The sequence below is a fragment of the Aeribacillus composti genome (genome assembly GCF_007827555.1).
In the GTDB taxonomy this organism is placed as follows: domain Bacteria; phylum Bacillota; class Bacilli; order Bacillales; family Aeribacillaceae; genus Aeribacillus; species Aeribacillus composti.
In genome coordinates this window covers 1-57482 of sequence record NZ_VISS01000001.1, presented here as the reverse complement: position 1 = coordinate 57482, position 57482 = coordinate 1, and the positions used below count along the sequence as shown (strand labels likewise).

The following is a 57482-nucleotide window of genomic DNA, read 5'->3' as shown; positions in this document are numbered from 1 at the left end:
ATTTTGTATATTGTATGCAGCTTGCCCGTTCTTCATGTTTTGTGACAAATTTGTGAATTGTTGTTTTCCCCTCTTGCAAACTGAAAAAGGAATTTGTTATATTAAAAACGTGAAATTGATCACAAACAAACATTTACCCCTTTGTTTGACCGTGAAAAATTTCTCCCATCCCCTTTGTTGTCATAAGACAAAAAAGAAACCACAAACGTTTGTTTGTGGTTTCTTTTTTTAATTGTTTAATAAAGATAAAGCGCTTACATTTTTGATTAAAAACGTTCCCCATCAGCATAGAAGCCGATGGGGAACGTTTCGTTGAATTAAACCCCTCAATCTCACTGCCCGATATAGCGCCAAAATGTTCCATATTTCACGGGCACCCGCTCAACTTGTTGCTTTAAAAGCAGTCTTTTCATTTCACGTTCCGTTTCTTCATCAGTCATGTTATACACAACAGAAATCTCTTTTGTTGCGACAAATTTATAATGCTTTAAAAAAATCTCTATTGGCGGCACTTGAGACGGCTTCGGTTTATCTCCGACAAGCTCGCAAAGAATATCAACATATGTTTCATAAGGATATAATCCGGTAATTTTTAATCCTTCCTTCTCTTCACGGCAATGAAAAAAGACAAGGGAAGGAATTTCATGCACGTCCATTTCTTCTGTAATTTTATAATCGCATTGAAGTGCTTTTCTTGCACTTTCGGAATATAAGTCCCTTTCAAATTCATTGACATCAAGGCCGACATTTTTAGCAATTTGTATGAGAACGTTTTGATCAGAGACATTTTGCTTTTCTAAAAAAACAACTTCCTGTAAGTGCCGCAAGAAACGGATGCCCGCTTTTCTCCCTTGAAGCTCCGCTGCTTTTAAAGCAAGGGAAGCTCTGTAGGGTGATGATATAGGGTTTTCAAGCCAAAGGTTGCCGTCACATGACATGCCGGTTCTGCTCGCTATCTTCTCCCATGATTGGGCAATTGTTTTCGGTTTCCGCCGTTTTGTTAAGTTTAAATTAGCAAGCTTTCCGCAAACAATATGGCGCAATGAGAAAAGCCTGCCGTATTCGATTTGCAGTTTTTTGATAAACGGTTCAAGCGCCCAGCATTCAGGGCATAGCGGATCAATAAACATATAAATCTCGATCGGCTTTTTAGGATGACTGTGACAATGAGAAAAGAAGTGAGCAGCATTCACTTCGTCTTTTTTGTCAGGTTTCAACTGAATACTCCTCCTGATCTTCGTCTTTCGAATTAATCATGTGATGGGCGGTCACCACAAGCCGATCGTAGAAAAACTCTCGTATTTCCCCGTCAAGTCCGACCTCGTCCATTGCTTTTCGCATACATGAGAGCCATGCTTCTGCTCTCCTCGGCGTAATCGGGAATGGAAGATGGCGGGCTCTGAGCATCGGATGTCCGTGTTCTTTTGTGTAAAGTGGCGGACCACCTAAAAACTGTGTCATAAATTGTTTCTGCTTTCTGGCAGTTTCCGTTAAATCCTCCGGGAAAATAGGTTTTAAAAGAGGATGTTTTTTAACATTTTTATAAAAAGCATCGATTAGAGCGTGAAGTTTCTTTTCTCCAATCGCGTCATATGGAGTTAAGGGTGGTTTTGTCATGGTGATAGCTCCTTTGGAATCATTCGTTAATAATGATGTTACATTTATTTTATCAACATAACTTATTTATCTCAAACGAATCGCTTTGAAGGAGTTGGCTGAGGCAATGCAAACAAAAGGATAAATAGCGAAAGCGGGAGCTATTTCCGCAAATATGTTGTGCTTGCTGTGAAATGAACATAGAAGGACTTGCGGCTTGAAGCGCAGCTATCGAAGATTAGCCGAAATCGATTGGATAACAAATATTTCCAACTACTTTTAATGAAAAAGAAAAAGGTGCTGTTTGTTTGCACCTTTTTACGCAAAATATTTTTGAGTAATTTTATTTACATAGTTTTGCGTTTCTTTAAATGGCGGGATGCCTCCATATTTGTCGACATTTCCCGGACCGGCGTTGTATGCAGCCAGCGCCAATTTTACATTACCGTTATATCGGTTTAAAAGCTGTTTTAAATATTTTGTGCCGCCCTCGATATTTTGCACAGGATCAAACGGATTTTTTACACCGAGCGCTTTTGCTGTAGAAGGCATGAGCTGCATATAGCCGGCAGCTCCTTTAGGACTGACGGCATTTGCCTTGAAGCTTGACTCCTGTTGAATCACAGCTCTGATTAATTTGGCATCGACGCCGTATTTTTGAGCCATCTTCTGAATGATTTCATTTAGATCAGCGGAAACCTGTTTCTGTTCATTTGTTTTTTTGGCAGATTGGGAGGAAGACAGTGAAATATTCTCTTTGGCCGTTTCAGATTGTACATCTTGTTCGATGAAGGCATTTAAAACATCCTGAAAGTTCAGCGAAATTGCTGCATCTTTTGTTTGCGGCCCATCGGATTGGCCTGACAAAAGACGAAGGACTTCAAGCTCAAACAGAACATTGAAATTATAGTTTGTATTCATCACAAATTCTCCTTTGAAAATTTTGCGGAATAAAACCGCTTTATTTTATTTTCTGTTTGACGGATCGGGATGTTGTGTTTGTTTAAAATCTCCAAAAATTGCTGCTTTCCTTCCTTTTCATCCTCTGCCTCAAATTCGATTTCAAAATCCTCTCTATTTTCATATCGGCTATGATCGAGAACAATTTCACCATTTTTATATTTTTTTGTTGCCCGGCTTGTAATGAGCGAACCGAAACAAAGAAGGCTTTCGGGCTTGATTTCAAGCTGTTTGATTTTTTCGACCACTGATCCCTCCTTCGGAAAGACCGACTCATGAATGGCTGAAACTGCTTCTTGATCGGTTAAAAACTGGTGTGTTTCCAGCAATCCGACATGATAAGGCTCCTTTAATGTCAAAACATATTGATCCTTCTTTTTGCGAATTCTTAAAGCGGCGCCATGATTTTTCAACGCAAAACATTTTGTGTCAAAATAATAGTTTTCCTGTTCGGCAAAATCTTTTTCGGTCAATTGAAAAAAATCAGCTAAGCGGTGGAATTCTTCTTTTGTAAGCAGGTTTTTAAATTCTATCTCAAGCTCTTGAACCATCGGGCATTCCTCTCTATGATTAATATCAAAATAAGGTAATGTAGTTATTAATATGATACAATAAAATATATTCGAGATGAACTTGAAATGTTTGATTGGAAGGGTGAACAGCATGAAAAAAAGAATTAAAGTGCTGGCGGTTAGCAAAACGGAAGGCAAATTGCTGCTCGAAACGGAGCATGTCCATGATGCAGGGAATCTCGCAGCAAAAGGACAGATGCTGGTAGATTCAGACCAATTTTCTTTTATATACATATTGGATAATGGCGAAGACTTTCTTTACATAGATTTATCATCGGATATTTGGCCTCATTTAAAAGAAGCCAAAAATGAAGAGCTTCCTGTTTATGCTAAAGTGGGAGAAAAAGAAATTTTGCTTACCCAATTTCACGAGGAGCTCGAGTTTTTGCTTGAAAATATAAAGGGAAACGCAAATTACGGCGAGGAGATGGAAAAAATGGTCGAAAGCGTGTTTTATTAGGAGGGGGGCTTTATGAACTACAAGGAATGGGAGCAATTTTTAGCGCCTTATAAGCAGGCAGTGGAAGAATTAAAGGTCAAATTAAAAGGGATTCGTTCCCAATTTGAACTAAGAGGAGAGCATTCTCCAATTGAGTTCGTGACAGGCAGGGTAAAACCTGTGCCGAGCATTTTAGATAAAGCGAAGCGAAAACAAATTCCACTTGATAAAATAGAAGAAGAAATGCAGGACATTGCCGGTCTCCGAATGATGTGCCAATTTGTCGGCGACATTCAATTGGTTGTTCAAATGCTAAGAGATCGGCATGATTTGGAAATCGTGGAGGAAAGAGACTACATAACCCGAAATAAAGAAAGCGGCTACCGCTCTTACCATGTTGTGGCCCGCTACCCGGTTCAATCGTTCGAAGGATTGAAAAAGGTTTTGGTTGAAATTCAAATTCGTACGCTTGCCATGAATTTTTGGGCGACGATTGAGCATTCTTTAAATTACAAATATAGCGGGAACATACCTGAACAGATTAAAATCCGCTTGCAGCGCGCAGCTGAAGCAGCTTACCGGCTGGACGAGGAAATGTCGCAAATACGGGGAGAAATTCAAGAAGCGCACGCGATATTTTCACGCAAAACAGAAACAACATAAAAAAGGAGAATGATACTTAAATGAAGTTTTCGATCACATCAAAAGGTGATGAAACATCTAATGCTTTGGCGCAAAAAATCAGAACCTATTTGCTCGATTTCGAGTTTCAATATGATGAAGATCAGCCGGATATCGTGATTTCCGTCGGGGGAGACGGAACATTGCTTTATGCATTTCATCGATATAATAAACGATTGGATAAAACAGCGTTTATAGGAGTTCATACGGGGCATTTAGGATTTTATGCCGACTGGCTCCCGAATGAAATTGAAAAAATGGTGATTGCAATTGCTAAAACACCGTTTCAGATCGTTGAATATCCATTGCTTGAAGTGGTGGTCCGGCATAATGGCGGGAGTGAAGCCTCCTACCTTGCGCTAAATGAATGCACAGTGAAAAGCATTGAAGGGACTCTCGTCATGAATATAGAAATTAAAGGGCTTCTCTTTGAAACATTTCGAGGAGATGGGTTGTGTATTTCAACACCGACAGGAAGCACCGCCTACAATAAAGCGCTTGGCGGTGCTCTCATTCATCCTTCACTGCGGGCTATTCAATTAACAGAAATGGCTTCCATAAACAACAGGGTGTTCCGGACAATCGGCTCGCCGTTAATTTTGCCTGACCACCATACGTGTATGCTAAAGCCTGTCAATGATGTTGATTTTCAAATTACAATCGATCATTTAACACTTCTTCACAAAAACGTCAGGTCCATCCAATGCCGGGTCGCACAGGAAAAGGTAAGGTTTGCGAGATTTCGGCCTTTCCCATTTTGGAAGCGGGTCCGGGACTCGTTTATTGGCGACAGATAAAGGAAAGAGAAAAACATGGGGACATTTCAGCTTCATTGGGACATCAAAAAAGAACATCATGGCCGGCTGCTTAGAGAATTTTTGCGGGAGCATCATATTTCTAAATCCGCTTTAACGGATATTAAATTTAACGGTGGAAAAATTGTCGTTAACGGGAACGAAAAAAATGTCCGATACGTCTTACAAGAAGGCGATCAAGTAACCGTCCATTTTCCGGAAGAAAAGAGAAGCCAGTCGCTCATTCCAGAGAACATACCATTGGACATTGTTTATGAAGACGATTATTGCCTTATTGTAAATAAACCGGCGTTTTTGTCCACCATTCCGTCTAGAGAGCATCCGTCAGGAAGTCTTGCGAACGGGCTTTTACACTATTATGATCAACAGCGGCAAAATCTTACGGTGCATATCGTCAATCGGCTTGACCGGGATACATCCGGGCTGCTTCTTGTAGCCAAACATCGCTACAGCCATTTTCTTTTTTCAAAGGAACAGCAAAAAGGAGCGGTAAAACGGACATACATCGCAATTGTCCATGGAAGGATCAGCGAAGACGAAGGCATCATCGATGCACCAATTGCAAGAAAGGACGATAGCATCATCGAGAGAACTGTCAGGGAGGATGGAAAAAAAGCTATTACGCATTTTCGGGTCATAAGCCGCTTTTCTGACAAAACGGTTGTTGAGGTAAAGCCTGTAACTGGTAGAACTCATCAAATTCGTCTACATATGTCCTATATAGGTCATCCGCTTTTAGGAGATTCGCTTTATGGTGGACAAAAAGAAGAAATTGACCGTCATGCCCTCCACAGTCAGTCGCTGTCCTTCTATCATCCCGTTTTGCATAAAAATTTGACGTATACTTGCAAGCTTCCTCCTGATATGGAAAAAATAATTAAGCATGCGCGCCTGTAAGTGCATGCTTTTGTTATGAAAAAATATACGACAAAATCAGATAGATTTGTTAATATAGTAAAACACAAAACTTTTCGATATTTTTCCGGAAAGGAGGAGATTTTATGCAGCCTAAAACAGATGCACCGGAATACAGACAGTTGATGATTGACAAGCTGAGAGAGAACAATGTAGAGGAATTCCGTTCGCTGTTTTTTGAGCTACATCCATATGATCAGGCAAAATTTTTTCTAAAACTTGACCAGCCGGATAGAATGCTTTTATATCAAATTCTATCTCCGGAAGAAATGGCGAATGTTTTTGAAAATATAAGGGATGATAAAAACCGCTACAAATCGCTGCTTGAGGAAATGCATCCGGCATTTGCCGCCAAAATGATGGAATACATGTACGCTGATGATGCGGCAGATGTATTAAGTGAGCTGACAAAAGAGAAAATTTCCAGCTATTTAACCATCATGGACGCTCAAGCTGCAAAAAGCATAAGCGAGCTTCTTGATTATGAACAATTTACCGCAGGAAGTATTATGACAACCGAGTTCGTTGCCATTAATGCCAATTATACGGTGCGGTCAACGATGGACTTGCTGCGGAAAGAAGCTCCTGATGCGGAAACAATATATTATTTATATGTGATTGACGAAGAGAAACATCTTGTTGGCGTCCTGTCGTTAAGAGATTTAATTGTTCATGAAGACGATACTTTGATTGCTGACATTATGAAAAAGAAAGTCTACTCGGTATCTGTGGCGGATGATCAGGAAGAAGTAGCAAGAAAGATGAAGGACTACAATTTTTTGGCTCTTCCGGTTGTTGATTTTCAACATCGTCTTGTTGGAATTATAACTGTTGATGATATTATTGATGTGCTGGACGAAGAGGCTTCTGACGATTATTCGAAACTGGCCGCTGTCTCGGATGTAGATTCATATGATCCGAATGCTGTTTCTGCTGCCAAAAAAAGATTGCCATGGCTTATTATTCTCCTATTTTTAGGAATGTTCACCGCCGGCCTAATCGGCCAGTTTGAAGAAACGTTGAACAAAGTGGCAACTTTAGCGCTCTTTATACCATTAATTGCAGGGATGGCTGGAAATACAGGAACACAAGCTCTCGCTGTTGCCGTAAGAAGAATTGCAACAGGCGAAGGCACTTCCGAACGCGTGTGGAAAATTATTCTCAAAGAAGCTGGAACCGGCTTGATTACCGGAACAGTATGCGGAATTGTTGTTGCACTGACAATTTTTATTTGGAAGCAGAAATTTTTCTTAGGACTGCTAGTGGGTCTTTCCATATTGTCAACGCTGACTGTTGCGACAATTGCCGGGGCGTTTGTTCCTCTTGTCATGCACAGGCTTCGCATTGACCCGGCTGTGGCCTCCGGTCCATTTATTACAACGATTAATGATATGATCAGCATTTTGATTTATTTTGGCATGGCGACACTATTTATGAACTATTTGCTCTAACAAAATTAGCTAAAGGAGGCGCAATATGGAATCACATGCAGTAACCTCTCTTGTCATCGTGCTGGTCGGCGCTTTTTTAACCCCGATTTTGCTGCATCGGTTCAAACTGACATTCATTCCTGTCGTCGTTGCGGAAATTATTGTCGGATTAATCATCGGGAAAACGGGATTTAATTTAGTGCAGGAAGATGTATGGCTGGCAACTCTCTCAACGCTGGGATTTATATTTCTCATGTTTTTAAGCGGGCTTGAGATTGATTTCACCATTTTCTCCAAAGAGAAGAAAAAAGAAGAAAAGCTGCCCAACGGAAAAAAAGCTCCTCATACTTTTTTGGTTGCGTCAATTGTTTTTCTTGGCATTTTCGTTGTTTCATTACTTTTATCGTATTTGTTAATGTGGATGGGATTTATCCGCAATGCCTTTTTCATGACGTTAGTGATTTCAACGATTTCTTTAGGAGTAGTAGTGCCGACGCTGAAAGACGAGCAGATTATGAAAACAAACATCGGCCAAATTATTTTGCTGGTGGCTGTCATAGCCGACCTTGTCACCATGATTTTGCTGGCGGTTTTTGTCTCCTTAAACAGCGAAGGAGAAAGCAATACGTGGCTTCTGCTTCTTTTGTTTGCAGCAGGCGTACTGCTTTACTTCATTGGCAAAAGGTTTAAAAGTCGATCCTTTATTAAAACGATGTCAAAAGGAACGGTTCAAATTGGAACAAGGGCGGTTTTTACGTTAATTCTCGCACTTGTAGGTTTATCGGAAACGCTTGGGGCAGAAAATATTTTAGGCGCCTTCCTTGCGGGAGTTTTAGTCTCGCTTTTATCGCCTAATTCAGACTTGGTGCAAAAGCTAGATTCGTTTGGTTACGGTTTTTTAATCCCGATCTTTTTTGTCATGGTAGGGGTGGAATTGGATTTATGGGAATTGATCAAAGATCCGAACCTTCTTTTGTTAATTCCTTTGTTATTTCTCGCCCTCTTGATCTCAAAGTTTATTCCCGTTTTTGTGCTGAGAAAATGGTATGATACGAATACAACGATTGCGGCGGCGTTCTTGTTGACTGCTACTTTATCATTAGTTATTGCGGCAGCTGAAATTGGACAGCGAATCGAACTGATTGATAAGCAAATGGCTGACGCATTAATAGTAGTTGCCGTGTTAACAAGCATTATCACGCCGATAGGATTTAAAAAATTATTCCCCAAAAAAATGGCGGCGCAGCCTAAAAAGAAAATTGCTTTTATTGGTGCAAATCAAATGACCCTTCCAGTCACAAGAGAATTGGACAAAAATTTGTATGAAGCAACCGTATATCATACACAGCAAGACAAAATCGAAAACGGGACTGCTCAATCGGTGTTTAAAATTGAAGAATTGAAAGACTATTCGATAGAATCATTGAATGAACACCACATAATGGAAGCTGATATAGTGGTAGTGGCTACTGGGGATGAAGAAAGAAATGCGGAAATTGCGACATATGCAAAAGAATGCGGCGTAGAACAGGTCATCGCCTCTATTTCTTCCCCGGAGTTGGATCAAATATTAAAAGAAAAGGGGATCAGCGTATTTTCCGTCATGCTGTCAACAAAAACGCTGCTCAGGGCTTTGATCGAATCGCCTGGCGTTATGCGGATCTTAACAAACCAAGACAACTCTCTTTATCAAATTAATATGAATAACCGAAAATATGATGGAATGAAGCTTCGATACTTTCCGTTTACGGGAGATTGTATCTTTGTCCGGATTTTTCGCGGTGAAGATTCCATTGTACCTCACGGCGATACCGAATTGAAAAAAGGGGACCGCTTGATTGTAACGGGTTCCCGCAAATATGTAAATGAGTTAAAAGATGAGCTGGAATTTAGCAAATAATATTTGCAAACAAAACAAATTGTGATAGCATGAAATTAGTATGAAAATTTAATAAGCATCCACTAGGGGAGCCTTTGGAAAGGCTGAGATTAAAGTGTTGACTTTAAGACCCTTTGAACCTGATCTGGATGATGCCAGCGTAGGGAAGTGGGAATTTGAAACATGTGTCTGATATTCCATTACCACTTTCCAGCAAGGAAGGTGGTTTTTTATTGTTTCCAGTCTCACCCTTGGACAGCTGCTTTCCAGTTTTGAACCTTGAAAGACGAGTGTGGGCGTCTTTCTCATGAAAGGAATGTACATGTTGGAGCTTCATGCCGTAACAGACGGAACAAAACCAGTCAACGAGCTAATACGCATAATTTTGTCCATATCAGATCATGTTGATTACGTTCATATACGAGAAAAAAATAAAAGACCATGTGAGATCATTCATCTTGTAGAACAGCTTTTGGCAAACGGGATAAGGAGAGAACAGCTTGTTATCAACGATCGGCTCGATGTTGCGCTCCTAACAGGCGTTCAAAATGTTCATCTTCCGGGAACCGGCCTGCCGGTAAAAAAAGTGAAAAGCGCTTTTCCGCAAATAAAAGCCGGTGTCAGCGTCCATTCATTAGATGAAGCGGTAAAAGCAGAAAAAGACGGAGCAGACTATTGTTTTTTCGGAAACGTTTTTGAAACGAACAGTAAAAAAGGACTTCCGGCAAAGGGAACAGATTTGCTTGGGAAAATCGTTGGACACGTCAATATTCCTATTATCGCCATCGGTGGGATCACGCCTGATAATATGCAAAAGGTTTTAGAAAAAAAAGCAAGCGGTATTGCCGTTATGTCCTATATCTTTTCTTCGAAAGATCCAGAGAGCGCTGCCAAACTTTTCAGGAAAGGGGAAGCTTTTTCAAATGAACGTTTTTGATGTTGGAATCATCGGGGGAGGGGTCATCGGCCAAGGGATCGCCTATGAGCTATCAAAAGCTGGGCTGAAGACCGCCGTGTTTGAAAGCGGCGAAATCGGAGGTAAAGCGACATCCGCTGCAGCAGGAATGCTGGGTGCCCATTCTGAAAATGAAAAAAGAGACATATTTTTTGAGCTATGCTTAGAGAGCCGAAATTTATATCCGAGCCTTGCAAAAGAATTATTGGAGCAATCTGGTGTGGATATTGAGCTTGTGCAGGAAGGCATGTATCGGCTTGCATTTACTGAGGAAGAAGGCCGCTCCCTGCAATCGCTTGCAGATGAGGATGAACTAGAATGGCATTCAAGGGAAAACGTACTGGCAAATGAGCCACATGTTTCTGAAGACATTGCGGGAGCTCTTTGGCTTAAGCATGACGGCCAAGTGAAAGGTTCATCTGTTTGCCACGCATATGCGAAAGGCGCTAGAAAATATGGTGCATCTATTTTTGAACAATGTCCTGTTTTCGACGTGATTAAAGAGGGAAAAGCATACAAGCTTGTCACTTCCCAAGGAGTTTTTATATGTGGAAAAGTCGTCGTTTCAAGCGGAGTTTGGAGTGGCTTTTTCTTTGAAAAGCTGGGGCTGAGAAATCCAATGAAGCCCGTTAAAGGAGAATGCTTAGCCATAAAACCGAAAAAACTGGTGATCAACAAAACAGTGTTTTACGAGCACTGTTATATCGTACCGAAAAAAGACGGCACCGTTATTATTGGAGCAACTTCTTATGAAAACGACTGGGATACGCATCCGACAGTCAAAGGAGTATCCGAATTAATGATAAAGGTTCAGAAAATTATGCCAGAAATCGGGTCTGAACCGGTCGTTAGTGCTTGGTCGTCGCTCAGGCCGCAAACAGCTGACGGCTGGCCGTATTTTGCCGAGCACCCGGAGCATGAGGGAATCTTTTTTGCGACCGGCCATTATCGAAACGGCATTCTTCTAGCGCCGATTACAAGCTTGATCGTAAAAGACATGATTTTGAAAACGAATCAATATGAGCGTTATGTTCATAGCTTTTCTTTAAACCGATTGCTTTCTGATGCGAAAGGGAGGTGATTAAACAGTGAAACTTCGCATTAACGGCCAGCAGATGGAAGTGGAGAATAGTGTTCGGAACATAGAAGATTTGCTGAACTTTTTTCAATTGCAGGAAAGAATTGTTGTCGTTGAACGAAATGGTGAAATTGTTTCAAAAGAACAATACAGTATCCAGACATTAAATGATGGTGATCAAATTGAAATTGTCCATTTTGTTGGAGGGGGATGATGATTCATGTTAAAAATAGGTGATAAAACATTTCAGTCGAGATTAATGTTAGGAACTGGAAAATATCCATCTTTTGAGATACAAAAAGAAGCGGTGGAAGCCTCAGGTGCTGAAATTTTGACATTTGCCGTCAGAAGAATGAATATTTACGAGCCTTCACAGCCAAATTTTTTGGAGATGTTGGATTTATCGAAATATACGCTTCTGCCGAACACGGCCGGGGCAAAAACTGCTGAGGAAGCAGTCAGAATCGCCAAGCTTGCGAAGGCATCAGGATTATGTGATATGATTAAGGTGGAAGTAATTGGAGATGATAAAACGCTTCTCCCTGATCCGATTGAAACATTGAAGGCATCAGAGATGTTATTGGAAGAAGGGTTTATTGTTCTTCCATACACTTCAGACGATGTTGTTCTGGCGAAGAAGCTTGAAGAATTAGGGGTTCATGCCATCATGCCGGGAGCATCTCCGATCGGATCAGGCCAAGGAATTGTCAATCCTCTCAATTTATCATTTATTATTGAGCAAGCAAATATTCCAGTCATTGTTGATGCCGGAATCGGTTCGCCGGCAGATTGCGCACTCGCCATGGAGATGGGAGCAGATGGAATCTTATTAAATACAGCTGTTTCCGGTGCAAAGGATCCTGTGAAAATGGCGAAGGCAATGAAACTGGCGATTGAAGCAGGCAGACTTGGATATGAAGCAGGACGCATCCCGAAAAAACGGTATGCACAAGCAAGCAGTCCAACGGAAGGAATGTTAACAACATAATGGAACGATATTCTCGCCAAATCTTGTTTTCTCCTATTGGAGAAGAGGGACAAAAAAAATTGCTGAAAAGCCATGTGCTCATTGTTGGAGCTGGAGCACTCGGCTGCGCAAGCGCTGAAATGTTAGCCCGTGCTGGAATCGGTAAAATAACCATCATTGACCGTGATTATGTCGATTGGAGCAATCTCGGGCGTCAACAGCTGTATACGGAAGAGGATGCGAAACAAAAGCTGCCAAAAGCGGTTGCTGCCAAAAAACATTTGCAGGAAATCAATTCGAACATTTCGATTGAAGCGATTGTGGGCGATTTCTCAATTGATTTTATTGAACATGTAAAGGATGTCGACCTTATCATCGATGGGACTGACAATTTTGAAACGAGATTTTTCATCAATGATTTAGCGATGAAGCACGAAATACCTTGGATCTATGGGGCAGTAGTGAGAAGTTATGGAATGACCGTTTCCATCGTTCCGAAACAAACACCATGCCTCCATTGTATGCTCCAAGCGATTCCGTCTGACGGAATGACGTGCGATACAGTTGGCGTGATCAGCCCGGCGGTGCAAATCGTCTCCTCTTATCAAACAGCAGAGGCACTGAAATATTTAGTCAGCGGAGAGGTGTCCAAGAAGTTAGTTTCATTTGATGTTTGGACAAGGGAGCATTCTGCAGTGGACATGACAAAATTAAAAAAGGCCGACTGCCCATCGTGCGGACATCACCCGACATATCCATATTTGTCGGTTGAAAATGGATTAAAAACAGCGGTTTTGTGCGGAAGGAATACCGTACAAATACGTCCGCAGCAAAAACAGAAGATTTCGCTATCGGAAATTACCAATCGTTTGCGCCCGATCGTGAAAGACTTAAAAGGAAATGCTTATTTAATTTCCTTTCAGGCGGATGATTTCCGCGTTGTGCTTTTTCAAGACGGAAGAGCATTAATTCACGGCACTAAGGAAGAAGAGAAAGCAAAAGCTATTTATCAACGTTACTTCGGAGCTTAAATGGAGGTGTGTTTATGACCATTGGAAAAGCGTTGACGATTGCCGGGTCCGATTCAGGAGGAGGCGCGGGAATTCAGGCAGATTTGAAAACTTTTCAGGAGTTGGATGTATACGGAATGAGCGTGATCACGGCCGTTACGTCTCAAAACACATTAGGTGTTCATGGCGTCTACCCTGTTCCGATTGAAGGGGTGATCAGTCAGCTTGATGCAATTGCTGAAGATTTATCGCCAGATGCGGTCAAAACAGGAATGCTTTTTAATCAAGAAATCATCCAAATCGTCTCAAATAAAGTTCAAAAGCATGGATGGGAAAAAATTGTCGTTGATCCAGTAATGATTGCAAAAGGCGGACATCCATTACTTGAAGAGTCTGCCATCAACGCGCTCATCAACGACTTAATTCCGCTTTCGTTTATTGTGACGCCGAACATCCCGGAAGCGGAAGCGATCACGGGCATCGAGATAAAATCGTTTGATGATCGGAAAGAAGCTGCGAAAAAAATTTGCCAAATGGGAGCAAAGCATGTGATCATAAAGGGAGGACATCAGCCGTCGGGCAGCGAAATCATTGATTTGTTGTTTGACGGGCATGATTTTTATGAATTTAAAGGCAACTATGTAAACACAAAGCATACGCACGGAACAGGCTGCACTTTTTCTGCTGCGCTGACAGCTGAGCTCGCCAAAGGTAAAGACGTTATCGAAGCCGTAAAAACCGCAAAAGAGTTCATCCATCTTGCTGTAGAAAATGCGCTAGGCATTGGAGGCGGCCACGGTCCTACCAATCATTGGGCATATAAAAGAAATTTAGCTGCTTCGAAATAACATAAGCCGGACATATATGTTCTGGCTTTTTTCTCTTTTGTCCTTTATAATTATGATCAGGTATTAATAACTTGTAATAATGTTTAGGAGGATTTTCCATGAAATTGAATTTGGAAGGCCGAAACATTGTGGTCATGGGTGTTGCAAACAAGCGAAGCATTGCTTGGGGAATTGCCCGCTCTTTGCATGAAGCAGGAGCAAGATTGATCTTTACATATGTGGGCGAAAGAATGGAGAAATCGGTTCGAGAGCTTGTAGATTCGTTAGGACGGGAAGATTATCTCGTGCTGCCTTGTGATGTAACAAAGGATGAAGAAATCGAGCAGTGTTTTGAAAAAATTAAAAGCGAGGTTGGTGTGATTCACGGTATCGCTCATTGTATCGCCTTTGCGAATAAGGAAGAGCTGAGCGGTGAATATTTGAACACAACAAGAGACGGCTTCCTGTTGGCCCACAACATCAGTTCTTATTCTTTAACGGCGGTTGCGAAAACAGCCCGTCCTTTGATGACAGAAGGCGGAAGCATTGTTACATTAACTTACTTGGGCGGTGAGCGAGTCGTTCAAAACTACAACGTAATGGGAGTTGCGAAAGCGTCATTGGATGCTAGCGTGAAATATTTGGCGAACGATCTAGGTAAAGAAAATATTCGCGTCAATGCCATTTCCGCTGGTCCGATTCGTACGCTTTCGGCAAAAGGTATCAGTGATTTTAATTCAATTCTGAAGGAAATAGAAGAACGTGCTCCGCTGCGCCGAACCACAACACAAGAAGAAGTTGGAGACACGGCGTTGTTCCTGTTCAGCGATCTTTCCCGCGGCATTACAGGGGAAACGATTCATGTTGATTCAGGTTTTCATATTTTAGGTTATTAAGTTAGCTGAAAAAGATTAATCTGTGTGCGTTACTCGCACAAGATTAATCTTTTTTTATGGCAGGATAAAATGAAATTTTGCTGTCAGCTTCAAGGTGCCACTATTTCAAGCCGTGAAGCTTGGATCTATTGTTGATGTTCTGTTACGACTTTTTGTCTCAATGTGCAGCGATTTTCAAATGCTCTTTTGTCATAAGAAAAAGTTAGATTTCCGTCATGATTTCATTCTATCGTGTCATAAAATAATGAGAGAAATCATATTTGAGGGTGGCGATCAAACTTGATTAAAAAAGAAAAATTAGAACCTTTGATGTATATTGTCCAGCCGAATATAAAAAAGCCTGAAGTGACCATGCAGTCGACGCTATTAAAAAAAATTGCAAATAATTCTAAGCAAGCGGAAATGAGTACATGGACGAAAGAAGAGATTTATAAAAGAAGAAGAGAATTGGCAAATATGACGGTTCATGAAAAGATTGATTTCTTTTCAAGTCTTCCGGAGCATGTGTATAAAAACGTATGTGAAATTAAAACAGTAGAGAAAACATACAAAGGAATTATTTTGTCAAAGGAAAACGATGTCGTTCAAATCCGTACATTTGATCAAAATGAACCTTTGAAAATAAAATCGAAAAGTATTTTAGACATAAAAGTGTTAGGGAATTAAAATGGAGAACTCGGTTATGCCGGGTTTTTTATTTGAACGATACAAGTCTTCTCACTATGTTGGGGAACGAAAGGAGTATTGATTCCGATGGAATGGCATTGGTTTTCATTTGCTCTCATTGCATTGGCAACTTTTCGATTAACGAGAATTATAGTGTTTGATAAAATCGCTTCTTTTTTGCGCGCTCCATTTATAACAATTGTGGAGGAAAAAGCGGAGACAGGTGAAACCGTTTCTTTTTTCAGACCGAAAGGAAAAGGGCTTCGATTGTGGATCGGTGAGCTTTTAAGCTGCTATTGGTGCACAGGAATATGGTGTGCCGCCATTTTATTTTTTGGAAATGAATATATAAACGTCATTTTCTATCCGATTACAGTTATTTTAGCGATCTCAGGCTTGGCAGGAATTATTGAACATTTACTTGATTGATTGTCGCCATTTACAATGTCCCTCAAGCACGAATTGAATAAACTAAGGGAATGGTTTGTTAAAGACATGAAAAGCGTTCATTTCGTCAGGAACGAATATTGAACCATGAACAATTTACAGCTTAAAATGCCGCTCAAGCGGAATCGGCTCACTCTCGGAATTGGGTGTTAAGAAAGGGAAAGGGGATGAAAGTTGCCGTTTTGTCAGGAACGAAAAGGAGAAATTTGACCCCATTTATGAACGCAATGAATAAACATTTAAAGCCGGAAGCTTTAATAATTTCTTGCTGATTTCAAACACCACTGTGGAGCATGTCCCTTAAGTCGAAGCTTTAGCAATAGACGATTCAAAAAAACGGAAAAAGTGTAAGAAAACCTGAATTTTTTACGAATTCGATCCGTTCATCTCAATTTCATTGATTTATGAGACTGACATGGCGGCTGCATTTCTTTACGAGAAGTTTCGGCGTCAAAAAGTTTTTCTGGCGGCAAAGTTCTTATTCTGACTAGCACCCTGTAATGAATTTTGCCGCCTATCGCTGAAAGGTAAGCAGCCAATTTCGAATGATTGTGTGGAAAGGACAGATTGTTAAAGTCGTGAAAAAAGAAACGGTCAAAAAATGAAAGTTCTTTTATAACCGAAAGGAATATAAAGAACTTTCATAAACTTGACCGTCTGTTAATTGATAATAATTTTGTTTTCAAACGGAATGCCTTCTTTCTTCTCCTGGCAATATACAAACCCTTCAATCACCAGCGCTTCATCGAAGACATCGAATGGGAAAGTAATGTGAAAGCCTTCAAAAGAGATTTTTTCATTTGGTTCGATCGATAATTTTTCACTAGGTTTCAGCCAGTATTCCCCTTTTTCTTGAATTTGCTTTCGCCATTCCGGATGCAAATACTCCCATTCCAAGGAAGAATGAGTATTATAGTTGAAATCATTTTCGTTTTGATTTTTGGTTGTAATGATTTTTCCGCTGAATTGAACGTGCTGATGGGGATGAATGTGAATGCATAATACAGGATAATGCAAAGGTTGTTCTGTGATGTTTTCCATCAAGGCATTGCCAAGAATCGTTACCGGATCATCGCTTTCACGAGGAAGAACAATCGAATACGAAAATTGAGCGCGAATCGGATCGTTTATGGAGGCGTTTTTTTCATTTTGGACAGATTCATTCTCTTGTCGTTGGACATTTTTTTCGTAAAGTGATTGGAATAAAAATTGAGAGACATCTAAAAGTTCATTTCGTTCAGCAGTTAATAAATCGATCCGAAGCTGCTCTTTTTTCGATTCGGTGATCAATCGTTCTTTTTCCTTTATTTCAAACAAAAGGTCTTGAATCTTTTTGTCAGCTGCTTGCTTTTCCTTTAATAAACCAGTGACAGATGCTTTCAGCAGTTTTAATAGGTCGTTTCGCTCCTCTTCAACAATGGAAAGCTGATTGCTGATCTTTTCAACATGTTTCTCAGCTTCTTTTAATTGGGATTGAACGGAAAGGATTTCATGTTCAAATTGTTCTTTTGCGATGCGATATTGCTCGCTGGTTCGGATGACTGCTTTGTAATATTCCGTTTTTTCCTGTTCCTGCAGCAGCTTATTTTGCATGCTTGCCAATTCATTTTTGTATTTCGAAATTTCGGATTTATAGTGGATAAGCTGCTGCTGAAGCTGTAAATAATCCTGTTTGTTCCGTTTTATTTTGTTCATTGAATCTCCTCCTCGGACAAATAAAAAAATATAAGTGGAAAACAGTTTGTTGCCATTTCCTCCAAACAGAAGAATTTTTATTTAACGATTTAATAGGAAAATAGTATAAATGATAAAACCTCAGATCATTAATAAGCGTGATGTACGGAATTTGGCTGATAAGCGTTTCAAAACAGCCCAATTTGCTATAAAAGGATGGAAACTCACAAAGCGCCGCTACCGCCAGCTTTGAAAGAGCAGTTTTACTATACATATGTATGTTTCCTTCATTTAACACTTTCCCGGAAAAATGAGAGGAAAAATAAAAAGGGGAGAGTGTCCCCTTTTGCAATTAATTTATTCCTCCAAGGCGTAGTCGTCGTTTGGAAAAATTTCCGGACATTGCGGCGGAATTTGCGGGTTTGCGCATGTAAGAGATGAAGGAAGTTCCCGACGAGGTCTGCAAAATTTTCCTTCTACCTCAAGCTTCACTTGGGCTTCCATTTGCACATCTAGACAGATCGTGATTGAAATGTCTAATTGGCTGAATGATTTATTATCCCAAATCAAGTTAGCGTCAGTTTCAAAATAGGAAACGTGGCTGTTTAATGTTGTGCCGGGCGGCGCGCATAGGAAGAAAGTTTGAACCGTTGCAAATGGAATAGCATCTGACACACTAGTGACAGTACCTTGCAAATCGGAGATCGCAACGACAATATACCCTCTGATGAGAACTTTTACTTTTTGAAGGGTAATTTTTCCTCCTTTTGGTAAATGAACGACTACCGATTGACGACCTTGCGACTGAACGATTTCTGTCACCGTTATAGAATTTGGTGAATTTGGATCAACAGGATTTCCCAAGCTGTCTGATAAGTAGCAATTGACATTTAAAAGCCCATCTTCAAACAGTGAAAACGGATCTTCCGATGTCCCTGCTATTCCATCGAAATTAAAACCGATGGATGATAATTTTCTAAAGCTTAACTGAGGAAGATCAATTTGACGGTTCACCCAGTCATAAACTTTCGGAACGCGAATACATAATCTCTCTGTATCATGTCCCAAATGGCTCATGCTGTTACCTCCTAATCATTCTGATTTCCAAAACCTTCTTAGGTGTCGGACTACTGTATATTATGAGCAAACTGGTTAAATGTGCAGTGACAGGAGCGGAAAATTTAATTTTTTAAAAAATTCTCTTTCCATTAAAAGAATGGTTTTGCCCCGTTTTAAAAATTCATTTAAAAAGCTATTTGTATCTTTTTAGTAGGCTTCTGTCAACATTTTTTATTTGAGCTCATACATTTACAGTGAGAGGTGAGATAGATGGCGCAAATCAATAAAGAATTTTTGCAACGGATGAGAGCGGAGCTTGCGTTTTATAAAGAAAAGGCAAAAGAATCGATAGAATTGGAAATATTATTGCAGGAAAAAGAGCGGGAGCTTGAAAAAGCAATCAAAGAAAACGAAAAGCTAAAAGAAACGATCGAAAAGCACCGCCAGAGCAATGATCGAAATTTAAAGTGGGAGGAACGAAAAAAGCTTTTAGAAAAAATCGAAGTGTTAAAAAGAAAATTAGCTGAAAAAAATCATCATCTGGATGAAAATGAAAAAAAGGAGGACGAACAAAAACAGGAAGATTGGTTTTTCCGAATTTTAAAGGAAACGCAAGCCATTCAAGGAACAGTTGAACCTCAGGAACGGAAGGAATATTTTGTGAAGGAAAAAAACGAACAGAACAACCAAAAGGAATTTCATTTTTGGATGATGGACGATGTGGTCAAAAACGATTAGAAAGAACACAGATCAACCTTATTCTTCATACGATGAATAAGGTTCTTATTTTGAGGGAAAGGGGAGAAACCTATTGAAAGAAAACATAAAAGTTTTTTCCAGTTCATCGACGAAAGAAAATGTGATCAAAAAGAAGATGATGAAAAAGAAAATACATCCATTCGGAATAAAAATTTACAATTCAACGACTTCCGGTGGCTGCGGCTGTGGGAAAAAAGGGTTTTAAAAAGGGAAATATGAACAAGCTCGAAAAGGAATTCGTCAAATGGATCGAAGGTATGTACAAAGAACATGACAAAGTGCAGCAAAAATGTTCAAGCTGGATGATGAAAAAAGACAGGGAGCTTTTAGACCTTGAAAAAACGGCGGCAAAATTTGAAAAAGAGATCGAAAAGATTGAAAAACAAATTTGATAGGAAAATGAAAAGGGAATCAAAACAGGTTGAAACCCCACCTAAAAAATCCGCACTTGCCCATCTTGTGTGTCCACTCCAAATGAGGAATTGCTTCATACAGTATAGTGATGAATAAAGGAGGAGGTGCAGAAAAATGAGCTTTGGTTGCGGATATGGTGGATACAGCTATCCTTATAGCGGCGGTTTTCATAATAACAGCTTTGTGCTAATCGTCGTTTTATTCATCTTGTTGATTATTGTTGGTTGTTCGTGTTTTAAATACTAATCTGTAAGTCTTTTACAATACTAATGGTGAGTGCTGGTCACGGATGGATGTCCGCCTTTTACAAGGCGGACTGTACTTTTTCTTCATCACGTTTTCATTTCATTTTCATAAAATATTAAGGCCTGTTATACAGGTCATTTCGACAACTTAGGAGGGGACGAATTTCAGAATGGATCATATTTTTAAAAATATTGAGAAAAAAACCGGCGTCAATATGAAAGATGTACTCGAACTGGCCAATTCTTTGCAAAATTCCAATTTTAATGATGAAGCAACTGTCAGAAAAGTGATCAAGCGGGTTGCGCAATTGGCGAATCGGCCGGTTCCAAGAGAATTAGAAAATAAAATTGTCAATGCGATTGTAAACGGAAAAGAAAATATGGATTTTAACACCATCGCCAATATGTTGGACAATAAGAAAAAATAGCGCGTCAGCGGGTGTGCTCCCGCTGATGTTTTTTTACATGATGTTTCAATTTTTAGAAAAACGGGTAAAAATGAATGACAGATCGATTTAGAAAATAATTTTTTGCAAATCAAGAAAGGAGAGAGAAACATGGGATATATTTTTTCCGTTCAGACTCCTGCCTTTTATGAATATGCCAACAGAGCTGTTCAGCCAAAGGAAGATTATGCGAAAGTCAAACAGCGAAACAATGTTATGATGAATGAAGAATATTTGCATTTCCAGCGAAAGCAAGATTTATTCGCAAATAAGCGCAAATATAGCAAAAAAAGATTTCATGAATATGTTTAGAAACAAGCTAATATTTTTGGACAAATAATCCGTTGTTTTGATCCCATTCCGCGTAAAAAACATCTTTCGCGTCTTCCACACTGTAAGCGAGAAGCTGCTGCTGAAGCCATTTTTCATCAAAACCTGCTTCTTTTAAATTTTCACTAACCACTTCGCCGTCAACAATAATCGTGTAGGGGATGGTAGCTGGCGAAGATAGAATATTTAAATCGTTTCGGGTCGGCTTATCAAATTCCGATTTTTTCAATACGCTGATCGTGCCGTCCGTTTCAAGAACTGCGTATTCCACTTCGCGGATCGAAAAAGCTCCTTTTGCTCTTAGTAAATGTTGAAGCTGGTTCATATCAAGCTTGTTTTTTTTCAGCTGATCACGAATAATTTTTCCTTTGTGGATGACCATTGACGGAGCTCCTTCCAGTATTCCGCGGGTTCTTCTCCATTTTTGTGTGATAAATTCCAATAAATAGATTAGCATTCCCCATATCACGACCGTAAATAATATTTTTTCAACGCCCATTTTTACATCATATACAGCATTGCCAACTAGCTCACCTAAAACGAGCGCAGAGATAAAATCGAACGTCGTGATTTGCGTAATTTGTGTTTTACCTAGTATTTTTGTCAATAGAAAAAGGGCAAAGAAACCGAAGACCAGTTCAGTGGCAATTGCTACAAATTCCATTTCCATCACCTTTGCTAAGATCGGTAATGGTTAGGTTGTCCCAACTACCGAAATTCATGTACATTCTTTTAAAAAACTATGGGAAGTCGTGCGGTGGAGAAAATGGAGAAACATTCGAATTGATCTGAATGTAATACAGGGAGATTTTTAACCTCTTTAACACGCTTACTGACCATTCCAAATGAAAGACCGCAATCCGCGGCCTCGTTTGGTTGTCTTTATTTATGAATGTGGATGTAACGTTTTTTCCATCGTGACATGGGGAATGCCCGCATCCATAAAAATATCGGAAACGGTTTGATATCCATGCTTTTTATAAAAATTTTCTACTTGTACTTGGGCGTTCAATTTTATTTTCTTTAATCCTTTTTCGGCCGCGAGTTTTTCAAGTGTTTCCAAAATGATATTTCCCGCTCCTTTTCCGCGGTATTGTGGCAGAACACAGATCCTCTCGAGCTTTCCGGTGTTGCCAATGACACGAAATCTGCCAGCTCCAACAGGCTGATGATCGTCATAAAGCACGACATGCTCGGCAAAGGCTTCATATTCGTCGGTCTCTATTTCTATCGGAACGTTCTGCTCTTCTACGAATACTTTTTTTCTTACATATAAAGCATCATTTCGTTGTTTTTCATTAATAGCTTTGACTGCCTTCATCAGTCTCGTCCTTCCCCAAGCAGGAATGTTTCATAAACAGTCCATGAGCCGTTTTCTAATTGATATAAAATGTGGAATCGGTCAATCGTTTCCACGTGTTGAATTTTTAACATTTTTAAGCGGCCGAGAACGTCAGAATGTTCATCATCCGATAAATTTTGTCCGATTGTAATGTGAGGGACGAAAGCGTACTCCGGCTCCTCTTTAAATTTTCCTTGATGAAGAAGCTCATGCAATTTTGTTAATTCTGGATTTGGTTCAACTTTTAAATAAATAACGTTATTGACAGGAGCAAATGAACTGAATTTGTAGACGGAGAGTTTAAAAGGCTTAACCTGTTTCGCAATTTTCCTAAGTTCTTTCACAGTGTCGCCAATTTCTTTTTCGTCAGCTTCAAACGGTGCCTTCAATGTTAAATGAGGAGGGACAAGCGCATAATTCGGATCGTAACGTTTCCTATATGAGTTGGCGATGTCTTGCAGCTTTTTTGAAGGAAATAACACAATTCCGTACTTCATTTTTTTTGCCTCCTTGATATTTACTCGTATTCTTTATTATAACAACTTAAAGAATCAATTTTCATGATATAGCAAACATTTTTTTTAATATGTCTTTTAGCAGCGGCTGCCAATATGTCCAGCGGTGATCGCCGTCAAATTCTTCATAAATGCATTCGAATCCTTTATGTACCATTTGTTCATGAAGTTTTTGATTGATTGTATAAAAATCTTTTATTTTCCCATCAGTCGTTTTTACAGCCGTTTCCTGTTTCCCGATTTGATGATAAATAGATAGTAAAGAGGGCTGTGAAAAAGCATCGATCGCTTCTAACACCTTTCCATCCACATATGGTGATTGCATGATCACTTTTCCAAATGTATGCGGATAATGAAGCGCTGCCATAAGCGAAACGGTTGCAGCCAGAGAATCGCCGATAAGCGCGCGGCCTCTTCCTATTGGCAAAAGCGGAAAACGTTCTTCTAAAAATGGAATTAATTCATGAGCTAAAAAACGGATATAACTGTTGAACTGGCTTCCATCGGGATGATATTTTCTTCTTCGATCTTGAATGTCTTTATAAGGAATGCCAACGACAATCAAATCTTCAATCGTTTGCTCCTCCGTTAACTCCTCAACAAAACGCGCGATCCTTCCCAGTTTAAAATAGTCTCCGCCATCTTGAGCAATGAGAAGATGATGATGAGATAATGGAGAAAAGGAAGTCGGCAAATACATGAGCAAAGAAACTTCTTCCCCTAGCTCTTCGCTAAAAAACGTTTCTTCTTTTATAGGTGCGACTTTTTGGGCCATACCAATTCCTCCAAAATTGACTAATTACCAGTTAGGCTGGACTTCTCATTATTTTATCACTCTTTTGAAAAGTCTCCAACAAATAAAAAGGTTGACAAAATAAAAAATGCTTATATTATAATGATAACGACTAATCCGATAAGATAGGTAAGAATGATCATATACTGGGGGAATCACTTTGTCTGTCCAAATTGCGCATATTTCAAAAACATTTCAACATCATGGCGTCTCCCAAACGGTTCTTGACCAAATTGATTTGACTGTGCAGAAAGGAGAATTTGTTTCCATTCTTGGCCCTTCCGGCTGTGGAAAGTCGACGTTATTAACGATCGTTGCCGGGTTAACAGCCCCCACATCGGGAAAAGTGCTGGTAAACGGGAAGGAAATAAAGGGACCTGGAAGCGACCGGGGAGTAGTGTTTCAACAGGCAGCCCTTTTTCCATGGCTGACAGTTGAGGAAAATGTCATGTTTCCGCTGAAGAAAAAAATGCCGAAGGAAGAAGCGAAAAAAAAGGCGCACGAATATTTGGCCATGGTTCAATTAAGCCAATATGCCAAGCATTCTCCGCACGAGCTTTCCGGCGGCATGCAGCAGCGCGTATCGATCGCAAGAGCTTTGGCGATGGATCCTGAGGTGCTCTTAATGGATGAGCCGTTCGGAGCGTTGGATGAGCAGACGAGATCACGGCTGCACGAAGTGTTGGAAAAAATTTGGATCGATACGAAAAAAACAATTCTTTTTGTTACGCACAGCATCCAAGAGGCATTAAAATTATCGGACCGTATTATCGTCATGGGTACAAGGCCTGGGAGAATTATTGATGAAATAGAAGTGTCTTTTCCGAGACCACGTGATGAATTTAGAAAGCAGCTTGCTGAATATGAAGAGCGCATTCAAAAGCTGTTGAAGTCAGAAATTGATAAAGTAGTGAAAGAGGAAGAAAGTTATGCAGCAGGTCGTTAAACGAATCATTTTTTATGCAGCCGCACTGGGTATATGGGAAGCAATCGTCAAGCTGTTAAATATTAAGGCTGTCGTCTTTCCGGCTCCGAGCGATATTTTTCAGGCATTGTGGAACGGTTTTGCTGATCTAACTCTTGTCTATGATTTGCTGGCAAGTTTTCAGCGGCTGGCAATCGGGCTTGTGATTGCTCTTATTCTTGGAACAGTGTTAGGCGTCGTTTTTGCAAAATCGAAAGTAATTGATGATACCATTGGCTCTTTAATTTTGCCGTTGCAAAGCGTGCCGAGCATCGTTTGGCTGCCTCTAGCCATCATCTGGTTCGGTTTAAATGAAAAAGCGATCATTTTTATTGTCGTGCTCGGTGGAACGCTTGTGATGACATTGAATATGCGGACAGGGATTAAAAGCGTTCCTCCAATATATACAAATGCGGCAAGGACAATGGATTACAGCGGATTTTCTCTGTTTACACACGTGATTTTTCCAGCAGCCATCCCGCATGCAGTAACTGGTGCAAGGCTTGCTTGGGCGTTTGGGTGGAGAGGCCTGATGGGTAGCGAGCTGTTAAGCACCGGCCCGGGTTTAGGCTATACGTTAAAATTCGCATCAGATTTTGGCGATATGGCGTTAGTGATGGGCATTATATTTATCATTGCCTTAATTGGAATTTTAGTAGATTTAGTTTTTTTCAGCAGAATTGAAAAGAAAGTGATGAAAAAATGGGGATTGCTTGAACAATAAAGGAGGAAGTTGAGATTATGAAGAGAAAAGGTTTGCTGCTATCATTTATCACCTTGTTGTTAATTGGGATTTTATCTGCCTGCGGAGCCGGCGGAGGGAATGAGGCATCAGGAAAAGAGAAAAGCGGAAAAAATAAAGTAGTCATCGGCTATTTCCCAAATATTGACCATGTTCCGGCGATGATTGCGAAGGAAAAGGGCTACTATGAAGAAGCGCTAGGGGATCAGGTAGAGATTGAATATAAAACTTTTCCGGATGGCGGTGCTTTTATGACAGCGTTGAAAACCGGCGAAATTGACGCCGGGCTTGTCGGTCCAGCTCCTGTCATGAATAACTATTCTAATGGTGCAGACGTGAAAATTATTGCCGGTGCGTCATCTGGGGGTACTGTCGTCGTAGCAAGCAAAAAAAGCGGAATCGAAAGCTTAGATGATATTCATAATAAAACATTCATTACTCCTGGTGTCGGCTGCACTCACGATGTCCAATTTGAAACGTACTTGCAAGATTACGACATTGCTTCATCAAGAATCGGCGGCACATTAAAGCATACAACTGGAAACCCGGCACAATATCAAGCTTTCTTTGAATCGGGAAAAGTGGATTTAGCCGCTGTGCCTGAGCCTTGGGCTTCATTATTAATAAAAGACGGGGCGAAAGTGATTGTCGATACGAAAGATATCGCCTATGGCACAACGCTTCCGAACACTGTTTTAGTGACGAGCAACAAATTTATTAAAGAAAATAAAGATTTAGTTCAAAATATTGTCAAAGCCCACAAAAAAGCAGTCGACTTCATCAATAAAAACAAAGAGGAAGCACGCGATATTGCCATTCAATCGATTAAAGAAATAACAAATCAAGAGCTTGACCCAGAAATTATCGACAGCGCTTGGGAACGTGTCCGCTATACAACCGAAGTGGATGAAAAAGTTCTTCAAGACTTTTCTAACTCTTCTTATGACTTGAAATTTTTAAAAGAAAAACCGGATCTTAAAGGTCTTGTAGATACAAGCTTTTTGAATTAAGCAATAAACCCCCTATACAGAAGCTTTTTGATATTATGCGGCTTCTGGATAGGGGGGGTTATTTTGTTGATGTAAATTCAAGATGGAGCAGTTGTTAAAAAAGGCTTATCCCAAAAGTTGTTTATGACTATGCCTGTATATTGGGATTCTGTTGTTGTGAGAGCTTTTTATTCAAATCGCTCGAATAAGCTCCCGTTTTTTCACATTGTTTGGAGCTGTCCAGAAAGTCAAAATCCATTGAAAACGAAAGATTATAAACATTGATATATCAACATTTCTAAAACATTAAAGGGGCGTCTATAAGCCGGAAAATCGACTTATTAGACAGCGCCTATATGAATTTCAATTTCTCCATTTGGGCCGTATTTTTCAAAATCATATGTGTAAGCACGCTCTATTAAACCAGTTTCTTCTTGCTTCCAAATCTTACTCCAAGTTTTAAAAATGCCTTGTTCGTCCGTTTTATCTACTTGAAAAACTTTATTTTCATGTTCCTCGAGATTTCAATTAAAAGCTTCCCCATTATTTTCTTCAATTGCAATGCTTAATAAATAATCTCCTCTGTAGTCGCTTTCATAATCATAATAAACTCCGTACAATTGTTTTGATGATGTTCCAGTTTGCAGAAAGCGTTTTCCTTCATAGTTTTGATTTGCCCCATCATTTGCTCGCCATGAAAATTATTGGTTCGTATGCTGTCGATTATATACAGCTTCATAAACAGTTTTTCCTTTCCATAATAAAGAGAAGGCGCATCAGTAAAGAATGTTCAGCAAATTTTCCAACGGCACGTTTATGTTCATCTTTTTTGCTTCCCAGCTTCACCTGCAAAACAAATATCGCATCTTCGTTTTCTGTTCAGCTGCTTTATGGAGTACGGGTTCGTTTGACAGAAGTTGGCGAAAAATTTATCAAACGATTAGTTTGCCAATTCAATCGTTTCATTTACTGTTTATTAAATTCTCTTAAAATTTTCCAATTCCTCTAAAGAAGATCACCTCGTTCACAATTTTTCTCCAAATACGACAGCTTCCGAATTGGATATTTATATTTTAAAATCTATTAAAATTTGGGAAGCCTCAGGGGAAAATAAAACCACTTTCATTGAAATGATGGAGGATCAAAGGTGATCCATACAAAAAAATTTCCCTTTTGGCTTTCGCAAAAAAACATTTCAAGAATCGACGGATTATTTAAAGAATGTTCTTATTTTTCTTTAGTTTTACTGAAAATAAATCAAAGTTATCGGAATTGTTGGCAGGAAACGTCTTGAATTTTTTTTAAAACTGAGGTAAAGTTATACCTATCAAAAGTTCATATCGGAATTCTTATCGAGAGAGGCGGAGGGAACTGGCCCGAAGAAGTCTCAGCAACCGGTACAAGGACGGCGGCATGATAACCTTTGTACCAAGGTGCTAAATCCAGCAAGCATTTTGCCGTAAGATATGCTTGGAAGATAAGAAGGAGCCAAACAATAAACGCCTTCTTCTTATGAAGAGGGCGTTTTATTTTTAAAGCCTCCTCTACAGGCAATGAAAGCAGCACATTTTTACTAACTAAAAAAGGAGGAAAGTCAAAGATGAATATTGAAACAGTTTTGGCCCAATTAGGAAATCGAAGTGAAGCTCTTACAGGAACAGTAAGCGCCCCCATTTATTTGTCCACAGCCTACCGGCATAAAGGAATAGGTGAATCAACAGGCTATGATTACACTCGGACAAAAAATCCAACGAGAGAGCTTGTCGAGGACGCCATAGCCAAATTGGAGGGAGCCGATCAAGGATTTGCATTTTCTTCCGGAATGGCAGCGATTCAGACGATTATGGCTTTATTTAAAAGTGGAGATGAACTGATCGTTTCAAAAGATTTATATGGCGGGACATACCGCTTGTTTGAAGAAGAGTGGCGCAAATACGGTCTTTCCTTCCACTATGACGATTTTACGTCTCGCGAATATACGGAATCATTAATAAACGAAAATACTAAAGCGATTTTTCTAGAAACGCCCACTAATCCGCTTATGCAGGAAACATCGATTTCCTCGTTGGCGGAATTGGCCCGGAAGCACAATTTGCTGCTGATCGTTGACAATACGTTCTACACACCTGTTTTGCAGCGTCCGATTGAAGAAGGAGCGCATATCGTGATTCACAGCGCAACGAAATATTTAGGCGGTCACAACGATGTCCTTGCCGGCCTGGTCTGTGCAAAAGGGAAAGAAATTTGCGAAAAATTAGCCATGCATCAAAATGCAATTGGTGCGGTATTATCTCCTTTTGATTCGTGGCTGCTGCTTAGAGGAATGAAAACTTTATCATTGAGAATGGCCAAACATCAGGAAAATGCAAGGGAGCTGGCGGCATATTTAAAAGAGCTTCCTGAAATTGATGATGTATTATATCCTGGCAGAGGCGGAATGCTTTCCTTCCGTGTGAAAAAAGAAGAATGGGTCAATCCGTTTTTGCAGAATCTGAAATTAATCTGTTTTGCGGAAAGCCTTGGAGGGGTAGAAAGCTTTATAACGTATCCAGCTACCCAAACACATGCGGACATTCCGGAAGAAATCCGAATTCAAAACGGTGTATGTAACCGGCTTCTCCGTTTTTCTGTAGGGATTGAAAGCGTGGAGGATTTGAAGGAAGATCTCAAGCAGGCATTGCAAGCAGCTGCGAAAGGGGATTTACTAAATGCATGACCAATGGAGCTTTCAAACAAAATTGATTCATAATAAACATAAGGTTGACCCGACAACCGGTGCTGTCAGCGTGGCGATTCAGCAAGCGTCAACGTTTCATCAGCAAACATTGGATGAATCTCCTGAATTTGACTACAGCCGTTCAGGAAATCCAACACGAAAAGCGTTGGAAGAGGCGATTGCCGAACTGGAAGGCGGAGTGAGAGGCTTTGCGTTTGCTTCTGGGATGGCCGCTATATCAACAGCTTTTCTTTTACTTTCTTCCGGTGATCATGTTTTGGTCACTGAAGATGTGTACGGCGGAACATACCGGATCGTTGCCGATGTTTTATCGCGCTTTGGCATTGAATATACGTTTGTCGATATGACGGACCTTGATGCCGTAAAAGCAAATATACGTCCGAACACAAAAGTGATTTACATTGAAACGCCCTCGAATCCGCTGTTAAAAGTGACGGACATTCGAGCAATTGTGCAGCTTGCAAAAGAAAACGGCTGTTTAACATTTGTTGATAATACATTTATGACTCCGGCTTTGCAAAGGCCTCTCGATTTAGGGGCCGATATTGTTTTACATAGTGCAACAAAATTTTTGGCAGGTCATAGCGACTGTTTGGCAGGACTGGCAGTTGTGAAAGATGAAAAGCTTGGCGAAGAGCTTTACAAACTTCAAAATGCCTTCGGCGCTGTTCTCGGCCCGCATGATTGCTGGCTTGTATTAAGAGGGTTAAAAACACTTCATGTGCGGCTGGATCAATCCGTCAAAACAGCTTCTCAATTAGCAGAATTTTTGAAAAAGCACCCTGCCATTAAAAAAGTGTACTATCCAGGTCTTCACGATCACCCAGGGTCAGATATTCATTTGCGGCAAAGTGTCAACGGTGGAGCGGTTTTATCGTTTGAACTAGAAGATGAAAAAGCGGTCAAGATTCTTGCTGATCATGTTCAGCTGCCTGTTTTCGCAGTCAGCCTTGGTGCAGTTGAATCGATCTTGTCGTATCCAGCTAAAATGTCCCATGCCGCGATGCCGAAAGAAGAACGGATCAAAAGAGGGATAACCGATGGTCTTCTTCGATTAAGCGTAGGGCTAGAAAATTTTGAAGACTTAAAAAATGATTTGGAGTCTGGTCTTTCTACTGTTTTGGCCTATCAATAAATTTTTTCTTACCTTAATAGAAGACAGGGAGATGTCGAATACCGACAATTCCTGTCTTTTTTTTATGTTGATAATCTAGCTGACATATTATCCCACATTTTTTCATTTGTTCTTTAATATGATAGTAATGCACCCAAAGTCAAACGAATTTAAAAAGGGGGAGTATCAATGATCAAATGGCGAAGCGGACTTATATTCTTAACAGCTCTTCTTTTCATAATGATCATTTCTGCGTGTGGAAATAACAGCGAAGGAGGAAGCAGCAAAAGTGATGGCTCCAATCAAAGCGGGGAAAAGGCAGGAAGCAAGACGTTAAGCATTTTAACCGGAGGCACAGGAGGAACTTATTACCCGCTCGGCGGATCGATGGCGCAAATTATTTCGGAAGAAACGGACTTTAATGCAAATGCACAATCTTCAGGAGCATCAGCAGAAAATATGCAAGCGCTAAAAAATGGTGAAGCTGATATTGCGTTCTCGCAAACTGATATTGCTGCTTATGCATTAAACGGTGAATTGATGTTCAAAGACAATAAAGTCGACAATGTTAAAGCAATTGGGACTTTATATCCGGAGACGGTGCAAATTATTACAACAAAAGATAGCGGCATCCTTTCTGTTGAAGATTTGAAAGGCAAGTCGGTTTCCGTTGGTGCCCCTGGGTCTGGAGTGAATGCAAACGCACAGCAAATTTTAGAAATTCATGGATTAAGCTTTGATGATATTAAAGCGCAAAGCTTATCTTTTGACGAATCAACGGACGGCATTCAATCCGGAAGCATAGACGCTGCATTCATTACTGCGGGGACACCGACGGCTGCAGTTGAATCGCTCTCAGCACAAAAAGAAATTAGAGTAATTCCGATTGCGGATGACAAAATCAAACAATTGATCGAAAAATATCCTTACTATGCTGAAGATACAGTACCAAAGGGGACATATAAAATTCCTGAGGACGTAAAAACAGTCGCTGTAAAAGCGATGCTGGTCGTCCGCGGCGAATTGGATGAAGATGCCGTATACAATATTACAAAAGCGATTTTTGAAAATACAAATAAAATTACTCACGCAAAAGGCAAATTAATCAAAGCGGAGGCAGCCCTTGATGGAATAGGCAATTTGCCGCTTCATCCAGGGGCTGAAACGTATTTTTCAGAAAAAGGAATCCAGCCATAACGTATCAAAGATAGGCCGTTTTAAACGGTCTATCGATTTCATTTATGTAACTCCATTTTAGGCGGGGATTTTCATGAGAGCTAGGATGAAAGCTTTGTTCATCTGTCTTCCCCTTTTTATGACAATCAACGTTTTTTTATTTTTCCTTCCTATTGTAAATGCCATCGCTTTTTATCATGAAGATCAGAATGACTTATTAGGTTATCTGCCTGTCCGTGATGATGACTTGTTTCAAATTCAGTACACTCATTCCATCCATCTTACGGGTGTGAAGGAGACATATACATTACGCAATAACAAAATCATTCAGACAGAACTTGAGTATGAAAATTTTGCTGTTGGAATGCCTTCTAATGTGGAAGGAGAGGGGAAATTTTTAGAAAAGGATGGAAAATTTTTTATAAAAAACATGGAGCGAGAATTTTCCTATATTGATTTGAGAATTGGACAAGTACAGGCCGATCACCGAATTGTTTATCAAGGTAACAGCTACAAATTGGCGGATTTTTTTGGACCCGGCTCATGGGTAAGAATAAAACCGGCAAAAATCAGTATTTGGCAGCAGGTGAAAGGAGTGAATATTCGTGAGTAAAGAGAAATTTGACGTACTGTCAGAAGAAGAGCAGCAAATGCTGCTTGAAAAATATGATCCTGAAGCAGGAACGAGGAAGCTAAAAGGCGTGTTGGGAGGCATCGCATTTGCCGGATTATTGACATTTTCGCTGTTTCAGTTGTATACATCAATTTTCGGTGTTTTTACAGCGCAAATCCAGCGCTCTGTCCATCTCGGTTTTGCGCTTGCTTTGATTTTTCTTTTGTTTCCGGCTAATCGAAAAAAGAGGAAAGAATATAAATTTCAAGTGGCCTGGTATGATATCATCCTTGCGCTTTTAAGTATTGGCGTTGGAGCATATTGGCCGCTGTTCATTGATGACATTGTAATGCGCGTCGGAGTATTAACAGATATGGATTTTTATATCGGAATTTTAGCTATTTTACTAGTTTTAGAGGCGACAAGGAGGGCTGTTGGGCTGCCGATTACGATCATCGCGCTGCTTTTCTTGGCGTATGCCTATTTTGGTCCTAGCATGCCTAATTTTCTCCAGCATAGCGGACTTAGCGCTGAACGAATTGTTCAAACTATGTTCTTTACAACCGAAGGGATTTTAGGAACTCCGCTCGGCGTGTCATCAACCTTCATCTTTTTGTTTCTCCTTTTCGGCTCCTTTTTAATCAGAACAGGGATCGGTCAATATTTTAATGATTTGGCCGTTGCCGTTGCAGGGCGCAGAATTGGCGGTCCTGCAAAAGTAGCTATTTTTTCCAGTGCCCTTCAAGGAACGATCAGCGGAAGTTCAGTTGCCAATGTCGTCACATCCGGCGCGTTTACCATCCCGATGATGAAAAAGCTTGGTTATAACAAAGATTTTGCAGGAGCGGTGGAGGCTTCTTCATCTACAGGCGGTCAGTTAATGCCGCCGGTTATGGGAGCAGCTGCGTTTTTAATGGTTGAATTTATCGGGAACGGCATTACGTATTGGGACATTGCCAAAGCGGCAGCTATTCCGGCTATTCTATATTTTGCAGGGATTTGGATCATGACTCATTTTGAAGCAAAGCGAATCGGTTTAAGAGGCTTGTCAAAAGAAGAAATGCCGAATCGGAAAGAAATTTTGAAAAAACTGCATTTGTTAGCCCCGATCGTTGTTATTATTATTTTGCTAATGTCAGGAGTGACCGTTACACATGCTGCCATTTATTCGATAGTCATTTCGATTGTCGCTGGATTTTTAAATCGTGAGAATCGGATGACATTTAAGGATATTGTATTAGCGCTCGTCGGCGGCGCCCGTACAGCGTTAGGGGTTGCGGCAGCAACAGCCGCTGCCGGAATTATTGTCGGCGTTGTGACGAAAACCGGGCTTGGTTTGAAGCTTGCCAACGGGCTCCTTGATATCGCCGGGGGCAATCTCATTCCGACATTAATGCTGACGATGATAGCTTCGTTGATACTTGGAATGGGTTCGCCGACTACAGCGAACTATGTTATTACCTCAACGATTGCTGCACCAGCGATTATTTTGTTGGGGGTACCTGATCTGTCTGCACATTTATTTGTGTTTTACTTCGGGATTATTGCCGACATTACACCGCCAGTTGCTCTTGCAGCCTTTGCCGCAGCCGGTGTATCAGGGGGGGAACCGATCCGAACGGGAATTCACTCTTCAAAATTGGCAATCGCCGCCTTTATCATTCCGTATATTTTCGTTTTGTCTCCGCAAATGTTAATGATTGATACGACATGGCTTGGAATTTTATGGGTAGTCTTTACGGCGTTTTGCGGAATGATCGCAATTGGAGCCGGGATGATCGGATATTGGATGAGAAAAATGCATTTGATTGAACGAATTGCCGCGGTCGTGGCCGGGCTGTTGCTGATTTATCCAGAACGTTTTTCAGACATTTCAGGTCTCATCATTTTCATCGCATTATATGCGTTTCAATATATATGGAAATACAAAGCTGATCAAAAAGTGAAGGGTGAAAGCATTTAAAGAAGACAGGTTGTCATGGAAGAATCGATCCATTGATTAGAACATGATTCAGTCTTCTTACAGGCGGAATCATTGAGACGCAGAATAAACGCGGAGAGCAATTCACATTGGAACGAACAAAATCAGGATAAAATGTCGGAGAGACAGAAAGGATGTGTTGGAATCAATCCATAAATTTGCAGAAGACGTTCTCCAAAAGGATGATATGACTCAGCTTGTTTTGTTATGTGAAAAATAAAACTGGTTTTTTGACAGGCTGAATTGCTTGTAAAAATGAAAAAGGTGCAAACAAAATTGAAAATACAGCAAGCTTCTAAAAAATCTTTTGGGGATCGGCTGCTCGTGTGTAAGCGGTTGATAGCGGGAAAGTTTTATATCATAAATAAAAAAAGAGCCTGCAGAAAACTTATTTTTCCGTTTTAGACTGCATGATTTGTAATGCGAGTTTTGTTGGTTCATAACGATTGTTTTATAGCATGATTTTTTCCAATTGTTGAGTATACAAACTTTCTATCAATCCAGTAAGATCGTCCCTTTTCGGTACGAACATTGTGAGTCCGATTTATTTTTGTGCTGCAAAATTAAAATGTTGTTTAAGAAAAACCGCTTTATGTCACGAATAGATGGGAAATGGAGCGGCATTTCAACCTAGACGGCAAAATGAAATCCGATAGAAAACGAAAATTTAAATCTATAAAAAGCCAAGCATAGAGGAAAAAATGAATGATCAGCTCTATAGGCACGATTCTAAAACGGCAAAAAATAATGAAGTGGAAGCATCATTTGACACTTCCACTTCAATCATATTTGCTTGGAATCTTAATTGAAAAAACGATTAATCTTCAAACAATTCGTCCATTAACTCTTCAATTTCTTGTCTTCGTTTGCTTGTTTCTTGTTTATCGACATAATAACGGTTATTTTTCTGAATAATTACATCTCCCGTTTCTGCATTTTTAGGCAACTGGCTTTTTAAAATTTCGATTATTTTGCCGTTTTCATCTTCGCAGACTGCGATGTCATTTTCAAATCGATCAATAATAAATTTCATAATGTCCCACCTTATCTAGGAGTGAAAGATGTTTGTGCTTTATAAGTTTTGTTTTTATAAGTGGCTGATACATCGATTTTAACAGTATAACCTTTTGCAGCACGGCCGATTTTTACCGACAATGGCTTGCCAATAGTACCGGTATAAGTGGTGTTTTTGCTTTTGTATTTAAAAACAGCTTTATATTTTGTTCCGTTTGGCAGCCCTTTTACATTCAGTATTATTGTTGAGTTTTGCTTTGGAGTTTTGTTATCGACACTTGCTGTTAATTTGTAGCTAGTTGGTTTGCTTGCTGCACCGGACGATGCCGCTTTTACATTAAAGGAAAGATTGGAGCCGTTCGTTGTTGCCACAATATGGCCTTGTTTATCCGTTCTAAAAGTGTTTATTTTGTATGTTTTCAGCCGATTGATCACATCTTGAGTAGGATGGCCGTATGAGTTCTTGCCGACGGAAATGACGGCATATGTCGGTTTTACTGAGTTTAACAGCGCTGTGCTTGTAGATGTTTTGGCACCATGGTGTCCTACTTTTAGGACGTCAGCTCGCAAATTTTGTTTAGCTTTAATCATATCCGATTCTGCTTTAAGTTCCGCATCGCCAGTGAAAAGAAATGATTTTTTACCGTAAGTAAGCTTTAAAACAGCACTCCAGTTATTTAAGTCGCTTTTTGGATATGCTTTGACAGGCCCAACGAATTTTGCGGTAACTCCTTTGATCGGCAAAGCAACATTTGCTTGAGCGGTCTTTATTTTTTTGCCTTCACGCTTAACAGCATTTAAAAAGTCTTTGTAGCTTTCCGTCGTATGGCTGACTTTTGGCGCATACACTTGCTCTACTCGAAAAGCAGATAGCACAGTGTCCAGACCGCCAATATGATCTGCGTCCGGATGAGTTGCAATCATTATTTCGATATCATCCACTTTTTGCTTTTTCAAATAATTAACAACGTCATCTCCATAACTGTTATTTCCGCCATCAATGAGAATATCTTCTCCATTCGGAGCTTTTATGTAAATTGCGTCTCCTTGTCCGACATTAATAAAATGAACATACATATTTTTTGCCTGAGCGCTTGTTGTTTCGTGAAACGGGATCAGCAAAAAAGAAAATGCAAACACTATCGAAAACAATAGTTTACGTAATTTCATCAAAATCCCTCCGAGTACTGAATAGATCAAATTGATTATACAGCGTGGTAGGAAAAATTTACAAGATTTAATTTAGAAAATTTTATTTTTTTTTACAGAAAATTAAATTTTCTAGTCTAATTGAACTAAAGTCTCATCCGATTTTTTCATGCCGAAAAAAGAAGCCGACCCAAAAGGCTTGGATCGGCCTAAACAGACAAAGGTCTGTACATTTTTAATTTTGTTGAAATCTGGTCATCCCAAAATTTAATTTTTCAAACGCAACTGTTGGTGAATGGAGGAATCAAAAAGTTTAAGTAAAAAAACTAGTTTGCATATTTTAAAACAAGGAGAAACGTAATTTGTTAAAAACAATTGATAAGAAGATTAAATAAAACTTTGTGTTGCTAATTATTGTTGTCGCCAATTAGCTCGCTGTACCTAACTTTATTTAGCGTAAAAACATATTGCACAGTCAAAAAAGGTGAATATAACTAAAATTATTAAAAAATACAATATGGCCGCGAGAAAATGGAAAATTTGAACGATATAAAAGGCGTAAACAAAATTTACATTTAAAAAAAATTACAAGTTAAATAGTCTGTTGAATAAACCTGATATTTTAATGTTTCGCCGTTAAAAAGTCAGTAAAAAAGAAGAGAAAAAGAAAACGCGATTCTTGTATTTCACAAGAACCACGTCATACTAAGGTTTTTAATGATGATTCCGACTGGGCTCGAACCAGCGACCTCCACCCTGTCAAGGTGGCGCTCTCCCTGCTGAGCTACGGAATCATATTAACAAAACAGATGAATTTCTAATGCGTTTTTTTGACAATATCTATTGTAATGTTGTTATAAAAATATGTCAAGCCTCAATATGCAAGTTTTTTTACTTGCTGTAGTTTTTTAATCATTGATAAGCTCTTTCTGGTCTTAGAATCTAAATTGATAAAAGGAAGTGCTTTTTATAAATTATACGAAACGACCAACCGGATTACCGGGTGGTTTTTGTTTCTGATTGACGACAAAGTGTAACAGTATTTATTTTTTCGTTTTATCTAAATAATCTGTAAGGAGTCCTCTTTGTTATACAAAATGATAGGAAAGAAAAACGAAAAACAGGAGTGTCCTTTTGCCATTTATGCAATATTTTTGAAATCGTTTTAATAATTTGATAGGATAACATTTATAATATCGATCATTTTTGAAAATCCTTATAAAGGAATGTGATAAAAAATGAAAAAAGACCAAGTCTTGGATCAGAGGCACCGCCCTTTGCGCGATTTGCGTATTTCTGTAACCGACCGATGCAATTTCCGGTGCACGTATTGTATGCCGAAAGAGATATTCGGAGACGATTATCAATTCCTTCCGAAGGATCACTTGTTGACGTTTGAAGAAATTGCCCGGCTCACGAAAATTTTTGTTGAGCTTGGTGTGAAGAAAATTAAGCTGACGGGAGGCGAACCGCTTCTTCGAAAGGATGTATATAAACTAATTGCCATGCTTTCAAAAATTGAAGGAATTCATGATATTGGTTTGACAACAAACGGCGTGTATTTAAAAAAGTATGGCTCAAAATTGTATGAAGCAGGTCTTCGCCGATTGAACATCAGCCTTGATGCGATTGATGACGATACGTTTCGCCGTTTAAATGGCCGAGATGTATCAGCAAAAACGGTCTTGGCAAATATTGATTATGCTGTATCGATCGGTTTTTCGGTTAAAGTAAATATGGTTGTACAAAAAGGAGTAAATGATCACCAAATTTTGCCGATGACGGAATATTTTAAAAACAAGGGGATTCCATTAAGATTTATTGAATTTATGGATGTAGGCAATACAAACGGCTGGAATATGAAAGATGTCTTGATAAAAAAAGATATTGTAAAGATGATTAGTTCTGTTTATTCCATTGAACCAATTGATGAAAACTACTTTGGAGAGGTAGCCAAGAGATATCGTCATCAAGACACAGGTTCAGAAATCGGATTTATTACATCAGTATCAGAACCATTTTGTTCAAGCTGTACGAGGGCGCGTATTTCATCAGACGGAAAGCTGTACACTTGTTTATATGCCCACGAAGGATTTGATTTACGGGATTTCATTCGTTCAGGAAAAAGTCCAGAAGAAATCAAAATGGCTATTGAACGTGTTTGGCAAAATCGTAAAGATCAATATTCTGTTGAACGTACAGAAAACAAAGGTATGTTGAACAAAAATAAAATTGAGATGTCATATATAGGAGGATAAACAATCGGTGTTTGGTGATGAAATGCTGATTGTTTTTTATTTTTTAGAAAATTCGAAAGAGAAAAAATTAAAATTGAAATCGCAAAATTTTTAAACCATTAAAATACATTTTTATCTAATATATAGAAACAAGGAGGGGAGCAATTGGCTGATGTATTAATTGTTGATAATGATAAATCTGCTCGGAAGGATTTAAAGTCAATTATTGAAGATAGTAAATTCAGCTTTCTTTCCATTTATGAAGCAAGTACATCTCAACGAGGTATGATCCTTTTAAAGCAAAATCGACCGACTATACTCATTGTGGATATCTCCTTGCCAGATATAGACGGTATCAAATTAGGGAGATCAGCGTTGCAACTGTATCCAGATTTGCCCGTGATTGTTGTGACTCAGTTAAAAATGTTCGAGTTTGTTCAGGAAGCGATCAACTCAGGTTTTTCAGCTTATTTGTTGAAACCGCTTTCCAAAAATGAACTGCTTGATACATTTGAGCGGATTTTGCCCCAAGGATTAAATAAAGAAATTAATCAAACCATCAATGGTAAAAGTCATTTTTCCTCTGACTTAAAAAATCCGATCGAAAGTGCCATTCAGTTTATTCAAATGAATTATGGTTATGCTCTTACTCTAAAAGAAGTGGCAAATCAAGTATATTTAAGTCCATCTTATTTCAGCCGATTGTTTAAAGAAGAAGTTGGTATGACATTTGTGGAATATTTATCGTTTGTTAGAGTTCAAAAAGCTAAAACGCTGCTTAGAGTTTCGAGTCTTCCGATTGAAATTATCGCTAACAATACCGGTTTTTCAAATGCAAGCTATTTTGCAACCGCTTTTAAAAAATTGGTTGGGAAGACGCCAAGAGAGTATCGGGAGCAGTTTCATTTTAAAGAATAGGAGGTGAAGTCGTGATTACGATTAAAAAGGAATTGGAACGCTGCAAAAAGGAAGGGTTATCAGGTGTTATTGGAACCATTATTTCTACAAAAGGATCTACCTACCAAAAGACAGGGGCAAAATGCTTCGTATCAGAAGATCGAAAGCTAACAGGTCTTTTAAGCGGAGGCTGCGTCGAAGCAGATATTGTGGAACATGCTGTAAAAGTGCTCGAAACGGGAAAACCGGCAGTTCTCCACTATGATTTTTACGGAGAAGAGGATATTGTTTGGGGACTTGGTGTCGGCTGTAATGGAAAAATGAACATTTTTTTACAACCATATCTGCCAAAAAAGCAGCCTGAAAGGACAGAAGTGATTGATCAATATTTTTCACAATCCCTCCAAAAACAATTACACGCTGTCACGATCGTGAATGCGAAAGATGAAAATCTTCAAGGAAAAATGTGGATCCTAGACCCTTTGCAAAGTAATGACGACTCACTTATTACCGTTTCTGAAATTGCTCATGATTATCAAGATCGGAAAAACAATTTAAAAAATGAAATGGTTTATTTAGGTGGTGAAAAAGAATTGTACGTATATTATGAATCATTAAGTCCACCACCACACTTAAAGATTTTTGGCGCAGGTCCTGATGCCATTCCGCTTGTCAAAATGGCGAAAAGCTTGAAATGGATTGTGACTGTTCTTGACCATCGTCCTACTCATTGCAATGAAAATAATTTTCCTGATGCTGATTTTATCCAAGTTTATCCTAAAGGGTCTGTTCCTGACGTTTCGTTTAATGAAAACACATATGTCATTATAATGACACACAATTTTTTGCACGATCAAGAAATATTAGAATCCATCATTCATTCAAATGCGGCTTACATTGGCCTTTTAGGTCCGAAAAAAAGAACTGCCCAATTAATTGAAAGCAGCCAAACTCTAAAGGCTCATCCTTCTATTCAGCAAATTCATAGTCCTATTGGTCTTGATATTGGAGCGAAAACACCGGAAGAAATTGCCTTTAGTATTTTGGCTGAAATTATGACGGTGTACAGAGGAGGAACAGGAAAGAAATTATCAGAGCTGGCGGCAATGGCTTATTCCTAAAAAAGATACATCAGTCATAAAGGTGAAAAAACATATTTTGTTGTGTTGTCAGCTGCAGTTTTTTTAAAGTGGATGGTCAAACACAATCTATTAATACCATCTATTGGAAAGGTATTAACCAAAATACCGTGGATGTAAGTAAAAAATCTCAGTTAAGCGGTAGTGTTGCTGTCTTAACTCGGAACTGAAGTTTCTGTGAAATAAGTAAACCGATAGGTTTTGGGTGATATTGCCAATCAAGGTTGATTACGTTGCTAAAAATAAGATTAAAAAATGTATCTGACAAGACTGACACCATTGTTGCGTTATTGTACTGTGATTCAATGCTATGAAAGAAATGGGAACCTGTTTATTGTTCAAGCAAAATATCGAATTAAAAAGGTCATCCAGTTCTTTAAAGGGATGAGCCAAAAGGGCAAAAATTCGTAATGATATTTGTTTTGCTGCGATCGCAATATCCTCAAGTTAGTGAGTCACCACAAAATTATGAGAGATTTCTTCGGAAGGAGGTAAGTTAAATGAGCAAAGTGATTGGGAAAAGAGTGACGCGTGTTGAAGATGCTAGATTATTGACTGGTCAGGGAAAATATATTGATGACATCGGTACCCCGCCGAATACTGGTCATGTGGCCATTTTAAGGAGCCCTTATCCGCATGCCAAAATTGTGTCTATCGATTATTCGGAAGCCTTAGAAATTCCTGGAGTAAAGGGTGTTGTAACAGGTAAGGATGTACATCCTCTATTAAATCCTTTTAGTGTTGGCGTCAGTGCTCCAGTACACTATTATCCAATTGCCATTGATAAAGTTCGTTTTGTAGGTGAGCCAGTAGCAGTTGTCGTGGCAAAAAACCGATATATTGCGGAGGATGCGTTAGAAAAAATTAAGGTGAAATATGAAAATCTTGAACCAATTGTAGATATTGAACGTGCACTCGAAAAAGGAGCACCTATTTTACATGAAAATGTTGGTTCAAATATCGCTAATCATCGAACTTTTCATTATGGAGATGTAGAGAAGGCTTTTGAGCAGGCTGACAAAATCATCAAGCATCGTTTTCATTTTCCGAAATATTCTGCAACACCAGTTGAAACATATGGTATTGTCGCCCAATACGATCATAGCTCTGATAGTTATACAGTTCACGCAAACTTTCATGGACCGTTTGTACTTCATTCGATTATGGCAGGTGCATTAAAAATTCCAAGCAATCGGTTGCGGATTATTATACCAAAAGATATTGGCGGCAGCTATGGAATTAAGGCAGGAATATTCCCGTATATCGTTCTTTGTTCCGTTGTAAGCCGTCTCGTAGGCTGTCCAGTGAAATGGATCGAGGACAGGCAGGAGCATTTAGCAGCTAGTTCAAGCTGTACGGATCGAGTCACATATATTGAAGCAGCAGTAAAAAATGACGGAAAAATACTCGGATTAAAAATGAAAATGATTGACAACGTTGGTGCATATATTCGGGCACCAGAGCCGGCATGTCTGTACCGGAACCATGCTAACACAACCGGCGCCTATGATATTCCTAACTTAATGATTGATGCGTATGCCGTTATGACGAATAAATTGCCAACGGGGCTTATACGCGGATATGGGGGACAAGAAACGTATTTCCCTCTTGAACGGATCATGCAAATCATTTCAGATGAATTAAAATTAGAGCCAGCTGAAGTGATCAGACGGAATTTAATTAAAAAAGAACAATTTCCATACAGAACGGCATCTGGTGGAGTGTATGACAGCGGCGACTATGAAAAAGCATTTGACCTGTTATTAAAAATCGGTAAATATGATGAATTCAGAAAAAAACAAGCTGAAGCACGCAAGAGGGGAAAGCTTCTTGGTGTTGGCCTTGCTGTTATCGTTGAACCATCCGGTTCGAATATGGGATACATTACGATCGCCTTAACCCCAGAGGAAAGAAAAGCAGGATTGCCGAAATCTGGTTGTTCAGAAGCGGCGACGATTTCGATGGATCCTATGGGAAATGTGAATGTGCGCATTAGTACAACACCATCCGGACAAGGGCATGAAACGGTCGCTAGCCAAATCGTATCGGAAATTCTCGGAATTCCGCATGACAAAATTAATGTTGTAGCTGAACTTGATACAGCAACAAGTGCATGGTCCATTGCTTCTGGAAGCTATTCCAGCCGGTTTGCGTCACTCGGATCAAGTGCAGTGTACTACGCAGCACATAAGGTAAAAAATAAGCTTATCAAAATTGCCGCACATTTTTTAAAAGCTAAGGAAGAAGATTTAACAATTGAAAAAGGCAATATTGTTTCCAAAACCGATCCATCTAAATCTATTTCTGTAAAAAGGGTTGTTGGATCAGCCCATTGGAATCCGCTTTCTTTACCAGAAGGGATGGAGCCTGGAATTTATGAAACAGCCTATTATACAGCCCAGGCTGAACCGCCGGATGATCAGGATTTAATTAATTCATCGGTTACGTATGGATTTGTTGCAGATTTAGTGACAGTTGAAATTGATCCAGAGACGGGTGACATTCACATTCTTGATTATTTCACGGTTCACGATGCAGGAAAACTATTAAATCCGCTTATTGTCGATGGACAAATATTGGGAGGCCTAGTCCATGGGCTTGGCGGCGCCATGTATGAAGAACTTGTCTACGATGAAAAAGGTCAGTTTTTAACTGGATCGTTTATGGATTATTTATGTCCAACAGCGCCTGAAGTACCAAATGTAACGATCAAACATATCGAGACCTCGTCACCACTTACACCATTAGGCGCTAAAGGTCTTGGAGAAGGAAATACAATGAGTGCACCTGTTGTCATTGCAAATGCAGTAAATGATGCGTTGAAGCCATATGGTGTGACGATTGATTCATTACCAGTAACACCAAATAAAGTATGGAACATTTTGAATCAGTCTAAAAAACAGGAGGTTTCATCATGAACGGAAAAGGAAGCGTAACATTAAATGCAGGAATTGAAAAAGCATGGGAAGTGCTGCTGGACCCAGAGGCATTAAAAAATTGCATTATGGGCTGTAAAAAATTAGAGCCTGTCAATGAAAACAAATATGAAGCGGAAGTATCTATTGGAATTGCAGCTGTGAAAGGAAAATATGAATCAACCATTGAAATTGCTGATGTTCAAAAACCGAACCATTATAAGCTCATTGTAAAAGGGGAAGGCGGACCAGGAAGTGTTGAAGCAGCAGGAGTTGTTGATCTTGTTCCAATTGACGATAACAAGACGGAATTGAACTATACGTATGAAGCGGAAGTTGGCGGAAAAGTGGCAATGGTTGGGCAAAGGATGCTAAATGGTGTAGCTAAATTAATCATTCAGGACTTCTTTAAAAAGTTTAATAAAGAACTAGCGAAAAGCGAACAATCTATTTAAATAGAGAAAATACTAGTCAAGCACAAAAATCAAAGGAATTGGAAATTCCAAATTTTTTGAATGGCTTTATCCAATTCTTTGAGCTGCTAGATCATACTGTGAGTGGACGCAATGAAAAGGTCGATTGAGTCTTCTGCACCGATAAGAAAATCTGGCTGCCTTTTGAATGGAGTTTGCTACATTTAGCATCCTTAAAGCGATTTTTGCCCTTTTCCTGAAAATACCCCCTTTCATGTAAGGATCTGTGGAAAGGACTATTCGGGATGTCCCCAGCCCACTTGTTGATCAATCACGAGAACTTGCTCTAATCCATGCTGCTGGAAGCTGTCACATTCAGCATTGGTGGCCAGAGGGAACAAGATTGCGGGTTAGAAGTTCGAACAAGAGCTGGAGAAACAGACTTTATAAGTAGTCATAGCTGATGGATTTCTCCCAATGATCCTTAATACCACTATCTAGGGGCATTACGAAAAGTCTACCCCTAAAATGGAACTTTTTCAGATAGTGCCAGTTAACAACACTATCTGAAAAAGTTATCAAAGATTCTAACTGGAAAATGCCTCTCTCTAAAGAGGATTCTAAAAATACTAAACGAGGAGGGGAGTATATGAAACCCGTAAAATTTGATTATTATTCCCCGAAAACAGTTGATGAAGCTTTAACACTTTTAGAAGAAGCAGGATTTGACGGGAAAATCATTGCCGGTGGTCAAAGTCTTGTACCAATAATGAACATGAGACTATCATCGCCAGAATGTTTAATTGACATTAATCAGCTTCATGATTTGCAATTTATTGAGTTTGATAGTGACAAAGTTAAAATTGGTGCGTTAACGAGGCAGGCGGAAGTTGAAAGATCAGATGTAGTTCAGAAGCATTTAGGGCTTCTAAGTGAAGCGGTTCCCTTTATTGGGCACGTTCAAACGAGAAATCGGGGAACATTTGGGGGAAGTCTTGTTCATGCTGACCCAACAGCTGAAATTCCTCTTTCATTGATGGCGCTCGGAGGGACCCTTCATATTGCTTCTAAAGAAGAGGTGCGAGAAGTAAACGTCGAGGATTTCTTTATTACTTATTTAACAACTGACATAATGCCAAATGAGATGCTGACGGAAATTCACATTCCTATAGAACAAGAAAGAAATGGATATTCATTTTATGAAATTTCTCGTCGTCACGGTGATTTTGCACTCGTTGCCTCTGCTTGTCAATTAACGATTGATCATTTAGATCGCATTACAAATGTAAGACTTGTATTAGGCGGTGTTGAAGCAACGCCATTGTTAATAGAAGGGGCAAACGAATGGATGAATGGAGAGGTTTTATCTGACTCCCTTCTCCAAAAAGTCGAGGATATAGTGGATGAAATGGTAGATCCAGAGTCAGATATACACGCAACTGCTGAATATAGAAGACATCTTTCGAAAAAATTGGCAGTGCGTACGGTGAAATCAGCCTACGAACGAGCGAGGGGTGAAGCCAATGAGCGTTCATGAAATTGAAGTGACGATCAACGGAAAAAAATATAAAGAACAAGTTGAGTCGAGATTGCTGTTAAGTGATTTTTTACGAGAAACGTGCGGTCTCACTGGCACGCATGTCGGCTGTGAACATGGTGTGTGCGGTGCTTGCACGATCCATTTAAATGGTTCAGCTGTTAGAAGCTGCCTCATATTTGCGGTTCAAGCGGATGGGCAGGAGATCACAACAGTAGAAGGTTTGGGAGAAGACGGTCAATTAACTCCATTACAAAAAAATTTCATTGAATGTCACGGCCTTCAGTGCGGGTTCTGTACACCTGGAATCTTAATGTCAGCAACTGACTATTTACAAAAAAACCCGAATCCTTCCGTTCAAGAAATAAAAGAAATGCTATCAGGACATTTATGCCGATGCACGGGTTATGTTGGAATTATAGAAGCAATTCAAAAAACAGTTGAAGAAAATAGTAATCATGTTCGGGTGGAAAGGTGATGATGATATGAACCTTTTAACTCTTTTTGAATTTGCTGTTGAGCGTCATCCAAATCGACTTGCTGTTGTAGAAGGAGACAGAAGGTATACGTACAGGCAATATCATAACGAAGTGGAGAAAGTCGCTGCTTCACTTCAAAAAATCGGCATTAAACAGCATGATCGCGTTATGATCCTTTTAAAAAATCGTCTTGAAAATACGGTGATTTATTGGGCGCTGCAAAAAATTGGAGCCATTTACACTCCAATTAATTTTCGGCTTTCGGTGAAAGAAGTTGAGTATTGTGTAAATGATGCTGAGGCTGCTGCTGTCGTATACGAGAGCGTAAGCCAAGAATCCGTGCTGAAAGCAAATCTTCATCAAAAACCGATACTTATTGGGTTCGGCGAAGTAGAAGGAGCTGATATCTACTATGATGAACTTGTTGAAAGAAGTCCTGGCAGCTTGGAAAAGCCAACGATAGATGATAACGATATCGCTCTTATGCTTTATACGTCCGGAACAACAGGAAAACCGAAAGGAGTTCCACGAACGCACAAAAATGAATATAGTGCAGCGCTAGCCCATATTATCCAAAACCAATATCAAGACGGGGAAAGTACATTAGGGACAATGCCGCTTTATCACACAATGGGAATGCGCTCCCTTCTATCTATTATGTTTTTAAATGGAAAATATGTTATTCTGCCTGATTTTGATGCAAAGGAAGCGTTGGAATTAATAGAACGTGAAGAAATTACATGCCTTTACTTAGTACCTACGTTATATCACGATATATTAAATCACGCTGAATTTCATCATTTCGATTTGTCTAAGTTGAAAAAAATTGGTTATGCAGGCGCTTCCATGACAACAGCTTTAACAGAAAAATGTATTGAGATGTTAAAGCCTGAAGTGTTTGTGAACCATTTTGGCAGCACTGAAATTTACACATTTACAATAAACCATAATGTGAAGGAAAAACCAGGATGTGCCGGTAAGCCAGGCTTTCATCAGAGTATCCGCATTGTTAAGGCAGATCCTGATGGCAATGCAACTCCAGAGGATGTAGTGGAAAAAGGAGAACTGGGAGAAATCATTGTCAATATTGAATCACCAGAAAGCTTTAAAGGCTACTGGAATAGACCAGATGCTACAAAAAAAGCCATTCGGGATGGATGGTATTTTACTGGAGACCTTGGCAAATTAGATGAGGATGGAGATTTGTATGTCGTCGGACGTGTCGATGATATGATTATTTCCGGCGGAGAAAATATACATCCTCTTGAAGTAGAAGATGTTTTAGCCAAGCATCCGAAAGTGCATGAAGTTGCTGTAATTGGTGAAGAAGATGAGCGCTGGGGCCAAGTTGTTTCTGCCTATGTCGTACCAAAAGATCCGTCACTTACCATACAGGAACTTGACGATTATTGTAAAAATAATACAAAACTTTCAAACTTTAAACGTCCAAGAAAATATGTATTTATTCAAGAAGTACCGAAAAGCGCTGTTGGGAAAATTCTCCGTCGTAAACTCAAAACGGGAGAATTTGAACTATATATAAATGAAAGTGAAAAAATCGTTTAATTTTTTCAAAAAAGAAAGGGGAACCAAAACATGGAAGCAGTAAAACAATATGATCACATTCGAGTTGAAAAAAATCCGGAAAAAAAGACGGCAACAATTGTTTTCGACCGTCCAGAAAAAATGAATTATATTAGCATGCTAGCTCGCTCGCAATTTCCAGAAATTTTTGATGAGTTAAATAAAGACGATGATGTTCGCGTCATTATTATTAAAGGTGAAGGAGATAAGGCATTTAGTGCAGGAGGGAATATCCCTGAATTTTTGGAAGTGCATCAAGAAGAATTATCACATCTTGCTGTAAACGTTGCAGCACCAGAACGTTCTCCAAAGCCTGTCATTGCTCAGCTTCAAGGCTATACGTTTGGAGTCGGTTTTGAAATTGCTATGGCATGTGATTTTCGAATTGCAGCAGACGACACATTATTAGCACTGCCTGAGATGAATCTTGGTATGATTCCGGGAAGCGGCGGAACACAAAGGGTGGCTAAAGCAGTAGGATTAACTCGCGCAAAAGACATGATTATGCGTGCAAGAAGAATTCCTGCTGAGGAAGCGTATCAATGGGGCCTTATTACAAAGGTTGTTCCAAAGGAAGAACTAGAAAGCGCTGTCGATTCACTCGTTGAAGAGCTTGTAAACTTCTCTCCGCTTGCATTAAAAGTATGTAAACAAGTACTCAATGCAGCCGATGAAACACCGCTTAGTGCAGGAATTGAAATAGAAGGAAAAGCCTATGGATTGCTTCGCACTACAGAAGATTTCAAAGAAGGTGTCGAAGCATTCGTCGAAAAAAGAAAGCCGAATTTCACAGGAAAATAATATTGAAATACGAATTATTCGTGCTCCCCAACTATAGTTGAGGGAGCATATAAAAAATAGTTATTTTCAGAAAATTCATAATAAAAGGGGGTATACGATGAATACCGAACGAAAAGGATTTACGAAACATTTAAATATTAACACAGTGAGCGCTGGTACACTTGCCGCTATTTTTGGATGTACTGGTCCAGCTTTAATTATTATTGGTGGAGCAGCAGACGGTGGTTTAACACATGAGCAGACGATCTCGTGGCTCTTTGCTGTTTATTTCTTTGGTGGATTGTTGGGGATTTATTTGGCTTTAAAATATCGCCAGCCGATTGCAGGAGCTTACTCTATTCCAGGTGCAGTACTTGTTGCAGGTGCATTATCACAGTTTTCTTTAAATGAAATAGCGGGTGCTTATTTTGTGGCTGGTGTCATTGTCTTACTACTAGGAATTACTCGTACAATCGGAAAGATAATGAACTGGATACCCGTTCCGATCGTAATGGGGATGATTGTTGGGGCCATGATCCGGTTTGGAACCGGAATGATTACATCTATTGAAAAAGCCCCGTTGATCGCAGGGGTAGCAGTTCTCGTATACTTGCTATCAGTACGATTTATTAAAGTCATACCGCCAATTTTAACATCTTTCATTGTTTCTGTTTTTTTAGTAGTAATCATGAACGAATTTCAAATTCAAGATCAGCAAAGTAGTTTTATTCTTCCACAAATTTTAATACCTTCATTTAGTCTTGAGGCAATAGTATCTGTTTCAATTCCGCTTGCTTTCTTAGTTATCGGAGCAGAAAATGCTCAAGCAACCGGTGTATTAATGGCTCAAGGATACAAGCCGCCTGTCAATGTTATGACAATAATAAGCGGAATTGGTGGGATGGTCACTTCTTTCTTTGGAGGACATAATGCAAATATTGCCGGTCCTATGACGGCCATTTGTGCTTCAGAGGAAGCGGGGAAAAATAAGGAAGGACGTTATGCATCTGTTGTGGTAAACGGTATTTTATTCAGTTTATTTGGATTACTTGCCGGCATCGTCGTACCGTTTGTAACGGCTCTACCATCTGTACTCGTTGGTACTATTGCTGGTCTAGCAATGATTAGCGTACTGGTGAACTCTTTACAAAGTGCTTTTTCTGAAACTAAATTTCAAGTTGGAGCGTTTTTCGCATTAATCATTGGTATGTCGGATATTAGTTTTTTTAATATTAGTTCACCGTTTTGGGCATTAGTTGGAGGAGTGTTGGTTTCCTTGTTAATCGAACCTCATCATTTTCAAAAAGAACATGAGGATAATTTTGATCTTCCTGAGAAAATGGATCGTGCCATTTCTGAAACATTTTAAGGTGTTCAAATTCAAAATGACACAAATTAAAATCGCTTTCTAAAAATCGTTTAGGTTCTGCCTAAAAGATTGTTGTTTTACTATTTCTTTTTGATTGTCCTAGATAGTCGCAAAGCAGCAAATCTTACGAAAACAGCCTTAACAACAACAGGATGAAAAAATTTTTTCTAAATAAGATCTGTTTTGTACAAGCCTATCGTACGATTGCTTTTAGACCTCCTTCTTTAAAACGTCCAAAAAGAAGGAGGTTAATTGATTTTATCCATAAATATTTACTCTACTTTATCATATTTTTTATGTTCCGAACTTATTCATTGAAACGAGAAACATATCGATCCCATTATTTTTAAATTCAGCTTAACAGTAAAATCCACGTTTGATCCTAATTATTATGTTCGAACTTTCGATAATATTTGCTTAATCCTTCTTTGGTTAAGTCTTCTGTCTTAACAAATCCTTTTGACTCATAAAAAATATCTTTTTCATGCTATTATTACTCTTTTCACCTAAAGATCGGCATTGATCATTCTTGATTATTTGCAATATTCCTCTTTTTCATCATAATACATACACTTATAATTTATTATATGCCGACAATAAGTGAAATTTCTGCCTTTATTTTCACACATAATATCCAAACATTTCACTCATGAAAACATGATACACTCCACGGATTTGTAACAGGTTACATCAGTGTAAAATAAAAGCTATTCTCTAAAAGATCGTTGTTATCAATCATAGAGAAATATATATCATATGGTAAAATAAAGTAAAAAGGGGTAGTTTCAATGGGATTGCCAAAATGTTGTAAATGTAACTATCCATTTAGTTGGAGAAACATATTTCGTGCTTCGTTCAAATTTAGCCAAGAAATAAAGTGCCCTAAGTGTGGAACAAAAATGTATCCAACAATGAAATCAAGACAAAAAATGGGTATAGCAACTTTTGTACCATTGGTCATATCTTTTGCATTACAGGTATTTGGGCTTCCATTCAAGTTTACTATGTTGATATTTTTGTTGTTGTCAGTTTTGGGTATGATATTGCTGCCATTTTTATATTCGTTTGTCGATCATGAGGAGCCCTTTTGGTGAAAAAGGACGTATTGTTAAAGCTGATGATAAAAGGGTTTTTACGTAATCTTGATGATAGGGAGGAGTTTTATGGAGAATATTAGTGTGTAAAGTTTTTAGCTTCTCATCTTAATTCAATAATCCCGATTTTTCATCAAAAGGACGTCAGAACCGGTACCCCCGTATCGTCTGAAAAAAATCCCCGCATATAACTATAGTGTCAATGAGAGAAGCTGTCGTTTACGATTACGAGAGAAGAATTTTTTTGTTCAAAAGAGATATATGAAAGAGGAATGAATATTTTCTAATAATATAAGGAAATTGAGGATCGAAAACAGTTCAGAAATCAATTCAATCTCTCAATTGCTCCTTCGAAATGAAAGAAAAAATGAGAAAGTAGGTTGGATCTATTTAAGCGATGCCTTTCAAAAACGAAAGAGGGTTTTTCCAAAATTTCTATTTTTATTGAGGAAGACGAAAAGACATTCGAACTGTTATCGAGGACATCGTTTGATCTCTACCGATTAGTAAGAGCAAAAAAGGATAGAAACGCAAAGTACGTTATGAGAAAAATCTCTACTCAACATCTTCTGAACTTGCGCAAAAAAAGTATGGTTAAAGATTACAAATAATCATTTGATTGTATTAAATGATCAGTAAACGAAACATCGTTGTTAAATTATGAAACGCAACAAAAGACAATCATCCGAGAATGGAAAAATCAGCGAAAATTATTCTGAATTATGTGATAGATTCTTAATAGATCAACAAAAAGTATCTATAACCGCTCTTGCGAATGTAGAGAGTGTCGAACTTTCTCCATTTAAGCGAAACATTGCTTAAAGTGTTTTTAAACATCATACTCCAATTACCATGTGAATACATGAAAGTTGATGCGATTGATATCGAAATGACCGCAATATGGTATAATAATAGTTATATTTATAATGAAGAAAGGAGCATACCGATGGCTGAAATTACAAATGAAATGATTTTGCAAGCGATTAAAGAACTGGCTGAGCAGCTAAAAAACCATTCAGAAGAAACGAATAACCGGTTTGAACAAATTGACCAACGGTTTGAGCAAATTGATCGACGGTTTGAACAAATTGATCAACGGTTTGAGCAGATTGATCGACGGTTTGAACAAATTGACCAACGATTTGAACAAACCGATCAGCAGTTTGAACAAACGAAGCAGCAATTGGTCGAAATCAATGAGCGGCTCGACCAAGTTGAACAAAAGATCGAGGAGATGGGCAAACAGCTCACTGATGTAGCAAACGGTCAAAAAATTCTTGTGGAAGAGTTGTTTGAAAATAAGAAAGAAATCAAGCGAGTCAAAAATATTTTAAACATATATTAACCGCATTGATCTATTAAGCGTTTCTTTTTGGACAAAACCGTTAGATAAAAACAAAATGATGTCTGAAATTAGCTTTTCGCCTCCCTGTTTTCTTCAAAATAATGTCAAACTTCTTCGCTGTTTTCTATTTAGCTTTATTCGTTCCTATTATTATCCAATTAATACTATCCCCGTTTTAACACATAATCCCCGGAATAGGATCTGGCTTGTGCTGTCTACAGTGTGAGAAAAAAGACGCAACAAAGGATAAATCCCCATTCAAAAAACAGCGGCTGTCTCATCGGTTTAACGACCATTGCGGCAGCCTCGTTATGCTTTCACCTTATTGATTAATTTTTATTATAAATGCAATAATTTTTTCTATCAGCGAAAGCAAAGATTGACATTAGCTTTAAGCGCCTCAGGCTTTTTACTTTCGGTACTTTCCATTCTTCCCTGTTTTGAAAATCTATTTACAACAAAGCAAATTTTTCCTATAATTATAACTAACTAATTAGTTAGTTATAAAAAAGAGGTTCTTGTTGGCTGTAAAAAAAGGCGAAGTGAGTAAGAGAAAGTTATTTCAAATGCCAGAAGAGCTTTTTACGGAAATAAGGTTTTCAAAGTATCAAAAGGAGCGAATTTGTTGCAAAAACAGGCTTAACGCAAGCTTTATTTTACTTTAATTTCAAGAGTAAGGAAGATATCTTTCAACAAATATTTCAAAATTTTGATCAACAGTTAATAAAACTAAGGGATGTTGGAAAAATCTGTTGAACTATCGCTATCGGATGTCAAAGTTTTGTAACCAACATGTTTATCAAAATGTTTACTTTTTTAGGAAAAAAACAAATCAGACAAGGAGACAGTGATCAGATTTGAAAAAGATTGATATGTTCAATAACAAGCGATTCGGAATTGTAAAAGAAAAAATTGACACATGGGTGGCAGCAGAGTCCATTGTTACTATTACATCGATATTTATTAACAGGAGAAAAAGTAAAGTAGGACAGATGTTTTTGGGCGGAATTCAAAATCGTTCGAAAAGCGGTGATTGAAATGGTATTAGAATGGATGGATTCTCAACTTCATTTGATTAGCGTGCTTTGGTTATTTCCCATTTTGTTTATGTTTCATGATTTCGAAGAGATTCTTACGGTGGAGAAGTGGACCAAACAGAACAAAGAACAAGTTCTTGCGGTTTTACCTAAATCAATACGAAAATATTTTTATAGCAGCTTTCAGATGACAACTGTTCAATTTGCGAACGATGTATTTTGGATTTTCCTTACCATTACAACAGCAACATGTTTAGCCGTCATTTTCTCTTTTTACTATATTTTTTTAATGTTACTGTTTATCTTTTTTGCCCATGTGTTCACACATTTAGGGCAAGCACTCTACCTAAGAAAATACACTCCTGGTGTAATCACTTCCATCATTCTAGTGTTGCCCTATTCTTCATATACCTACTATCGATTGCTGAAAGAACAAGTCATAAGCGGAACAGATATATTGTGGAGTACTATTGGAGCTTTCATCATCGTGCCAATATTATTTCTGTTTCTGGTGAATGAAAGAAATAAAGCTACAAAAAAAGTTGAGGAAGATGGTGCCGGCAAGAATTTTTTGTAATGTAAGATAGATAGGGCATCTCTGAAATGGATTACCTTAAACAATTTAAGAAAGACCAAATTTGATACAATTGTTATACATGATATCAAAATATTTAACAGAAATATCATTAATTGGTTTATACAAAATGGATTTCATTTCAGTTTGTACTTTAAAAAATTAATAGGTTGTGTAAAGAATTATTGAACGAATGGAGAGATCACTTATTAACTAACGGATTCCCTTTTAAAGTGCAAAATTAAATAACTTTTGAAAGTACATTAAAAAGCAGGGTAATTGTCATATCAAATTACCCTGCTTTTTTCTCCTCTTTGGCAAATCAAAAATATAAATAATGTAAAATTTTTTATCCAAAATCAGTAGCGTTGCATAAAAAATAAAAACATTTTATGCAGAATTTTCTGAATAAAATATTTTATAATAAACGAAAAACAAGGCAGTAACCAACTAAAGGTGATCACTATCCATTTGGTAATAAATGTATTTGTTTTATTGTTACATGGCTACTGCGCTTCGCCGACTTTTTTCAACTCATTCCCGTTGAATTCGTTCCACCCACACGGTACTTGGTTTCCAAAGAAAAACGCGAAGCCAACGATAAATCTGGGTGAGAGAATGTTTCGATTTCATTTCAAGTTGAATAAGAATGAGTAAACAGTAAGAAATCAGAGCTAAGTAAACCTGATTTTCTACAGCTTCTGGACTCGTTCCATAAAGATGTTTGAGTGTTAAACGTTGCTTAATCCACTTAAAAAATAGTTCAATGGCCCATCGAGAACGATAGATATCACCAAGTTCTTCTGGATCTAGGTCGAATCGGTTCGTAATGATTCGAATTCGATTCCCGTCCGAATCGAATGTTTCGATTAATCGAAAGACATTTTCCGTTCGTTTTTGTGGTGTCCCAATGACCACCATCGAATCAGATAAAATAGAGGAATTGGATGGGACAGAGAACGATTCAAGAAATCGAACATAGGCATTCTTTTTCAGACGGGAGGCGAAAAAGAGGCCTTTATCACAGTAATAATCGAACTTTTCGTAGTCTACATAACCACGATCAAACACGTACATGGCATCTGTTTCGTCGATCAGTTGTTCCATTTGTGTTCGATCATTGTTCCCTGCTGGGGTCATGACCATTTTTTCCGGATAAACCGTATCTTCATTGACAAACACCAGTCGTAAATGAACCTTAATTCCCGACTTCGTTTTGCGAAACGTAGCCCATTGATATTTTTTCAGATTCAGTGAAATGGTCGTAGAATCCACGATTTTTAAGCCACTCACCTGACTGGAGGAATTCGTGGACATCTGGCGGATTTGATTCACTAAATCCAGAAAGATTTCTGCGAGCAATTCGGGTTTTACTTGGCGATGTTTTCGAGAAAGTTGTGAAGCACTAATAGATGTCAATCCTAATTCTCGCTGAAAATCATCCAGTAACGCATCATCGGCGATGGCGCGCAGTCCTTCTCGTTGTTGAAGTTGAGCATGCAAAAACAAAAGTAAATACGCTTTTGTGGTTAATTTTTTCGTATATTTATCTTGTTTCATCTCTTCAATTCTTTGTGTAAATTTAACAGAATTGAGAGGAGTGACCCATTTACCAAATGAAGAAAATAGTGTATCCTTGTCCATAGGCTTCATCCTTTATATTGGATTTGGACAGGGACCACCTGTACCATCCATTATAAAGGATTTTTTTATGGACTTTTTTCAATTCGGAATTTTCGAATTAAATTAATGCAACGCTAGTGATCCAAAATGTAATATATATATTGAATTATGTAATATATATTGTATAAAATGTAATATATAAATTACATTCAGAGAGGGTTTTGAAATTGTGAAAAACAATCTTAAAGTTGCTCGTATCCAAGTAAATCTGACCCAACAACAACTGGCAAAAAAGGTTGGTGTAACTCGCCAAACTATCAGTTTAATCGAAAAAGGAAAATACAATCCTACTTTAAAATTGTGCCTCGAAATTTGTTATGCGGTTAATAAAACGTTAGATGAAATTTTTTGGGTAGACAAGGGAGAGTGATTAAATTGCAAAAAATAAAAGACGAACGATTATTATTGAAAAATCTGCAAAATTTACGAATTGCCTACATTTTACAGACACTTGGAATCATCGGAATATTAGGCTATGACCTAATAACAAAAGGAATAGATGGAATGAGAGAAAATCCATTATGGTTTGTGTTTATCCTTACAACGGTCGTATCAGCTTTCTTATCAATGAACATTAGTGTGGAATATGAAAGTCAAAAAAGGTCACCCAAAAAAGGATTCCTAATATCACTTGTTGTATTAACACTTATTTCAACTATAATAGGAATCCTCACATCATTAAGTGAAGGATTTACTGCAATTAATGGTGTTTTAATTGCAGGAATAATTTTTATATGTGGAATCGTTCCGATTTCTTATCTATATTATTTGAGAAAGAAAAGCATAGATGATCATACAGATTGAAGGAATAAACAATTGGAAAAACTTTTTTAAAAAATATTTAAAATTAAATAAACGAATAGCAGGCGAATATTCCGTGGCTGTTGTCCCACCAAAAAGAATGGCCTAAATTCCAGTGAACGATTTAAACGTTGAGGAAGATTTTATATATTTTTGCTTTTCAAAGTTTACAAAATCAATGATAGCAGCCTTTGTTTTTTTGTCATGTAGACACCTCATTTGTTAGTCTATTATTACTATGAGCATTTTGTAAAATTAGATTTTTATTAAAAAGAGTTTTAAAAGAAACCCAAATAAATTGGGGTATTTTGTATCTTTGGTTTACAAATATTCTGTTTGTCCTTTTTTGGGCGTACTTGCAGAATTTTTCGCTTTAAAAATTTTTTGTCTCATCACCATATTCTGTGATGTTCACACAATTCCGGAAATAAGTTAGCAAGATTGATACTCAATCTAGAGTAGCTCCTTCGTCAGCTTGCAGACCACTAAGTTGGTAGATGAAGGCGGTCAAGTGCTTTCCTTGACGGATTCCATTCTACCAACTACAATGCGGAAAGCTGATGAAGGGCATGGTTAAGCAACCTGATTTTTATAAGTTTTACCTGTACATTCCAAAAATACACGTAGCCGAAATCTTTCAAGGTTTCTGAAGCCAAAAGCACGTCTTTTGATGTTCTTACTCTTATGGTTTGTACCTTCAATCCGGCCATTCGTAAAAGGGGTAAGAAAATATTGTAAAATTTGTGCCTTCCAATTTTCTATCGTCTTGGCTACTTGATGAAATGAAGGAAATGGGCTGCTCCATGCGAGTTGAATCTATTCTTCTAAGAGTGAATCAGCTGTATCATAGTCATTCACTTGGTATATTTTTCTAAATAGTTCTTTTAGAAAATAGGCATATGACAATTCTGAATGCTCTTTGAGCATCTCGTCTAATTGTTGTTTTTCATTAGCCGTTAACTTTTCAGAACCTTTCAAGAGTTTAAACCGTCCCTTTTTTAGTCCAGGAGTTTTCTTTCTAACTTGGTCAAGTGCATGTGTCACCTTTTGCACCACATGATATTTATCAATGACGATACAGGCCTCTGGGAATATAGATTTAACAGCTTTATGGAAGGGATCCCACATATCCATAACAACGGTATGAACCCATTTATTAGACAGAATCTTCTTGGCAAGTAAGATCTGAGTTGAATGATAACTCCGTTGATGTTCCATACCAAGCACACTCCCGGATTGGGTATCCATAAGAACTGTTTCATATCGGTGACCCTTTCGGACAGCGATCTCATCAAGGTTAAGGATTAATTCATTGTTTTCTAAAACACTTTCAAGAGTTTCTAAATGCTCCTTCTCTTTTTCTTTAGCAACGGAATAAAATATTCTTTCAACGGTTGTATAAGGTATTT

General features: G+C 38.7%; 60 protein-coding genes, 1 tRNA gene, 2 pseudogenes and 2 riboswitches. Of the genes and pseudogenes, 46 read left to right on the top strand and 17 right to left on the bottom strand.

The window, feature by feature from the left end:
- Positions 1–133: 133 nt before the first annotated feature.
- From FB379_RS00310 to FB379_RS00290, 5 genes are all read right to left on the bottom strand, one after another.
- Positions 134–364 (bottom strand): hypothetical protein, encoded by a 231-nt coding sequence (locus tag FB379_RS00310; protein WP_240326770.1) that lies wholly within the window; start codon positions 362–364, stop codon positions 134–136.
- The gene (locus FB379_RS00305; protein WP_063387492.1) at positions 333–1217 is read right to left on the bottom strand and encodes a ClpXP adapter SpxH family protein; all 885 of its coding nucleotides are present in this window, start codon (positions 1215–1217) and stop codon (positions 333–335) included. The genes FB379_RS00310 and FB379_RS00305 overlap by 32 nt, the downstream gene beginning before the upstream one ends.
- Complete coding sequence (locus tag FB379_RS00300) at positions 1207–1617, bottom strand: globin domain-containing protein (protein WP_063387493.1); 411 nt, start codon at positions 1615–1617, stop codon at positions 1207–1209. The genes FB379_RS00305 and FB379_RS00300 overlap by 11 nt, the downstream gene beginning before the upstream one ends.
- Positions 1618–1914: 297 nt before the next feature.
- Entirely contained in the window at positions 1915–2517 is a 603-nt protein-coding gene (locus tag FB379_RS00295; RefSeq protein ID WP_082830278.1) for a lytic transglycosylase domain-containing protein, read from the bottom strand.
- Complete coding sequence (locus FB379_RS00290; RefSeq protein WP_144596603.1) at positions 2517–3107, bottom strand: CYTH domain-containing protein; 591 nt, start codon at positions 3105–3107, stop codon at positions 2517–2519. The genes FB379_RS00295 and FB379_RS00290 overlap by 1 nt, the downstream gene beginning before the upstream one ends.
- A gap of 112 nt (positions 3108–3219) precedes the next feature.
- On the opposite strand from FB379_RS00290, the gene FB379_RS00285 reads away from it, so the two are divergent.
- From FB379_RS00285 to FB379_RS00215, 15 genes are all read left to right on the top strand, one after another.
- Entirely contained in the window at positions 3220–3588 is a 369-nt protein-coding gene (locus tag FB379_RS00285) for a UPF0738 family protein (RefSeq protein WP_130157355.1), read from the top strand.
- A 12-nt stretch (positions 3589–3600) separates the two neighbouring features.
- A complete protein-coding gene (gene yjbM / locus FB379_RS00280) occupies positions 3601–4230 on the top strand; it encodes a GTP diphosphokinase (RefSeq protein ID WP_063387496.1) in 630 nt (209 codons plus the stop codon).
- Positions 4231–4250: 20 nt separating this feature from the next.
- Positions 4251–5045: an NAD kinase gene (locus FB379_RS00275; RefSeq protein WP_063387497.1), complete on the top strand. Its 795-nt coding sequence runs from the start codon at positions 4251–4253 to the stop codon at positions 5043–5045.
- A gap of 15 nt (positions 5046–5060) precedes the next feature.
- On the top strand, positions 5061–5960 hold the full coding sequence (locus tag FB379_RS00270) for an RluA family pseudouridine synthase (RefSeq protein ID WP_094245351.1): 900 nt from the start codon (positions 5061–5063) through the stop codon (positions 5958–5960).
- A gap of 104 nt (positions 5961–6064) precedes the next feature.
- Entirely contained in the window at positions 6065–7429 is a 1365-nt protein-coding gene (mgtE, locus tag FB379_RS00265; RefSeq protein WP_063387499.1) for a magnesium transporter, read from the top strand.
- A gap of 25 nt (positions 7430–7454) precedes the next feature.
- Positions 7455–9308 (top strand): monovalent cation:proton antiporter family protein, encoded by a 1854-nt coding sequence (locus tag FB379_RS00260; RefSeq protein WP_144596601.1) that lies wholly within the window; start codon positions 7455–7457, stop codon positions 9306–9308.
- 54 nt (positions 9309–9362) lie between these two features.
- Positions 9363–9471: riboswitch (TPP riboswitch) on the top strand.
- A gap of 123 nt (positions 9472–9594) precedes the next feature.
- Complete coding sequence (gene tenI / locus FB379_RS00255) at positions 9595–10224, top strand: thiazole tautomerase TenI (protein WP_242009259.1); 630 nt, start codon at positions 9595–9597, stop codon at positions 10222–10224.
- Entirely contained in the window at positions 10211–11323 is a 1113-nt protein-coding gene (gene thiO, locus FB379_RS00250; RefSeq protein WP_144596599.1) for a glycine oxidase ThiO, read from the top strand. The genes tenI and thiO overlap by 14 nt, the downstream gene beginning before the upstream one ends.
- Positions 11324–11330: 7 nt before the next feature.
- Positions 11331–11534, top strand: coding sequence for a sulfur carrier protein ThiS (thiS, locus tag FB379_RS00245; protein WP_063387503.1), 204 nt, complete (start codon positions 11331–11333; stop codon positions 11532–11534).
- Positions 11535–11540: 6 nt separating this feature from the next.
- On the top strand, positions 11541–12308 hold the full coding sequence (locus FB379_RS00240; RefSeq protein WP_063387504.1) for a thiazole synthase: 768 nt from the start codon (positions 11541–11543) through the stop codon (positions 12306–12308).
- Positions 12308–13318, top strand: a complete 1011-nt coding sequence (locus FB379_RS00235) for a ThiF family adenylyltransferase (RefSeq protein WP_199757320.1) — start codon at positions 12308–12310, stop codon at positions 13316–13318. Before FB379_RS00240 ends, FB379_RS00235 begins: the two co-directional genes overlap by 1 nt.
- 14 nt (positions 13319–13332) lie before the next feature.
- Positions 13333–14145, top strand: a complete 813-nt coding sequence (thiD, locus tag FB379_RS00230; RefSeq protein WP_063387506.1) for a bifunctional hydroxymethylpyrimidine kinase/phosphomethylpyrimidine kinase — start codon at positions 13333–13335, stop codon at positions 14143–14145.
- 98 nt (positions 14146–14243) lie between these two features.
- On the top strand, positions 14244–15020 hold the full coding sequence (gene fabI / locus FB379_RS00225; RefSeq protein ID WP_063387507.1) for an enoyl-ACP reductase FabI: 777 nt from the start codon (positions 14244–14246) through the stop codon (positions 15018–15020).
- A gap of 279 nt (positions 15021–15299) precedes the next feature.
- A complete protein-coding gene (locus tag FB379_RS00220) occupies positions 15300–15686 on the top strand; it encodes a CotO family spore coat protein (protein ID WP_144596595.1) in 387 nt (128 codons plus the stop codon).
- Positions 15687–15773: 87 nt separating this feature from the next.
- A complete protein-coding gene (locus FB379_RS00215; RefSeq protein WP_063387509.1) occupies positions 15774–16115 on the top strand; it encodes a DUF1360 domain-containing protein in 342 nt (113 codons plus the stop codon).
- Positions 16116–16793: 678 nt separating this feature from the next.
- On the opposite strand, the gene FB379_RS00210 is transcribed toward FB379_RS00215, so the two are convergent.
- Both FB379_RS00210 and FB379_RS00205 read right to left on the bottom strand, forming a co-directional pair.
- Positions 16794–17828: a coiled-coil domain-containing protein gene (locus tag FB379_RS00210; protein WP_066248311.1), complete on the bottom strand. Its 1035-nt coding sequence runs from the start codon at positions 17826–17828 to the stop codon at positions 16794–16796.
- Between the two features lie 336 nt (positions 17829–18164).
- Positions 18165–18884, bottom strand: a complete 720-nt coding sequence (locus FB379_RS00205) for a BMQ_0737 family morphogenetic spore coat protein (RefSeq protein ID WP_144596593.1) — start codon at positions 18882–18884, stop codon at positions 18165–18167.
- A gap of 252 nt (positions 18885–19136) precedes the next feature.
- On the opposite strand from FB379_RS00205, the gene FB379_RS00200 reads away from it, so the two are divergent.
- From FB379_RS00200 to FB379_RS00185, 6 genes are all read left to right on the top strand, one after another.
- Positions 19137–19604, top strand: a complete 468-nt coding sequence (locus FB379_RS00200) for a hypothetical protein (protein WP_063387514.1) — start codon at positions 19137–19139, stop codon at positions 19602–19604.
- Positions 19605–19677: 73 nt separating this feature from the next.
- A complete protein-coding gene (locus tag FB379_RS18370; RefSeq protein ID WP_158640138.1) occupies positions 19678–19830 on the top strand; it encodes a hypothetical protein in 153 nt (50 codons plus the stop codon).
- Positions 19811–20017 carry a hypothetical protein gene (locus FB379_RS18365; RefSeq protein ID WP_063387515.1) on the top strand — a complete coding sequence of 69 codons (207 nt, stop codon included), beginning with the start codon at positions 19811–19813 and terminating at the stop codon, positions 20015–20017. The genes FB379_RS18370 and FB379_RS18365 overlap by 20 nt, the downstream gene beginning before the upstream one ends.
- A 136-nt stretch (positions 20018–20153) precedes the next feature.
- Complete coding sequence (locus FB379_RS00195; protein WP_063387516.1) at positions 20154–20285, top strand: YjcZ family sporulation protein; 132 nt, start codon at positions 20154–20156, stop codon at positions 20283–20285.
- A 169-nt stretch (positions 20286–20454) separates the two neighbouring features.
- Positions 20455–20712 (top strand): sporulation-specific transcription regulator SpoVIF, encoded by a 258-nt coding sequence (gene spoVIF / locus FB379_RS00190; protein WP_063387517.1) that lies wholly within the window; start codon positions 20455–20457, stop codon positions 20710–20712.
- Positions 20713–20841: 129 nt separating this feature from the next.
- Positions 20842–21042: a hypothetical protein gene (locus FB379_RS00185; protein ID WP_066248301.1), complete on the top strand. Its 201-nt coding sequence runs from the start codon at positions 20842–20844 to the stop codon at positions 21040–21042.
- A 7-nt stretch (positions 21043–21049) separates the two neighbouring features.
- On the opposite strand, the gene FB379_RS00180 is transcribed toward FB379_RS00185, so the two are convergent.
- The 4 genes from FB379_RS00180 to FB379_RS00165 all read right to left on the bottom strand — a co-directional run bounded on the left by FB379_RS00180 (position 21050) and on the right by FB379_RS00165 (position 23692).
- Complete coding sequence (locus FB379_RS00180; RefSeq protein ID WP_063387519.1) at positions 21050–21724, bottom strand: DUF421 domain-containing protein; 675 nt, start codon at positions 21722–21724, stop codon at positions 21050–21052.
- A gap of 222 nt (positions 21725–21946) precedes the next feature.
- Complete coding sequence (locus tag FB379_RS00175; RefSeq protein WP_144596591.1) at positions 21947–22381, bottom strand: GNAT family N-acetyltransferase; 435 nt, start codon at positions 22379–22381, stop codon at positions 21947–21949.
- Positions 22381–22899: a YjcG family protein gene (locus tag FB379_RS00170; RefSeq protein WP_063387521.1), complete on the bottom strand. Its 519-nt coding sequence runs from the start codon at positions 22897–22899 to the stop codon at positions 22381–22383. Before FB379_RS00170 ends, FB379_RS00175 begins: the two co-directional genes overlap by 1 nt.
- Positions 22900–22960: 61 nt before the next feature.
- Entirely contained in the window at positions 22961–23692 is a 732-nt protein-coding gene (locus tag FB379_RS00165) for an alpha/beta hydrolase (RefSeq protein ID WP_063387522.1), read from the bottom strand.
- A gap of 178 nt (positions 23693–23870) precedes the next feature.
- Here FB379_RS00165 and FB379_RS00160 point away from each other — a divergent pair, with 178 nt between their 5' ends.
- Genes FB379_RS00160 through FB379_RS00150 form a run of 3 tightly spaced genes read left to right on the top strand, consistent with a single transcriptional unit; the run spans position 23871 to position 26426 of the window.
- Positions 23871–24656 carry an ABC transporter ATP-binding protein gene (locus tag FB379_RS00160; RefSeq protein ID WP_144596588.1) on the top strand — a complete coding sequence of 262 codons (786 nt, stop codon included), beginning with the start codon at positions 23871–23873 and terminating at the stop codon, positions 24654–24656.
- The gene (locus tag FB379_RS00155) at positions 24640–25398 is read left to right on the top strand and encodes an ABC transporter permease (RefSeq protein ID WP_094245366.1); all 759 of its coding nucleotides are present in this window, start codon (positions 24640–24642) and stop codon (positions 25396–25398) included. Before FB379_RS00160 ends, FB379_RS00155 begins: the two co-directional genes overlap by 17 nt.
- Positions 25399–25415: 17 nt before the next feature.
- Positions 25416–26426 carry an aliphatic sulfonate ABC transporter substrate-binding protein gene (locus FB379_RS00150; RefSeq protein ID WP_063387525.1) on the top strand — a complete coding sequence of 337 codons (1011 nt, stop codon included), beginning with the start codon at positions 25416–25418 and terminating at the stop codon, positions 26424–26426.
- Positions 26427–26970: 544 nt separating this feature from the next.
- Here the strand turns inward: FB379_RS00150 and FB379_RS18655 are convergent.
- A complete protein-coding gene (locus tag FB379_RS18655) occupies positions 26971–27144 on the bottom strand; it encodes a hypothetical protein (RefSeq protein ID WP_242009258.1) in 174 nt (57 codons plus the stop codon).
- Positions 27145–27751: 607 nt separating this feature from the next.
- Positions 27752–27889: riboswitch (SAM riboswitch) on the top strand.
- 116 nt (positions 27890–28005) lie between these two features.
- On the opposite strand from FB379_RS18655, the gene FB379_RS00140 reads away from it, so the two are divergent.
- The 5 genes from FB379_RS00140 to FB379_RS00120 all read left to right on the top strand — a co-directional run bounded on the left by FB379_RS00140 (position 28006) and on the right by FB379_RS00120 (position 34008).
- A complete protein-coding gene (locus tag FB379_RS00140; RefSeq protein ID WP_066248281.1) occupies positions 28006–29121 on the top strand; it encodes a methionine biosynthesis PLP-dependent protein in 1116 nt (371 codons plus the stop codon).
- On the top strand, positions 29114–30277 hold the full coding sequence (gene metC, locus FB379_RS00135; RefSeq protein WP_063387528.1) for a cystathionine beta-lyase: 1164 nt from the start codon (positions 29114–29116) through the stop codon (positions 30275–30277). The genes FB379_RS00140 and metC overlap by 8 nt, the downstream gene beginning before the upstream one ends.
- Positions 30278–30445: 168 nt before the next feature.
- On the top strand, positions 30446–31453 hold the full coding sequence (locus FB379_RS00130; RefSeq protein ID WP_144596586.1) for a TAXI family TRAP transporter solute-binding subunit: 1008 nt from the start codon (positions 30446–30448) through the stop codon (positions 31451–31453).
- 73 nt (positions 31454–31526) lie between these two features.
- Entirely contained in the window at positions 31527–32045 is a 519-nt protein-coding gene (locus FB379_RS00125; RefSeq protein ID WP_242009257.1) for a DUF1850 domain-containing protein, read from the top strand.
- A 37-nt stretch (positions 32046–32082) separates the two neighbouring features.
- The gene (locus tag FB379_RS00120; protein ID WP_144596706.1) at positions 32083–34008 is read left to right on the top strand and encodes a TRAP transporter permease; all 1926 of its coding nucleotides are present in this window, start codon (positions 32083–32085) and stop codon (positions 34006–34008) included.
- Positions 34009–34843: 835 nt separating this feature from the next.
- On the opposite strand, the gene FB379_RS00115 is transcribed toward FB379_RS00120, so the two are convergent.
- The 3 genes and pseudogenes from FB379_RS00115 to FB379_RS00105 all read right to left on the bottom strand — a co-directional run bounded on the left by FB379_RS00115 (position 34844) and on the right by FB379_RS00105 (position 36983).
- Positions 34844–35059 carry a DUF3006 domain-containing protein gene (locus tag FB379_RS00115; protein ID WP_094245372.1) on the bottom strand — a complete coding sequence of 72 codons (216 nt, stop codon included), beginning with the start codon at positions 35057–35059 and terminating at the stop codon, positions 34844–34846.
- Between the two features lie 323 nt (positions 35060–35382).
- A pseudogene (locus FB379_RS00110) lies at positions 35383–36210 on the bottom strand (ComEC/Rec2 family competence protein); the annotation flags it as partial.
- A 700-nt stretch (positions 36211–36910) separates the two neighbouring features.
- Positions 36911–36983, bottom strand: a tRNA-Val gene (locus FB379_RS00105).
- 444 nt (positions 36984–37427) lie between these two features.
- On the opposite strand from FB379_RS00105, the gene moaA reads away from it, so the two are divergent.
- From moaA to FB379_RS00030, 15 genes are all read left to right on the top strand, one after another.
- Positions 37428–38447, top strand: a complete 1020-nt coding sequence (gene moaA, locus FB379_RS00100) for a GTP 3',8-cyclase MoaA (protein WP_144596582.1) — start codon at positions 37428–37430, stop codon at positions 38445–38447.
- A 144-nt stretch (positions 38448–38591) separates the two neighbouring features.
- Entirely contained in the window at positions 38592–39344 is a 753-nt protein-coding gene (locus FB379_RS00095) for a response regulator transcription factor (protein WP_063387533.1), read from the top strand.
- A gap of 11 nt (positions 39345–39355) precedes the next feature.
- Positions 39356–40444 carry an XdhC family protein gene (locus FB379_RS00090; protein ID WP_144596580.1) on the top strand — a complete coding sequence of 363 codons (1089 nt, stop codon included), beginning with the start codon at positions 39356–39358 and terminating at the stop codon, positions 40442–40444.
- Between the two features lie 518 nt (positions 40445–40962).
- Positions 40963–43380 (top strand): xanthine dehydrogenase family protein molybdopterin-binding subunit, encoded by a 2418-nt coding sequence (locus tag FB379_RS00085; RefSeq protein WP_144596578.1) that lies wholly within the window; start codon positions 40963–40965, stop codon positions 43378–43380.
- The gene (locus FB379_RS00080; RefSeq protein WP_144596576.1) at positions 43377–43832 is read left to right on the top strand and encodes an SRPBCC family protein; all 456 of its coding nucleotides are present in this window, start codon (positions 43377–43379) and stop codon (positions 43830–43832) included. The genes FB379_RS00085 and FB379_RS00080 overlap by 4 nt, the downstream gene beginning before the upstream one ends.
- Before the next feature lie 607 nt (positions 43833–44439).
- On the top strand, positions 44440–45327 hold the full coding sequence (locus FB379_RS00075; RefSeq protein WP_144596574.1) for an FAD binding domain-containing protein: 888 nt from the start codon (positions 44440–44442) through the stop codon (positions 45325–45327).
- Entirely contained in the window at positions 45314–45805 is a 492-nt protein-coding gene (locus tag FB379_RS00070) for a (2Fe-2S)-binding protein (RefSeq protein WP_144596571.1), read from the top strand. The genes FB379_RS00075 and FB379_RS00070 overlap by 14 nt, the downstream gene beginning before the upstream one ends.
- A 7-nt stretch (positions 45806–45812) precedes the next feature.
- The gene (locus tag FB379_RS00065; protein ID WP_144596569.1) at positions 45813–47372 is read left to right on the top strand and encodes a class I adenylate-forming enzyme family protein; all 1560 of its coding nucleotides are present in this window, start codon (positions 45813–45815) and stop codon (positions 47370–47372) included.
- 30 nt (positions 47373–47402) lie between these two features.
- Positions 47403–48191, top strand: coding sequence for an enoyl-CoA hydratase/isomerase family protein (locus tag FB379_RS00060; protein ID WP_066248247.1), 789 nt, complete (start codon positions 47403–47405; stop codon positions 48189–48191).
- Positions 48192–48288: 97 nt separating this feature from the next.
- A complete protein-coding gene (locus FB379_RS00055; RefSeq protein ID WP_144596567.1) occupies positions 48289–49539 on the top strand; it encodes a benzoate/H(+) symporter BenE family transporter in 1251 nt (416 codons plus the stop codon).
- Positions 49540–50327: 788 nt separating this feature from the next.
- Positions 50328–50633 (top strand): TIGR04104 family putative zinc finger protein, encoded by a 306-nt coding sequence (locus FB379_RS19150; RefSeq protein WP_144596565.1) that lies wholly within the window; start codon positions 50328–50330, stop codon positions 50631–50633.
- Positions 50634–51579: 946 nt separating this feature from the next.
- The gene (locus tag FB379_RS18650; RefSeq protein WP_144596563.1) at positions 51580–51978 is read left to right on the top strand and encodes a hypothetical protein; all 399 of its coding nucleotides are present in this window, start codon (positions 51580–51582) and stop codon (positions 51976–51978) included.
- A gap of 521 nt (positions 51979–52499) precedes the next feature.
- A complete protein-coding gene (locus FB379_RS18645; RefSeq protein WP_242009256.1) occupies positions 52500–52643 on the top strand; it encodes a hypothetical protein in 144 nt (47 codons plus the stop codon).
- Between the two features lie 192 nt (positions 52644–52835).
- Entirely contained in the window at positions 52836–53015 is a 180-nt protein-coding gene (locus FB379_RS18640; protein WP_242009255.1) for a hypothetical protein, read from the top strand.
- Between the two features lies 1 nt (position 53016).
- The gene (locus FB379_RS00030; RefSeq protein ID WP_199757318.1) at positions 53017–53592 is read left to right on the top strand and encodes an HXXEE domain-containing protein; all 576 of its coding nucleotides are present in this window, start codon (positions 53017–53019) and stop codon (positions 53590–53592) included.
- A 531-nt stretch (positions 53593–54123) separates the two neighbouring features.
- On the opposite strand, the gene FB379_RS00025 is transcribed toward FB379_RS00030, so the two are convergent.
- A complete protein-coding gene (locus FB379_RS00025) occupies positions 54124–55233 on the bottom strand; it encodes an IS4 family transposase (RefSeq protein ID WP_144596560.1) in 1110 nt (369 codons plus the stop codon).
- A 208-nt stretch (positions 55234–55441) separates the two neighbouring features.
- Between FB379_RS00025 and FB379_RS00020 the strand changes: the two genes are divergently transcribed.
- Together FB379_RS00020 and FB379_RS00015 are read left to right on the top strand one after the other, a co-directional pair.
- Positions 55442–55642, top strand: coding sequence for a helix-turn-helix transcriptional regulator (locus FB379_RS00020; RefSeq protein WP_066248232.1), 201 nt, complete (start codon positions 55442–55444; stop codon positions 55640–55642).
- Positions 55643–55647: 5 nt separating this feature from the next.
- The gene (locus tag FB379_RS00015) at positions 55648–56076 is read left to right on the top strand and encodes a hypothetical protein (protein ID WP_066248228.1); all 429 of its coding nucleotides are present in this window, start codon (positions 55648–55650) and stop codon (positions 56074–56076) included.
- Positions 56077–56646: 570 nt separating this feature from the next.
- Here the strand turns inward: FB379_RS00015 and FB379_RS18635 are convergent.
- Positions 56647–57321, bottom strand: a pseudogene (locus FB379_RS18635) (ISL3 family transposase).
- Positions 57322–57482: the final 161 nt, after the last annotated feature.

Excerpts from the sequence above, each read along its gene's own strand:
- FB379_RS00310 (WP_240326770.1), bottom strand. The coding sequence starts at position 364 with ATGGAACATTTTGGCGCTATATCGGGCAGTGAGATTGAGGGGTTTAAT.
- FB379_RS00300 (WP_063387493.1), bottom strand. The coding sequence starts at position 1,617 with ATGACAAAACCACCCTTAACTCCATATGACGCGATTGGAGAAAAGAAA.
- FB379_RS00295 (WP_082830278.1), bottom strand. The coding sequence starts at position 2,517 with ATGAATACAAACTATAATTTCAATGTTCTGTTTGAGCTTGAAGTCCTT.
- FB379_RS00290 (WP_144596603.1), bottom strand. The coding sequence starts at position 3,107 with ATGGTTCAAGAGCTTGAGATAGAATTTAAAAACCTGCTTACAAAAGAA.
- FB379_RS00285 (WP_130157355.1), top strand. The coding sequence starts at position 3,220 with ATGAAAAAAAGAATTAAAGTGCTGGCGGTTAGCAAAACGGAAGGCAAA.
- yjbM (WP_063387496.1), top strand. The coding sequence starts at position 3,601 with ATGAACTACAAGGAATGGGAGCAATTTTTAGCGCCTTATAAGCAGGCA.
- FB379_RS00275 (WP_063387497.1), top strand. The coding sequence starts at position 4,251 with ATGAAGTTTTCGATCACATCAAAAGGTGATGAAACATCTAATGCTTTG.
- FB379_RS00270 (WP_094245351.1), top strand. The coding sequence starts at position 5,061 with ATGGGGACATTTCAGCTTCATTGGGACATCAAAAAAGAACATCATGGC.
- mgtE (WP_063387499.1), top strand. The coding sequence starts at position 6,065 with ATGCAGCCTAAAACAGATGCACCGGAATACAGACAGTTGATGATTGAC.
- FB379_RS00260 (WP_144596601.1), top strand. The coding sequence starts at position 7,455 with ATGGAATCACATGCAGTAACCTCTCTTGTCATCGTGCTGGTCGGCGCT.
- tenI (WP_242009259.1), top strand. The coding sequence starts at position 9,595 with ATGAAAGGAATGTACATGTTGGAGCTTCATGCCGTAACAGACGGAACA.
- thiO (WP_144596599.1), top strand. The coding sequence starts at position 10,211 with ATGAACGTTTTTGATGTTGGAATCATCGGGGGAGGGGTCATCGGCCAA.
- FB379_RS00240 (WP_063387504.1), top strand. The coding sequence starts at position 11,541 with ATGTTAAAAATAGGTGATAAAACATTTCAGTCGAGATTAATGTTAGGA.
- FB379_RS00235 (WP_199757320.1), top strand. The coding sequence starts at position 12,308 with ATGGAACGATATTCTCGCCAAATCTTGTTTTCTCCTATTGGAGAAGAG.
- thiD (WP_063387506.1), top strand. The coding sequence starts at position 13,333 with ATGACCATTGGAAAAGCGTTGACGATTGCCGGGTCCGATTCAGGAGGA.
- fabI (WP_063387507.1), top strand. The coding sequence starts at position 14,244 with ATGAAATTGAATTTGGAAGGCCGAAACATTGTGGTCATGGGTGTTGCA.
- FB379_RS00215 (WP_063387509.1), top strand. The coding sequence starts at position 15,774 with ATGGAATGGCATTGGTTTTCATTTGCTCTCATTGCATTGGCAACTTTT.
- FB379_RS00210 (WP_066248311.1), bottom strand. The coding sequence starts at position 17,828 with ATGAACAAAATAAAACGGAACAAACAGGATTATTTACAGCTTCAGCAG.
- FB379_RS00205 (WP_144596593.1), bottom strand. The coding sequence starts at position 18,884 with ATGAGCCATTTGGGACATGATACAGAGAGATTATGTATTCGCGTTCCG.
- FB379_RS00200 (WP_063387514.1), top strand. The coding sequence starts at position 19,137 with ATGGCGCAAATCAATAAAGAATTTTTGCAACGGATGAGAGCGGAGCTT.
- FB379_RS00195 (WP_063387516.1), top strand. The coding sequence starts at position 20,154 with ATGAGCTTTGGTTGCGGATATGGTGGATACAGCTATCCTTATAGCGGC.
- spoVIF (WP_063387517.1), top strand. The coding sequence starts at position 20,455 with ATGGATCATATTTTTAAAAATATTGAGAAAAAAACCGGCGTCAATATG.
- FB379_RS00185 (WP_066248301.1), top strand. The coding sequence starts at position 20,842 with ATGGGATATATTTTTTCCGTTCAGACTCCTGCCTTTTATGAATATGCC.
- FB379_RS00180 (WP_063387519.1), bottom strand. The coding sequence starts at position 21,724 with ATGGAATTTGTAGCAATTGCCACTGAACTGGTCTTCGGTTTCTTTGCC.
- FB379_RS00175 (WP_144596591.1), bottom strand. The coding sequence starts at position 22,381 with ATGAAGGCAGTCAAAGCTATTAATGAAAAACAACGAAATGATGCTTTA.
- FB379_RS00170 (WP_063387521.1), bottom strand. The coding sequence starts at position 22,899 with ATGAAGTACGGAATTGTGTTATTTCCTTCAAAAAAGCTGCAAGACATC.
- FB379_RS00165 (WP_063387522.1), bottom strand. The coding sequence starts at position 23,692 with ATGGCCCAAAAAGTCGCACCTATAAAAGAAGAAACGTTTTTTAGCGAA.
- FB379_RS00155 (WP_094245366.1), top strand. The coding sequence starts at position 24,640 with ATGCAGCAGGTCGTTAAACGAATCATTTTTTATGCAGCCGCACTGGGT.
- FB379_RS00150 (WP_063387525.1), top strand. The coding sequence starts at position 25,416 with ATGAAGAGAAAAGGTTTGCTGCTATCATTTATCACCTTGTTGTTAATT.
- FB379_RS18655 (WP_242009258.1), bottom strand. The coding sequence starts at position 27,144 with ATGAAGCTGTATATAATCGACAGCATACGAACCAATAATTTTCATGGC.
- FB379_RS00140 (WP_066248281.1), top strand. The coding sequence starts at position 28,006 with ATGAATATTGAAACAGTTTTGGCCCAATTAGGAAATCGAAGTGAAGCT.
- metC (WP_063387528.1), top strand. The coding sequence starts at position 29,114 with ATGCATGACCAATGGAGCTTTCAAACAAAATTGATTCATAATAAACAT.
- FB379_RS00130 (WP_144596586.1), top strand. The coding sequence starts at position 30,446 with ATGATCAAATGGCGAAGCGGACTTATATTCTTAACAGCTCTTCTTTTC.
- FB379_RS00125 (WP_242009257.1), top strand. The coding sequence starts at position 31,527 with ATGAGAGCTAGGATGAAAGCTTTGTTCATCTGTCTTCCCCTTTTTATG.
- FB379_RS00120 (WP_144596706.1), top strand. The coding sequence starts at position 32,083 with ATGCTGCTTGAAAAATATGATCCTGAAGCAGGAACGAGGAAGCTAAAA.
- FB379_RS00115 (WP_094245372.1), bottom strand. The coding sequence starts at position 35,059 with ATGAAATTTATTATTGATCGATTTGAAAATGACATCGCAGTCTGCGAA.
- moaA (WP_144596582.1), top strand. The coding sequence starts at position 37,428 with ATGAAAAAAGACCAAGTCTTGGATCAGAGGCACCGCCCTTTGCGCGAT.
- FB379_RS00085 (WP_144596578.1), top strand. The coding sequence starts at position 40,963 with ATGAGCAAAGTGATTGGGAAAAGAGTGACGCGTGTTGAAGATGCTAGA.
- FB379_RS00080 (WP_144596576.1), top strand. The coding sequence starts at position 43,377 with ATGAACGGAAAAGGAAGCGTAACATTAAATGCAGGAATTGAAAAAGCA.
- FB379_RS00075 (WP_144596574.1), top strand. The coding sequence starts at position 44,440 with ATGAAACCCGTAAAATTTGATTATTATTCCCCGAAAACAGTTGATGAA.
- FB379_RS00070 (WP_144596571.1), top strand. The coding sequence starts at position 45,314 with ATGAGCGTTCATGAAATTGAAGTGACGATCAACGGAAAAAAATATAAA.
- FB379_RS00065 (WP_144596569.1), top strand. The coding sequence starts at position 45,813 with ATGAACCTTTTAACTCTTTTTGAATTTGCTGTTGAGCGTCATCCAAAT.
- FB379_RS00060 (WP_066248247.1), top strand. The coding sequence starts at position 47,403 with ATGGAAGCAGTAAAACAATATGATCACATTCGAGTTGAAAAAAATCCG.
- FB379_RS00055 (WP_144596567.1), top strand. The coding sequence starts at position 48,289 with ATGAATACCGAACGAAAAGGATTTACGAAACATTTAAATATTAACACA.
- FB379_RS19150 (WP_144596565.1), top strand. The coding sequence starts at position 50,328 with ATGGGATTGCCAAAATGTTGTAAATGTAACTATCCATTTAGTTGGAGA.
- FB379_RS18650 (WP_144596563.1), top strand. The coding sequence starts at position 51,580 with ATGGCTGAAATTACAAATGAAATGATTTTGCAAGCGATTAAAGAACTG.
- FB379_RS00030 (WP_199757318.1), top strand. The coding sequence starts at position 53,017 with ATGGTATTAGAATGGATGGATTCTCAACTTCATTTGATTAGCGTGCTT.
- FB379_RS00025 (WP_144596560.1), bottom strand. The coding sequence starts at position 55,233 with ATGGACAAGGATACACTATTTTCTTCATTTGGTAAATGGGTCACTCCT.